The 44,978-nt window shown below is 72.3% G+C and carries 39 protein-coding genes and 1 rRNA gene (1 of these 40 cut by a window edge); 29 read left to right on the forward strand and 11 right to left on the reverse strand.

All coding sequences use genetic code 11. The features are described 5' to 3' along the window. The 5 genes from ABT106_RS00550 to ABT106_RS00570 form a co-directional block, all read left to right on the forward strand. Positions 1-661 carry the 3' portion of a M50 family metallopeptidase gene (locus ABT106_RS00550; RefSeq protein WP_351270160.1) on the forward strand. 641 nt of this gene lie to the left of the window's left edge, so only the last 661 of its 1,302 coding nucleotides appear in the window; its start codon lies off the left edge, out of view; its stop codon occupies positions 659-661. A 174-nt stretch (positions 662-835) separates the two neighbouring features. Then, positions 836-1,993 carry a flavodoxin-dependent (E)-4-hydroxy-3-methylbut-2-enyl-diphosphate synthase gene (gene ispG / locus ABT106_RS00555; RefSeq protein ID WP_351270163.1) on the forward strand — a complete coding sequence of 386 codons (1,158 nt, stop codon included), beginning with the start codon at positions 836-838 and terminating at the stop codon, positions 1,991-1,993. A gap of 149 nt (positions 1,994-2,142) precedes the next feature. After that, positions 2,143-2,988, forward strand: coding sequence for a GNAT family N-acetyltransferase (locus tag ABT106_RS00560; protein ID WP_351270166.1), 846 nt, complete (start codon positions 2,143-2,145; stop codon positions 2,986-2,988). A gap of 118 nt (positions 2,989-3,106) precedes the next feature. Then, positions 3,107-3,649, forward strand: a complete 543-nt coding sequence (locus ABT106_RS00565; protein ID WP_351270168.1) for a GNAT family N-acetyltransferase — start codon at positions 3,107-3,109, stop codon at positions 3,647-3,649. A 42-nt stretch (positions 3,650-3,691) separates the two neighbouring features. After that, the gene (locus ABT106_RS00570) at positions 3,692-5,386 is read left to right on the forward strand and encodes a proline--tRNA ligase (RefSeq protein WP_351270171.1); all 1,695 of its coding nucleotides are present in this window, start codon (positions 3,692-3,694) and stop codon (positions 5,384-5,386) included. Between the two features lie 18 nt (positions 5,387-5,404). Here ABT106_RS00570 and ABT106_RS00575 read toward each other — a convergent pair whose 3' ends face one another. Genes ABT106_RS00575 through ABT106_RS00590 form a run of 4 tightly spaced genes read right to left on the reverse strand, consistent with a single transcriptional unit; the run spans position 5,405 to position 8,338 of the window. Beyond that, on the reverse strand, positions 5,405-6,412 hold the full coding sequence (locus ABT106_RS00575; RefSeq protein WP_351270173.1) for a slipin family protein: 1,008 nt from the start codon (positions 6,410-6,412) through the stop codon (positions 5,405-5,407). 42 nt (positions 6,413-6,454) lie between these two features. Then, entirely contained in the window at positions 6,455-7,357 is a 903-nt protein-coding gene (locus tag ABT106_RS00580; protein ID WP_351270175.1) for an aminoglycoside phosphotransferase family protein, read from the reverse strand. A 16-nt stretch (positions 7,358-7,373) separates the two neighbouring features. Further along, the gene (locus tag ABT106_RS00585) at positions 7,374-7,832 is read right to left on the reverse strand and encodes a ferritin-like domain-containing protein (RefSeq protein WP_351270178.1); all 459 of its coding nucleotides are present in this window, start codon (positions 7,830-7,832) and stop codon (positions 7,374-7,376) included. Beyond that, positions 7,829-8,338, reverse strand: coding sequence for a hypothetical protein (locus ABT106_RS00590; RefSeq protein WP_351270180.1), 510 nt, complete (start codon positions 8,336-8,338; stop codon positions 7,829-7,831). The genes ABT106_RS00585 and ABT106_RS00590 overlap by 4 nt, the downstream gene beginning before the upstream one ends. A 194-nt stretch (positions 8,339-8,532) precedes the next feature. On the opposite strand from ABT106_RS00590, the gene rimP reads away from it, so the two are divergent. The 10 genes from rimP to ABT106_RS00640 all read left to right on the forward strand — a co-directional run bounded on the left by rimP (position 8,533) and on the right by ABT106_RS00640 (position 18,594). Continuing rightward, the gene (rimP, locus tag ABT106_RS00595) at positions 8,533-9,045 is read left to right on the forward strand and encodes a ribosome maturation factor RimP (RefSeq protein ID WP_351270182.1); all 513 of its coding nucleotides are present in this window, start codon (positions 8,533-8,535) and stop codon (positions 9,043-9,045) included. 2 nt (positions 9,046-9,047) lie between these two features. Continuing rightward, positions 9,048-10,076: a transcription termination factor NusA gene (gene nusA, locus ABT106_RS00600; protein ID WP_351270185.1), complete on the forward strand. Its 1,029-nt coding sequence runs from the start codon at positions 9,048-9,050 to the stop codon at positions 10,074-10,076. A 175-nt stretch (positions 10,077-10,251) separates the two neighbouring features. Beyond that, the gene (locus ABT106_RS00605) at positions 10,252-10,560 is read left to right on the forward strand and encodes a YlxR family protein (protein ID WP_351270188.1); all 309 of its coding nucleotides are present in this window, start codon (positions 10,252-10,254) and stop codon (positions 10,558-10,560) included. A 130-nt stretch (positions 10,561-10,690) separates the two neighbouring features. Next, positions 10,691-13,843 (forward strand): translation initiation factor IF-2, encoded by a 3,153-nt coding sequence (gene infB / locus ABT106_RS00610; protein ID WP_351270191.1) that lies wholly within the window; start codon positions 10,691-10,693, stop codon positions 13,841-13,843. A gap of 178 nt (positions 13,844-14,021) precedes the next feature. Further along, positions 14,022-14,315 carry a DUF503 domain-containing protein gene (locus ABT106_RS00615; RefSeq protein WP_267717480.1) on the forward strand — a complete coding sequence of 98 codons (294 nt, stop codon included), beginning with the start codon at positions 14,022-14,024 and terminating at the stop codon, positions 14,313-14,315. 33 nt (positions 14,316-14,348) lie between these two features. Then, positions 14,349-14,807, forward strand: coding sequence for a 30S ribosome-binding factor RbfA (gene rbfA, locus ABT106_RS00620; RefSeq protein WP_351270194.1), 459 nt, complete (start codon positions 14,349-14,351; stop codon positions 14,805-14,807). Further along, a complete protein-coding gene (gene truB / locus ABT106_RS00625; protein ID WP_351270197.1) occupies positions 14,804-15,712 on the forward strand; it encodes a tRNA pseudouridine(55) synthase TruB in 909 nt (302 codons plus the stop codon). The genes rbfA and truB overlap by 4 nt, the downstream gene beginning before the upstream one ends. A gap of 485 nt (positions 15,713-16,197) precedes the next feature. Continuing rightward, positions 16,198-16,653: a hypothetical protein gene (locus ABT106_RS00630; protein ID WP_351270200.1), complete on the forward strand. Its 456-nt coding sequence runs from the start codon at positions 16,198-16,200 to the stop codon at positions 16,651-16,653. A 578-nt stretch (positions 16,654-17,231) separates the two neighbouring features. Further along, complete coding sequence (locus ABT106_RS00635; RefSeq protein ID WP_351270203.1) at positions 17,232-17,510, forward strand: hypothetical protein; 279 nt, start codon at positions 17,232-17,234, stop codon at positions 17,508-17,510. A gap of 127 nt (positions 17,511-17,637) precedes the next feature. After that, positions 17,638-18,594, forward strand: coding sequence for a bifunctional riboflavin kinase/FAD synthetase (locus ABT106_RS00640; protein ID WP_351270206.1), 957 nt, complete (start codon positions 17,638-17,640; stop codon positions 18,592-18,594). 106 nt (positions 18,595-18,700) lie between these two features. Here the strand turns inward: ABT106_RS00640 and ABT106_RS00645 are convergent, their stop codons facing one another. The 3 genes from ABT106_RS00645 to eccE all read right to left on the reverse strand — a co-directional run bounded on the left by ABT106_RS00645 (position 18,701) and on the right by eccE (position 23,459). Next, the gene (locus ABT106_RS00645; protein ID WP_351270209.1) at positions 18,701-21,160 is read right to left on the reverse strand and encodes an SCO5717 family growth-regulating ATPase; all 2,460 of its coding nucleotides are present in this window, start codon (positions 21,158-21,160) and stop codon (positions 18,701-18,703) included. A gap of 329 nt (positions 21,161-21,489) precedes the next feature. Then, the gene (locus ABT106_RS00650; RefSeq protein ID WP_351270212.1) at positions 21,490-22,188 is read right to left on the reverse strand and encodes a hypothetical protein; all 699 of its coding nucleotides are present in this window, start codon (positions 22,186-22,188) and stop codon (positions 21,490-21,492) included. Beyond that, complete coding sequence (gene eccE / locus ABT106_RS00655; protein WP_351270215.1) at positions 22,185-23,459, reverse strand: type VII secretion protein EccE; 1,275 nt, start codon at positions 23,457-23,459, stop codon at positions 22,185-22,187. The genes ABT106_RS00650 and eccE overlap by 4 nt, the downstream gene beginning before the upstream one ends. Positions 23,460-23,717: 258 nt before the next feature. Between eccE and eccB the strand changes: the two genes are divergently transcribed. From eccB to ABT106_RS00675, 4 genes are all read left to right on the forward strand, one after another. Beyond that, entirely contained in the window at positions 23,718-25,370 is a 1,653-nt protein-coding gene (gene eccB, locus ABT106_RS00660) for a type VII secretion protein EccB (RefSeq protein WP_351270217.1), read from the forward strand. 11 nt (positions 25,371-25,381) lie between these two features. Continuing rightward, a complete protein-coding gene (gene mycP / locus ABT106_RS00665) occupies positions 25,382-26,761 on the forward strand; it encodes a type VII secretion-associated serine protease mycosin (RefSeq protein ID WP_351270220.1) in 1,380 nt (459 codons plus the stop codon). A gap of 215 nt (positions 26,762-26,976) precedes the next feature. Next, on the forward strand, positions 26,977-27,309 hold the full coding sequence (locus ABT106_RS00670; protein WP_351270222.1) for a WXG100 family type VII secretion target: 333 nt from the start codon (positions 26,977-26,979) through the stop codon (positions 27,307-27,309). 45 nt (positions 27,310-27,354) lie between these two features. Continuing rightward, positions 27,355-27,663 carry a WXG100 family type VII secretion target gene (locus ABT106_RS00675; RefSeq protein ID WP_267717470.1) on the forward strand — a complete coding sequence of 103 codons (309 nt, stop codon included), beginning with the start codon at positions 27,355-27,357 and terminating at the stop codon, positions 27,661-27,663. 93 nt (positions 27,664-27,756) lie between these two features. Here the strand turns inward: ABT106_RS00675 and ABT106_RS00680 are convergent, their stop codons facing one another. Then, positions 27,757-28,002, reverse strand: a complete 246-nt coding sequence (locus ABT106_RS00680) for a DUF397 domain-containing protein (protein WP_351270224.1) — start codon at positions 28,000-28,002, stop codon at positions 27,757-27,759. 88 nt (positions 28,003-28,090) lie between these two features. Further along, positions 28,091-32,044, reverse strand: coding sequence for a type VII secretion protein EccCa (gene eccCa, locus ABT106_RS00685; RefSeq protein ID WP_351270227.1), 3,954 nt, complete (start codon positions 32,042-32,044; stop codon positions 28,091-28,093). 222 nt (positions 32,045-32,266) lie between these two features. Between eccCa and eccD the strand changes: the two genes are divergently transcribed. The 6 genes from eccD (at position 32,267) to ABT106_RS00715 (ending at position 39,399) form a co-directional block, all read left to right on the forward strand. Next, positions 32,267-33,754 (forward strand): type VII secretion integral membrane protein EccD, encoded by a 1,488-nt coding sequence (gene eccD, locus ABT106_RS00690; protein WP_351270229.1) that lies wholly within the window; start codon positions 32,267-32,269, stop codon positions 33,752-33,754. 182 nt (positions 33,755-33,936) lie between these two features. Beyond that, on the forward strand, positions 33,937-34,224 hold the full coding sequence (gene rpsO, locus ABT106_RS00695; RefSeq protein ID WP_030718724.1) for a 30S ribosomal protein S15: 288 nt from the start codon (positions 33,937-33,939) through the stop codon (positions 34,222-34,224). A 313-nt stretch (positions 34,225-34,537) separates the two neighbouring features. Continuing rightward, positions 34,538-36,763, forward strand: coding sequence for a polyribonucleotide nucleotidyltransferase (locus tag ABT106_RS00700; RefSeq protein WP_351270266.1), 2,226 nt, complete (start codon positions 34,538-34,540; stop codon positions 36,761-36,763). Next, on the forward strand, positions 36,760-38,139 hold the full coding sequence (locus ABT106_RS00705; RefSeq protein WP_351270232.1) for a M16 family metallopeptidase: 1,380 nt from the start codon (positions 36,760-36,762) through the stop codon (positions 38,137-38,139). Before ABT106_RS00700 ends, ABT106_RS00705 begins: the two co-directional genes overlap by 4 nt. Before the next feature lie 44 nt (positions 38,140-38,183). After that, positions 38,184-38,936 (forward strand): 4-hydroxy-tetrahydrodipicolinate reductase, encoded by a 753-nt coding sequence (gene dapB, locus ABT106_RS00710; RefSeq protein WP_351270235.1) that lies wholly within the window; start codon positions 38,184-38,186, stop codon positions 38,934-38,936. A 10-nt stretch (positions 38,937-38,946) separates the two neighbouring features. After that, a complete protein-coding gene (locus ABT106_RS00715; RefSeq protein ID WP_351270238.1) occupies positions 38,947-39,399 on the forward strand; it encodes a tetratricopeptide repeat protein in 453 nt (150 codons plus the stop codon). A gap of 57 nt (positions 39,400-39,456) precedes the next feature. On the opposite strand, the gene ABT106_RS00720 is transcribed toward ABT106_RS00715, so the two are convergent. Then, positions 39,457-40,017 carry an SCO5741 family PH domain-containing membrane protein gene (locus tag ABT106_RS00720; RefSeq protein ID WP_351270240.1) on the reverse strand — a complete coding sequence of 187 codons (561 nt, stop codon included), beginning with the start codon at positions 40,015-40,017 and terminating at the stop codon, positions 39,457-39,459. Positions 40,018-40,065: 48 nt separating this feature from the next. Further along, positions 40,066-40,305 (reverse strand): hypothetical protein, encoded by a 240-nt coding sequence (locus ABT106_RS00725; protein ID WP_351270243.1) that lies wholly within the window; start codon positions 40,303-40,305, stop codon positions 40,066-40,068. 235 nt (positions 40,306-40,540) lie between these two features. Here ABT106_RS00725 and thyX point away from each other — a divergent pair, with 235 nt between their 5' ends. The 4 genes from thyX to ABT106_RS00745 form a co-directional block, all read left to right on the forward strand. Continuing rightward, positions 40,541-41,281, forward strand: coding sequence for an FAD-dependent thymidylate synthase (thyX, locus tag ABT106_RS00730; protein WP_267717462.1), 741 nt, complete (start codon positions 40,541-40,543; stop codon positions 41,279-41,281). Positions 41,282-41,481: 200 nt separating this feature from the next. Then, positions 41,482-42,381, forward strand: a complete 900-nt coding sequence (gene dapA / locus ABT106_RS00735) for a 4-hydroxy-tetrahydrodipicolinate synthase (protein WP_351270247.1) — start codon at positions 41,482-41,484, stop codon at positions 42,379-42,381. Positions 42,382-42,495: 114 nt separating this feature from the next. Beyond that, a complete protein-coding gene (locus ABT106_RS00740) occupies positions 42,496-44,181 on the forward strand; it encodes a ribonuclease J (RefSeq protein WP_351270250.1) in 1,686 nt (561 codons plus the stop codon). A gap of 625 nt (positions 44,182-44,806) precedes the next feature. Further along, a 16S ribosomal RNA gene (locus ABT106_RS00745) occupies positions 44,807-44,978 on the forward strand; the annotation flags it as partial.

Below are 44,978 nucleotides of genomic sequence, written 5' to 3' on the forward strand. Positions count from 1 at the left end.
CATCCGCTCCACCGTCGGACCCGCCACGATCACCGTCGTGCGGGCCGGGCAGCGGATCGACCTGAAGGCCGACCTGATCGAGAACAAGGTCGCCAGGACCGACGGCAGCGGCAAGTACGTCAAGGACCAGTACGTCACCGCGGGCTTCCTCGGTTTCGCCCCCGCCTCCGGCTACGTCCCCCAGACCTTCGGCCAGTCCGCCGACCGCATGGGCGAGATGATGCAGGCCGGCGTCACCTCGCTGGTCCAGCTGCCCTCCAAGGTCCCGGACCTGTGGAACGCGGCCTTCAACGGCGCCGACCGCGCGCAGGACAGCCCGATGGGCGTCGTCGGAGCCGCTCGGGTCAGCGGGGAGATCTTCAACCTCGACCTGCCGGCCACGCACATCCTGGTGATCTTCCTCAACCTGCTGGCCGGCTTCAACCTGTCGCTGTTCCTCTTCAACATGCTGCCGCTGCTCCCGCTCGACGGCGGGCACATCGCGGGAGCCCTGTGGGAGTCGCTCCGGCGCAATCTCGCGAAGCTGTTCAAGCGCCCCGACCCGGGCCCGTTCGACGTGGCGAAGCTGATGCCCGTCGCGTACGTCGTCGCCAGCGTCTTCATCTGCTTCACACTGCTGGTGATGGTCGCCGACGTGGTCAACCCGATCAAGATCACCTGACGCTGGGCGGTCTACACCATGCGGTGAGGAGCCGGGCACACATCGTGCCCGGCTCCCTACGTTCGGGTGGCACACCCCCTCGGATGCGGGGGCGGCGCGCTGATTGGCGTAATCTCGAAGGCTGGAGCCCGCCGATCTCGGGACCTTGATCCACACCTTGGGGTTGCACAGCAGATGACTGCCATCTCTCTCGGAATGCCGGCCGTGCCGACGAAGCTTGCCGACCGCAGGGTCAGCCGCAAGATCCAGGTCGGTTCCGTGGCCGTCGGAGGCGACGCACAGATCTCGGTGCAGTCGATGACCACCACCCGCACGTCCGACATCGGCGCCACGCTCCAGCAGATCGCCGAGCTCACGGCCGCCGGCTGCAACATCGTGCGCGTGGCCTGCCCGACCCAGGACGACGCCGACGCCCTCGCCGTCATCGCGAAGAAGTCGCAGATCCCGGTCATCGCCGACATCCACTTCCAGCCCAAGTACGTGTTCGCCGCCATCGACGCCGGCTGCGCCGCCGTCCGCGTGAACCCGGGCAACATCAAGCAGTTCGACGACAAGGTCAGGGAGATCGCGCGGGCCGCCAAGGACACCGGCACCCCGATCCGCATCGGCGTCAACGCCGGCTCCCTCGACGCCCGGCTGCTGAAGAAGTACGGCAAGGCCACCCCCGAGGCGCTGGTCGAATCCGCGCTGTGGGAGGCCTCCCTCTTCGAGGAGCACGGCTTCGGCGACATCAAGATCTCGGTCAAGCACAACGACCCCGTCGTCATGGTCAACGCCTACCGCCAGCTCGCGGCCGCCTGCGACTACCCGCTGCACCTCGGCGTGACCGAGGCCGGCCCGGCCTTCCAGGGCACCATCAAGTCCGCCGTCGCCTTCGGCGCGCTGCTCTCCGAGGGCATCGGCGACACCATCCGCGTCTCCCTCTCCGCCCCGCCGGTCGAGGAGGTCAAGGTCGGCAACCAGATCCTGGAGTCGCTGAACCTCAAGCCGCGCCGCCTGGAGATCGTCTCCTGCCCGTCCTGCGGCCGCGCCCAGGTGGACGTCTACAAGCTGGCCGAAGAGGTCACCGCGGGCCTGGAGGGCATGGAGGTCCCGCTGCGCGTCGCCGTCATGGGCTGCGTCGTCAACGGCCCCGGCGAGGCCCGCGAAGCCGACCTCGGCGTCGCCTCCGGCAACGGCAAGGGCCAGATCTTCGTGAAGGGCGAGGTCATCAAGACCGTCCCGGAGTCGAAGATCGTGGAGACCCTCATCGAAGAGGCGATGAAGATCGCCGAGCAGATGGAGCGGGACGGCGTGACCTCGGGCGAGCCCACGGTGGCCATCGGCGTCTGATCCGGCCCGGCTCCGACGGACCCGGCCCCGGACCCGTTCCCGCAGCTCGGGGGCGGGGTCGGGGCTTTTTCGTGACCTGTGGGACACGGCATCGTCCAGCGCCGGCGGGTACAGTGCGGAGATCAGCAGACTTGCATGGTGAGGCCCCAGTGTTGACGCAGACCACCACCCGGGTCCTTGAGCCCAGTGATCTCGACGCCGCGCTCGAAGTCCTCGGACGCGAACCGGTCGCGAACGCGTTCGTCACTTCCCGGGTCCAGGTCGCCGGGCTCGACCCCTGGCGCCTGGGCGGCGAGATGTGGGGCTGGTACGCCGACGGCGAGCTCCGCTCCCTCTGCTACGCCGGCGCCAACCTGGTCCCCGTCTGCGCGGAGCCGGACGCCGTACGGGCCTTCGCCGACCGGGCCCGCCGCACCGGCCGCCGCTGCTCCTCCATCGTCGGCCCCGTCGAGGCCACCAGGCTGCTCTGGCAGCTCCTGGAGCCCGCCTGGGGGCCCGCCCGGGACGTCCGCTCCCGCCAGCCGCTCATGACCATCGAGCGGCCGTCCACCACGGTCACGGCCGACCCCGGGGTCCGCCGCGTCCGCAAGGACGAGATGGACCTGATCATGCCCGCCTGCGTGGCCATGTTCACCGAGGAGGTCGGCATCTCGCCGATGGCCGGCGACGGCGGCCTCCTTTACCAGGCCAGGGTCGCCGAGCTCGTCACAGCCGGCCGCTCCTTCGCCCGCGTCGAGGACGGCAAGGTCGTCTTCAAGGCGGAGATCGGCGCCGCGACCCCCCGCGCCTGCCAGATCCAGGGCGTCTGGGTGGACCCCGGTTTCCGCGGCCGGGGACACTCCGAGACCGGGATGGCCGCCGTCGTCGCCCACGCGCTGCGCGACGTGGCCCCCGTGGTCAGCCTCTACGTCAACGACTACAACACCGCCGCGCGCGCGTCCTACCGGCGCGTCGGCTTCCGCGAGGTCGGCGCCTTCATGAGCGTGCTGTTCTGAACGGCGTGCCGTCGCGGTCCGCGGCCGCGCCGCCCCGCCCGCCCCGCCCGCCTTTCCCGCCGCAACCGGTGCCGCACCGGCATACCGGCCCGCCCGTACCGCCAAGTAAGGTCGCCGCATGCTGCCTACCGGACTCCGCATCGGCCCCTTCGACCTCGCCGCCCGCGTGGACGAGGCCCTGCGCGTGCAGGCCGTCGCCTTCGGCCTCAGCGAGGAGGAGGTCGGGATCCGGCGCTACATCGTCCAGCGGCACATGGTCTGCCGGGGCGCCCGCGCGCTCGGCGCGTTCACCGAGGACGGCGCCCTCACCGGCTTCGTGTACGGCATGCCCAACGACCGCACGCACTGGTGGTCCACCATCGTGGAACCCCACCTGCTGGCCGGCGGGCACGGGGCCTGGCTCGACGACTCCTTCGTGATCACCGAGCTGCACGTCCACCCCGGCTTCCAGGGCCACGGCGTGGGCCGCGCGCTGATCACCGGCATCACCGACGCCGCCGCCGAACCGCGCTCGATCCTCTCCGCGATCGACACCGACAGCCCCGCCCGGGGGCTCTACCGCGCCCTGGGCTACACCGACCTCGCCCGCCGGGTGCACTTCCCGAGCGCGAGCCTCCCGTACGCCGTCATGGGCGCCCCGCTGCCCCTGCCGCGCCCCTGAAACGGTTTCCGCCGCCCCCGCGGGCCCCGGTAGCCTCCCCGCATGTCTACGCAACACGTGCAGCGCATGTCCCGCCTCATGGCCAAGACCCTCCGCGAGGACCCGGCCGACGCCGAGACCCTCAGCCACCGGCTCCTGGTCCGCGCCGGATACGTCCGGCGCAGCTCGGCCGGGGTGTGGACGTGGCTGCCGCTCGGCAAGCGGGTCCTGGACAACGTCTCGCGCGTCGTCCGCGAGGAGATGGACGCGATCGGGGCCCAGGAGGTGCTGCTCCCGGCGCTGCTGCCCAAGGAGCCGTACGAGGTCAGCGGCCGCTGGTCGGAGTACGGCGACCTGCTGTTCCGGCTCAAGGACCGCAAGGGCGCCGACTACCTGCTGGGCCCCACCCACGAGGAGATCTTCACCCTGCTGGTGAAGGACCAGTGCACCTCGTACAAGGACCTGCCGGTCATGCTCTACCAGATCCAGACCAAGTACCGCGACGAGGCCCGCCCCCGGTCCGGGGTGCTGCGGGGCCGCGAGTTCCAGATGAAGGACTCGTACTCCTTCGACGTCTCCGACGAGGGACTGGAGGAGTCCTACCGCCTCCACCGCCAGGCGTATGTCCGCATCTTCGAGCGGCTCGGCCTGGACCACCGCATCGTCTCCGCCGTCTCCGGCGCCATGGGCGGCTCCGCCTCCGAGGAGTTCCTCGCCCCGGCCGAAGCCGGCGAGGACACCTTCGCGGACTGCCCCGCCTGCGACTACGCGGCGAACACCGAGGCCGTCACCTTCGCCCTGGCCCCGGTCGATGCGGAGCACCCGCCGCCGGAGGAGGTCGACACCCCCGACACCCCGACCATCGAGACCCTCGCCGCGCACCTGGGCGTCCCCGCCTCCGCGACCCTGAAGAACCTCCTGGTGAAGGTCGACGGCGAGATCACGGCGGTCGGCGTGCCCGGGGACCGCGAGGTGGACCTCGGCAAACTCGGCGAGCACCTGGCCCCCGCTGTCGTCGAGCTCGTCACCGCCGAGGACTTCGCGGACCGGCCCGACCTCGTCCGCGGGTACGTCGGCCCGCAGGGCCTGGAGAAGGTCCGTTACCTGGCCGACCCGCGCATCGCGCCCGGCACCGCCTGGGTCACCGGCGCCAACCGGGCGGACACGCACGCCCGCAACGTCGTCTGCGGCCGCGACTTCGAGGTGGACCGGTACCTGGACGTCGTCGTCGTGGAGCCCGGCGACCCCTGCCCCTCCTGCGGGAGCGGCCTGCGGCTCGACCGGGCCATCGAGATCGGGCACATCTTCCAGCTGGGCCGCAAGTACGCGGACGCCTTCGGGCTCGACGTGCTCGGCCGCGAGGGCAAGCCGGTCCGGGTGACCATGGGCTCCTACGGCATCGGCGTCTCGCGCGCCGTGGCGGCGCTGGCCGAGCAGACGGCGGACGAGCGCGGGCTGTGCTGGCCGGCGGCGGTGGCCCCGGCCGACGTCCACGTGGTCGCGGCGGGCAAGGCCGTACCCCTCGCCCTCGCGGAGTCGGCGGCGTCCGCCCTGGCGGAGGCGGGCCTGCGGGTCCTGCTGGACGACCGGCCGGGCCTGTCGCCGGGCGTCAAGCTCACGGACGCGGAGCTGATCGGGGTGCCGTGGATCCTGGTCGCGGGCCGCCGCTCGGCCGAGGAGGTCGTCGAGCTCCAGAACCGCGCCGCGGGCACCCGTGAGGAACTCCCCCTCGCGCAGGCCCTCGCCCGCCTGACGTAGCCGGACCCCGGCCGGACCCTACGCGGGGGCCTCGCCCGGCGCCTGCGCGGCTCCCGCGGCTCCCGCGGCCGTGACGGTCCGGGCGAGCGCGCTGTCGGCCACGCCCTCGCCCGGGACCAGGGCCGCCGAGCCGGGCGGCGGCCCTGCGAGGGCCCGGTCGCCGCCGGGCGGCGCACCGGCTCCGGCCGGCCCGGGGCCCTCGGAGGCCGGGCCGGCCGGAGCCGGGTCCTCGTGCGCGGCCGTCGCCGCCGCCGGGGCGGGGGCCGCGGGGGTCGCCCGTTCGAGGAAGCGCAGCAGTTCCACCGGGAACGGCAGCACCAGGGTGGAGTTCTTCTCCGCGGCCACCGCCACCACCGTCTGCAGCAGCCGCAGCTGGAGCGCCGCGGGCTGCTCCGACATGACCTCGGCCGCCTCGGCCAGCTTGTGCGAGGCCTGGAGTTCCGCGTCCGCGTTGATCACGCGGGCGCGGCGCTCGCGGTCGGCCTCCGCCTGCCGGGCCATCGACCGCTTCATCGTCTCCGGCAGCGACACGTCCTTGATCTCCACCCGGTCGATCTGCACGCCCCAGCCCACCGCCGGGCTGTCGATCATCAGCTCCAGGCCCTGGTTGAGCATCTCCCGGTTGGAGAGCAGGTCGTCCAGGTCCGATTTGCCGATGATCGACCGCAGCGAGGTCTGCGCCATCTGCGAGACGGCGAAGCGGTAGTCCTCCACCGCCACGACGGCGCTGGCCGGATCGACGACCTTGAAGTACACGACGGCGTCCACCCGCACCGTGACGTTGTCCCGGGTGATGCCCTCCTGGGCCGGCACCGGCAGCGTCACGATCTGCATGTTGACCTTGCGCAGGCGGTCCACGACCGGCACGACCGTGGTGAGTCCGGGACCCCGGACCTCCTCGCGCAGCCGCCCGAAGCGGAACACCAGACCCCGCTCGTACTGCTTCACCACCCGGGCGGCGAAGCCCAGGTAGACCGCGACACCCGCAGCGGCGGCGACCGCCGCTGTCAGCAGTTCCTCGACCATGACGGCCCCCTGCCTGACATACCTACGTATGTACGGTATGCCCTACAACCAGGCCGCGAACTCCAGCAGCAGCTCCGCGTCCCGCCGCCGCCCCGCGGCCAGCGCGCGGTTGCCCGACTCCACCGCCCGGAACAGCGTCCAGCCCCGCAGCCGGTCCCGGTCCACCTCCAGGGCGTCGGCCAGCCGGTTCATCCGGCGCCGCGCGCCGGCCGCCCCCGCCGAGGTGGCCACCTGGTCCTCCAGCCGGTCCCGGACCAGCCGCGCCAGGTCGTACGCCCGTTCCCCGACCAGCGGATCCGGGCCCACCGCCAGCCAGGGCGCCCGCTCGCCCGCGAGCACCTTGCCCTGCCGGAAGTTCCCGTGCAGCACCAGCTCCTCACCGGGCACGGCCGTCAGTTCCGCGCGCGCCTCCAGGGCCGCGTCGGCCAGCGGCCGGGCCTCCGCCGGGGCCGCGCGCAGCGCCGCCGCCTGCTGCTCCGTCCGCTCCGCCACCGTCTCCAGCCCGTGTTCCGCCGGCGGCGCGACCCACAGCCTGCGCAGCGTGCCGCAAGCCTCCAGCAACGCCTTCGTCTCCGGGAGCGAGCGCAGCGACACCTCCGGGTGCAGCCGCTCCAGCAGCAGCGCCCCGTCCTCCTCGCGGTAGCGGGTGTCGAGGACGCGCACGGCCCCGAAGCCGCCCCAGTGGGCGAGCGCCGTCAGCTCCCGGTCGGGCCGGGCCCGCGGGGGAGCGAGCTTCAGGGCGGCCGGGGTCCCGTCGTCGTACCGGACGAGGACGACCAGGCTGCTGCGCCCGCCCGGGGCCTGCACCCGCTGGGCCCGCACCCCGCGCCGGGTCAGAGCGGCCTCGGCGAGGCCGGGCAACCGCCCCAGCCAGTCCGCGTCCCGCGCCGTCTCCGGCAGTTCGCCGAGCGCCCGTACAAGCCGCTGCGGCGGTTCGAAAGCCATGCGTGCGTGGTCCCTTTCAGCTGGTCCGGGCTCGTTCCGAGCGTTCCGCGAGCCCAGGGAAGGCTACGCCGCCACCACGCCAGCGTGCCGCGCGCACGGCGGCGGCGCTCAGCGCGTCGGCCGCCTCGCGGCGCAGCGGACCCTCCGCGGACCGCACCAGATCGGAGTAGGCGCCCGCCACCCGGTCCTCGATCTCCGCGGCCAGCCGCTCCGCGTCGGCGGGCGTGCGCACCGCGAACGGCAGCGCGTACGCCGCCTCCGAGGGCCGGGGCGATCCGCCCAGCTCCCGCACCGTCCGCGAGAGCGCGTCCCGGCGCGCGAGGTGGCCGCCGAACGCCTCCCGGGCCTCGGCCGCGCGGGCGGCCGCGGCCCGGGCGCCGATCACCCCGTAGCCGTACGCGGCCGCGTGCTCGGCGGCCAGGGCGGCCTGCGCGGCCGCCAGGGCCCGGCCGGCGGGGGAGGGCTCGGGCTTCACGACGCGGCTCCGGGGTTCGAGGTCAGCAGGTACGTGTGTACGGCGCCGCAGGCGGCGACCGAGGCCAGCAGCCGGGCCAGCTCCCCGGGGGCCGCGGCCAGGTCGATGGTCCGGGACTCGGACAGGGTCCGCTCGGCGTCCGCGAGGGCGGCCAGCGCGTCGGCGGGCTTCCCGGGCACCGGCCCGCCGGCCCCCGTGGCGGGCGCGGCCGCCCCCGTACCGCCGGACGGGGGAGAGGACGCGGCGGCGGACGGGGAGCCGGGGGCGGCGGGGGCCAGGGCCGCCGCGTGCGCCGCGACGGACGCGCGCAGCGGCGCGATCCGCTCCGCCAGGGCCGGATGGGCGGCGGCCGTGGCGTCGTAACGTTCCAGCAGCCGCCCGCTGTCACGAACGGCCGTCTCCCGCATCCGCCGTTCGAGTGGAATCGCGGCGTCACCGCCGGACGGGCCCCCGTCGCACCCGGACAGCAGCACGGCGCCGGCCGCACCGGCGGCGCCGGTCAGCACGCTTCTTCGCGAGGGTCTCCACGACGGGGTCAAGGGCACGGCGGCGTCCTCGGGGGTGCGGCGGGGCAGGGTGTGATCACGGTACCCGGGGCCCTGTCCACAGGGCGGACGGCAACACCCCCCGCGACCGGATACCCTTTGAGCTGACGCACGACGGAAACCACAACAGCACACGCGGCCGAGGAGTCACCCGGATGAGCACCACCCAGAGCGACAGGCTGCGCGGATTGCTGGAGCCGCTCGTCGCCGCCAAGGGCCTGGACCTCGAGGAGATCGAGCTGTCCAAGGCGGGCAAGCGCCGGATGCTGCGGATCATCGTGGACTCCGACGAGGGCGTGGAGCTGGACGCGTGCGCGGAGCTGAGCCGTGAGGTCTCCGATCAGCTCGACGCGTCCGACGTGATGGGTGAGGACGAGTACGTCCTCGAAGTCAGCTCCCCCGGCGCGGACCGCCCGCTCAGCGAGCACCGTCACTACGTTCGGGCGATCGGCCGCCTCGTCAAGTTTCAGCTGACCACCGAAGGTGAAAAGGGTGCCGGTGAGCTGATCGCCCGCATCCTCGACGTCGACGACGAGGGGCTGGACCTCGAAGTACCGGGCGTGAAGGGCCGCAAGGCGACCGCCCGCCGCATCGCGTTTTCCGACATCGCCAAGGCGCGTGTCGAGATCGAGTTCAACCGCAAGGACAAGAAGGAAGAGGAGGCGTAGTCGTGGACATCGACATGAGTGCCCTACGGGGTCTGGTCCGGGAGAAGGAGATCTCCTTCGACCTGCTCGTCGAGGCGATCGAGTCGGCCCTCCTCATCGCGTACCACCGGACCGACGGGAGCTTCCGCCGCGCACGCGTCGAGCTGGACCGCACCAACGGTCACGTGGTCGTGTGGGCGACGGAAGACCCGAGGGACCTCGAAGAGGGGCAGGAGCCCAAGGAGTTCGACGACACCCCGTCGGACTTCGGCCGGATCGCCGCGACGACCGCCAAGCAGGTGATCCTGCAGCGTCTGCGCGACGCCGAGGACGACCTGACCTTCGGCGAGTTCGCCGGCCGTGAGGGCGACGTCATCACCGGCGTCGTCCAGCAGGGCAAGGACCCCAAGAACGTCCTCGTCGACATCGGCAAGCTCGAGGCCATCCTGCCGGTGCAGGAGCAGGTGCCCGGCGAGGACTACACGCACGGGCTGCGCCTGAAGGCGTACGTCGTGCGCGTGGCCAAGGGTGTCCGCGGTCCGTCCGTGACCCTGTCGCGCACCCACCCCAACCTGGTGAAGAAGCTCTTCTCCCTGGAGGTCCCGGAGATCGCCGACGGCAGCGTCGAGATCTCCGCGATCGCCCGTGAGGCCGGCCACCGCACCAAGATCGCGGTGCGGTCCACCCGCTCCGGCCTGAACCCGAAGGGCGCCTGCATCGGCCCGATGGGCAGCCGCGTGCGCAACGTCATGGCCGAGCTGCACGGCGAGAAGATCGACATCGTCGACTGGTCGGACGACCCGGCGGAGATGGTCGCCAACGCGCTGTCCCCCGCGCGGGTGAGCGAGGTCGAGGTCGTCGACTGGGACACCCGCTCCGCACGGGTGACCGTGCCCGACTACCAGCTGTCGCTGGCCATCGGCAAGGAGGGCCAGAACGCCCGCCTCGCCGCACGGCTCACGGGCTGGCGCATCGACATCCGCCCCGACACCGAGGTGTCCTCGGACACAGACCGGGACCGGAGCGCGGACCGGGGCGCCGGCCGGGAATAAACCGGTACCGGTCGGGGCTTCCCGGGCGGTACACAGGAACACGACGCCGCGTGCCGGAACTCCCGACGGGGTTCCGGCGGTTTCGACAGCGGATCGTGGGACATCGGATCACGACAACATCCGTTCGATTTTTCACCTGAAGGGGTGAGGTCGGTACGGGGAGGTAGACTTAGGCGTGTCTGGCCGGACGCAAGCCCGCGCATGCCCCGAACGCACCTGTGTGGGGTGTCGGGAGCGAGCGGCCAAGAACGATCTGCTGCGCATCGTGGCGGTCGGTGACGAATGCGTCCCCGATCCTCGCGGTACGCTGCCCGGCCGGGGTGCCTACGTGCACCCCGCCGTGGTCTGCCTCGACCAGGCGGTCCGCCGCCGCGCGTTCCCCCGGGCCCTTCGGTCCACCGGAGCGCTCGACACCGCGGAACTGCGCACAGCGGTGGCCGTTCAGGCCGAGGCGACACCGTACGACACAGAACGGCACGGATGACCCGTGCGGTCAGGTACCTCGCGAGTTGGAAGTAGGTCGAGATTGCGATGAGCACCACTCGATGAGTACGCGATGAGTACGCCCATGAAGTAGCAACGGTCCGGCGTAACCCGGACCTAAAAGGAGCGAAGTGGCTAAGGTCCGGGTATATGAACTCGCCAAGGAGTTCGGAGTTGAGAGCAAGGTCGTCATGGCCAAGCTCCAAGAACTCGGTGAGTTCGTCCGTTCGGCGTCCTCGACGATCGAGGCGCCGGTTGTACGCAAGTTGACCGACGCACTGCAGGGCCCCGGCGGCAACGCCGGCAAGTCCGCTGCGAAGCCGGGTGCGCCCCGCAAGGCGGCCCCCGCCAAGCCCGGGGCTCCCGCCCCGGCACGTCCGGGAGCGCCGAAGCCCGGCGCACCGGCCCCCAAGCCGGTCGTAGCGGAGGCCCCGGCCGCCGCGGCGCCCGCACCGGTGACCCCGGCCGCCTCCGGCCCGCGTCCCGGCCCGAAGGCTCCGGCCGCCCCGAAGCCCGCTCCGGCGGCTCCCGTGGTGACCGAGTTCTCCGCGCCTCCGGCGGCCCCGGCCGCCCCGGCGCGTACCGAGCGCACCGAGCGTCCCGCCGCCGCGGCTCCCGGCCCCCGTCCGGCGCAGCAGCGTCCGGCGCAGGGTCAGGGCGGCCAGTCCGGCGCCCGTCCCGGCGCCCCGCGTCCGGCCGGTTCCGCCCCCGGTGCCCCGTCGCAGCGTCCTTCGGGCCCCGGCTCGCAGGCCGCGCGTCCCCAGGGTGCCCGTCCGGCGGGTCCCCGTCCGGGCAACAACCCCTTCACCTCTGGTGGCTCCACCGGCATGGCGCGCCCGCAGGCGCCCCGTCCGGCCGGCGCTCCCCGTCCCGGTGCCCCCGGCGCCGGCGGCGGCCAGGGTGCCCCCCGCCCGCAGGGCGGCCCCGGCGGCGCTCCGCGTCCGCAGGGTGCCGGTGCGGGCCGTCCGACCCCGGGCGGCATGCCCCGTCCGCAGGGCGGCGCACGACCCGGCGCCGGCGGACCTGGCGGTGCTCCCGGCGGTAACCGTCCCAACCCGGGCATGATGCCGCAGCGTCCCGCTGCCGGTGGTCCCGGTCCCCGTCCCGGCGGCGGCCCCGGTGGCCGTGGTCCCGGTACGGGCGGCGCCGGTCGTCCCGGTGGTGGCGGCGGTGCCCGTCCCGGTGGCGGCGGCTTCGCCGGCCGTCCGGCCGGTCCGGGCTCGCGTCCCGGCGGCGGTGGCGGCTTCGGCGGTCCCCGTCCCGGTGGCGGCGGCTTCGGCGGCGGTCCGGCCGGTGCCGGTGGCGGCGGTCGTCCCGGCTTCGGCGGGCGTCCCGGTGGTCCCAATGCCCGTGGTGGCACGCAGGGTGCCTTCGGCCGTCCCGGCGGTCCGGCGCGTCGTGGTCGCAAGTCCAAGCGCCAGCGTCGCCAGGAGTACGAGGCCATGCAGGCCCCGTCGGTCGGCGGCGTCATGCTGCCGCGTGGTCACGGCGAGACCGTTCGCCTGTCGCGCGGTGCGTCCCTCACCGACTTCGCGGAGAAGATCAACGCCAACCCGGCGTCGCTCGTCGCCGTGATGATGAACCTCGGCGAGATGGTCACTGCCACGCAGTCCGTCTCCGACGAGACGCTCGAGATGCTGGCCGGCGAGATGAACTACGTCGTTCAGATCGTCAGCCCGGAGGAAGAGGACCGCGAGCTCCTCGAGGGCTTCGACATCGAGTTCGGCGAGGACGAGGGCGGCGAGGAATTCCTCATGCCGCGTCCGCCGGTCGTGACCGTCATGGGTCACGTCGACCACGGTAAGACCCGACTGCTCGACGCCATCCGCAAGACGAACGTCGTCGCGGGCGAGGCCGGTGGCATCACGCAGCACATCGGTGCGTACCAGGTCGGTACCGAGGTCAACGGTGAAGAGCGCAAGATCACCTTCATCGACACCCCGGGTCACGAGGCGTTCACCGCCATGCGTGCCCGTGGTGCCAAGTCGACCGACATCGCGATCCTCGTGGTCGCGGCCAACGACGGCGTCATGCCGCAGACGATCGAGGCGCTCAACCACGCCCAGGCCGCCGGCGTCCCGATCGTCGTCGCGGTCAACAAGATCGACGTCGAGGGTGCCGACCCGGTCAAGGTGCGCGGTCAGCTCACCGAGTTCGGTCTGGTCGCAGAGGAGTACGGCGGCGACACGATGTTCGTCGACATCTCCGCCAAGCAGGGTCTGCACATCGACTCCCTGCTGGAGGCCGTCGTCCTCACCGCCGACGCCTCGCTCGACCTGCGCGCCAACCCGGAGCAGGACGCTCAGGGTATTGCGATCGAGTCCCACCTCGACCGCGGCCGCGGTGCCGTCGCCACCGTCCTCGTCCAGCGCGGTACCCTCCGCGTCGGCGACACGATGGTCGTGGGCGATGCCTACGGCCGCGTGCGCGCCATGCTCGACGACAAGGGCAACAACGTCGAGGAAGCGGGTCCGTCGACCCCCGTCCTGGTCCTGGGTCTCACCAACGTCCCCGGCGCCGGCGACAACTTCCTCGTCGTCGACGAGGACCGCACGGCCCGTCAGATCGCCGAGAAGCGTGCTGCGCGAGAGCGCAACGCCAACTTCGCCAAGCGCGTCCGCCGGGTGTCCCTGGAAGACCTCGACTCGGTCCTCAAGGCCGGTCTCGTCCAGGAACTCAACCTCATCATCAAGGGCGACGCGTCCGGTGCGGTGGAGGCCCTCGAGTCCTCGCTGCTCCAGCTCGACGTCGGCGAAGAGGTCGACATCCGCGTCCTGCACCGCGGTGTGGGTGCGGTCACCGAGTCCGACATCAACCTGGCGATGGGCTCCGACGCCATCGTCATCGGCTACAACGTCCGTGCGGCCGGCCGTGCCGCGCAGATGGCGGAGCGCGAGGGTGTCGACGTCCGCTACTACTCGGTGATCTACCAGGCCATCGAGGAGATCGAGGCGGCCCTGAAGGGTCTCCTCAAGCCGGAGTACGAAGAGGTCGAGCTCGGTACGGCGGAGGTCCGCGAGGTCTTCCGCTCGTCCAAGCTGGGCAACATCGCCGGTGTCCTCATCCGGTCCGGCGAGGTCAAGCGCAACACCAAGGCGCGGCTCCTGCGCGATGGCAAGGTCATCGCCGAGAGCCTCACCATCTCCGGTCTGCGCCGCTTCAAGGACGACGTCACCGAGATCCGCGAAGGCTTCGAGGGCGGTATCAACCTCGGAAACTTCAACGACATCAAGATCGACGACGTCATCGCGACGTACGAGATGCGCGAGAAGCCCCGCGCGTAAGCGCGAGGCACATCGCACCGTGTCGTGACACCGGGGCCGGTCGGCGGAATATCCGTCGATCGGCCCCGGCCGTTGCGTGTACGGTTCTGGTGACCCGGCCGCACGGCAGCCGGGTGATCCTGCCGGGCGACGGTCCGGCAGGCCACCGAACCCGCACCGGCGGGACATCCGGAACTGCATGTACGTGGGGACTCTGTCCTTCGATCTGCTCCTCGGCGACGTTCACTCGCTGAAGGAGAAACGCTCCGTCGTCCGGCCCATCGTGGCCGAGCTCCAACGCAAGTTCTCCGTGAGCGCGGCGGAGGTGGGCGACCAGGACCTGCACCGCAGGGCCCGGCTGGGGGTCGCTCTGGTGAGTGGGGACGCGGGGTTCCTCTCGGACGTACTGGACCGCTGCGAGCGGCTGGTCGCGGCACGTCCGGAAGTGGAGCTGCTGTCCGTACGACGGCGCTTCCACGGTGATGAAGACTGATTGCTTGTCTGCAAGAAAGAAGGAGACGGACCAGTGGCCGACAATGCGCGGGCGAAGAAGCTGGCGGACCTCATCCGGGAGGTGGTGGCCGAGAAGCTGCAGCGCGGTGTCAAGGATCCCCGCCTCGGTACGCACGTGACCATCACGGACACCCGGGTCACCGGCGATCTGCGGGAGGCCACGGTCTTCTACACGGTCTACGGGGACGACGAGGACCGGGCCAGCGCGGCAGCGGGCCTGGAGAGCGCCAAGGGCGTTCTGCGCTCCGCGGTCGGCCGGGCGGCGGGAACCAAGTTCACGCCTACCCTGACCTTCATCGCGGACGCCCTCCCGGAGAACGCCAAGACCATCGAGGACCTCCTGGAGAAGGCGCGGACCTCCGACGCCCAGGTGCGCGAGGTGTCGTCCGGCGCGAAGTACGCCGGTGACGCCGACCCGTACAAGAAGCCCGACGAGGACGACGACTCCGACGAGGACGCAGCCGCGGAATGAGCACCGAAGCAGGGAAGACTCCGGACGGCCTTGTCATCGTCGACAAGCCGTCCGGTTTCACTTCGCACGACGTGGTCGCCAAGATGCGGGGGATCGCCAGGACCCGCCGCGTCGGCCACGCCGGCACGCTCGACCCGATGGCGACGGGCGTGCTGGTCCTGGGCGTCGAGAAGGCCACCAAGCTCCTCGGCCATCTCGCGCTCACGGAGAAGGAGTACCTCGGCACGATCCGGCTGGGCCAGAACACCCTGACGGACGACGCCGAAGGCGAACTGATCTCCTCCACGGACGCCACCGGGGTCACCCGGGACGCCGTGGACGCGGGCGTCGCCAAGCTGTCCGGCCCGATCATGCAGGTCCCGTCGAAGGTCAGCGCCATCAAGATCAAGGGCGTGCGCTCCTACAAGCGCGCCCGCGACGGCGAGGACTTCGAGATCCCGGCCAGACCGGTCACCGTCTCGTCGTTCCAGGTGTACGACATGCGTGAGGCGGAGGCCGAGGACGGCACCAAGGTCGTCGACCTCGTCGTCTCCGTCGTCTGCTCCAGCGGTACGTACATCCGCGCCCTCGCCCGCGACCTCGGCGCCGACCTCGGCGTGGGCGGACACCTGACGGCGCTCCGGCGCACCCGGGTGGGCCCGTACAAGATCGACCGGGCCCGGACGCTGGACCAGCTCCAGGAGGAGCTGACCGTCATGCCGATCGGCGAGGCGGCCGCCGCGGCCTTCCCGCGCTGGGACCTGGACGCCCGACGGGCCTCGCTGCTCGCCAACGGCGTGCGGATCGAGATGCCGGAGGAGTACGAGGACGGCCGGACGGTCGCGGTCTACGGGCCGCAGGGCCTGCTGCTCGGGCTCGTGGAGAGCAAGGGCGGGAAGGCGAAGTCCCTCGCGGTCTTCGTCTGAGCGCCGATTGACGTGGAGCGGTTGAACGCCGATTGACGTGGAGCGGTGAGCGCACATCGATCGCCGCTCACCGCTCCACGACCCCCCTCGGGTAGGTCTCTATCCACCCGGGCCCCTGTATTCACCCGTCCGAGCAGGCGCTCGGAGTGAATGGAGGGAGCGTAAGGGGGCGCGTTCGTCTCGCGTGCTGTTCGTGCCGATCTTCACCTGCCTACCGTCGTGAGCACGGGGCGTTGCGGAGGAGTGGTGCGGCCATGGCGGACGGGACGGTTGGCACGGTGGGGGCGGCCTGGGCGGCTGGGTCCGCCGGGCTGACGCGCGGCCGCGGGTTCGTCGCGGACGCCCGCGGGACGGTGGTCACCAGCCTTGAGGCCGTCGACGGCCTGAGCCGGGTGGTGCACGGGCCGGGACCGGCCCCGGCACCGCATCGGACCCGTCCTGTAAGCCCGGCGCAGGCCGCCCCCCGACGCGCTGGCCGGGAGCTCATGGGCCTCGTACGGCGGCTCCACCGGCTGGCCGAGGACACCGCCGCCGATCCCGACCGCGCCTGGTGGGCCGCCCGGCTGCTCCGCGGGACCCTGCTGCGGACCGCCGGCGCCCACCCCCACCTGCCCGTCCTCGCCGAGCACGTGGCCCGCGCCGGTCCCGGCGCCTTCGACGGCCGCTTCCGGAACCGGCTGCGCCTGCCCGAACCGGACCGGCCCGAACTGCTGCGCCGCCTGCTGCCCGCCTGTCGCCCGCCGAAGCGGCCCCCGGCGACCGCTGCCTCGACGCCGCCGCCCGTCGGCTCGCCCGCGACCCGCGGCTCGCGCAACCGCTGCTCTGCGCGTGGTTCGACGACGAGCGCCGGCTGCGCGGGCGCCCCGGGGCCACCGCCGCCCAGGCCCTGTTGTACGCCCACCGCCGCCGCGCCGTGGACGACCTCGCCGAGGCGCTCGTGACCGCCGCGCACCCCCGCGCCGACGAACTGCTCGCCGTCCTGGCCGAGGAGGAGCCCTCCGCCCTGTACCGGGCCGTGGACCACTGGGCCCGCGACGAACGGCCCGGCCGCCGCCGAAGCCCTCCTCGCGCGTCCCGCCGACAACTCCCCGCACGGCAGCGCCCTGGCCGTGCTGCTCCGCGATCCCCCCGCGCGCGGCCGCTGCCTCCCCGACACCCTCGCCCGCTTCCGCGACCCCGGGCACGGCTCCCGGCTCCCCGCCGCAGCCCTGGTCGCGGCCCTGCCCGTACTCCCGGACCCCGACGCGGTGTTCGCCGCGCCGCGCGCTGACCACCCCCGGGCTGGCCCGGCGCGCGGCCGACCTCGTACGGGAACACCTGGCGCGGCACCCCGAGGACGCCCCGCACGCCGCCGCGTTCGCGGACCGGCGGCTCGAACAGGGCCCGGCCGCCGAGCCGGTGCTGCGTCCGCTCGTCCTGGACCTGCTGCGCACCGCCCCGGTGGCGGTACGGGCCGCGGGGCGCGCCGGCCGCCGTACTGCTGCGCGAGGAGACCGATCCGCGGGTCCTCGACGCCTTCATGGGAGCGGTCGCGGCCGTTCTGCCGGGGTCTCCGGGCGCCCGGAGAGCCCGGCCGCGGGAGCTGCTGCGCCGTACCGGACGGCAGCTGCTGCGGGCCCCGGGCGGCCCGGCCGTGTCCGAGCGGCGGACCGTCGAGCCGGCCCGCGGCGACCCGGCTTTCGGGGCCCTGGTGGCCTGCTGGCCGGCACAGGCGCAAGGCGGGGCGGCCGCCCTGCTGGGGCCGGGCGCGCGGCGGACGGTGGAGACCCTCGGCAGGGCCGTCGCGGATGTGACGTGACGACCTGACACGGCAGGTCTCCGACTCCGATGCCGATGCGGGGCAGCGGCCACCGGCATGGCAGTCTTAGACCTGCAATCGGCAATCGGTACAGGGTCCACACGGGTTCGGGCGAGGAGCGGTCACAGTGCAGCGCTGGCGTGGCTTGGAGGACATCCCCCAGGACTGGGGACGCAGCGTCGTCACCATCGGCTCCTACGACGGTGTGCACCGCGGTCATCAGCTGATCATCGGACGGGCCGTGGCCGCGGCGCGCGCGCTGGGCGTCCCGTCCGTCGTCGTCACCTTCAGCCCGCACCCGAGCGAGGTCGTCCGCCCCGGCAGCCACCCGCCGATCCTGGCCCCGTACGACCGGCGCGCCGAGCTGATGGCCGGGCTGGGCGTGGACGCGCTGCTGATCCTGCCGTTCACGGCGGAGTTCTCGCAGCTGTCCCCGGCCGACTTCATCGTGAAGGTGCTCGTCGACAAGCTGCACGCGCGCGCCGTCATCGAGGGCCCGAACTTCCGCTTCGGCCACCGGGCCGCGGGGAACGTCGACTTCCTGCGCGAGCTGGGCGCCACGTACGACTACGAGGTCGAGGTCGTGGACCTGGTCGAGCGGGGCGAGGCGGGCGGCGGGGTGCCGTTCTCCTCCACCCTGGCGCGCAGGCTCGTCGCCGAGGGCGACATGGAAGGCGCGGGCGAGATCCTGGGGCGCCCGCACCGGGTCGAGGGCGTCGTGGTGCGCGGTGCGCAGCGCGGCCGCGAGCTGGGCTATCCGACGGCCAACGTCGAGACGCAGCCGCACACCGCGATCCCGGCGGACGGGGTGTACGCGGGCTGGCTGACCGCGGACGGCGAGCGGATGCCCGCGGCGATCTCGGTCGGCACGAACGTGCAGTTCGACGCCACCGAGCGGACCGTGGAGGCGTACGCCATCGACCGCGTCGGGCTGGACCTGTACGGCATGCACGTGGCCGTCGACTTCCTCGCCTACGTGCGCGGGATGGCGAAGTTCGAGTCGCTCGACGGGCTGCTGGAGGCGATCGCGGACGACGTGAAGCGGGCGCGGGTGCTGACCGAGGCGTACGACTCGGAGCGCTGACGCCGGCCGCGCCGGAACGAGCGGGAAGGGCCTGTACCACCCCGGGTGGTACAGGCCCCTTCTCCGTCCGCGCCACGGGAACGGGCGCGGCGCGTCCCCGTACTCCTCAGCCGAGGCGCGGGTCGCGCGGGGGCTGTGAGGGCGGCGGCGGTGGCTGCTGGGGGTGCTGCTGCGGGGCCGGGGGCTGCTGCCAGGGCCGGCCGGCCTGCGGGTAGGGCTGTCCGTAGGGCTGCGGAGGCTGCTGGTACGGGGGCTGGCCCTGGGGAGGCCCGTACGGGGACGGCTGGGCCGGGCCCTGGGGCTGAGGGTGGGGCTGGGGCTGCTGCGGCTGCTGCGGAGCGCCCCAGTGGTTCTGCGCGGCCTGCTGCTGCGCCCGGGAGAAGTCCTCGGCCACCAGCGCGGAGAGGTGGAAGTACGCCTCGCGGGTCTTGGGCCGCAGCATGTCGAGGTCGACCTCGGCGCCGGCCGCGAGGTGTTCGTCGAACGGCACCACGACCACACCGCGGCAGCGGGTCTCGAAGTGCTGCACGATGTCCTCGACCTTGATCATCTTGCTGGTCTCGCGGACCCCCGAGATGACGGTGAGGGAACGCGACACGAGGTCGGCGTAGCCGTGGGCGGAGAGCCAGTCGAGGGTGGTGCTGGCGCTGCTGGCACCGTCCACGGACGGTGTCGAGATGATGATCAGCTGGTCGGCCAGGTCCAGGACGCCGCGCATCGCGGAGTAGAGCAGCCCGGTGCCCGAGTCGGTGAGGATGATCGGGTACTGGCGGCCGAGCGTCTCTATGACGCGCCGGTAGTCCTCGTCGTTGAAGGTCGTCGAGACAGCGGGGTCCACGTCATTGGCGATGATCTCCAGCCCGGAGGGCGCCTGCGAGGTGAACCGGCGGATGTCCATGTACGAGTTCAGGTACGGGATCGCCTGGACCAGGTCCCGGATCGTCGCGCCGGTCTCCCGGCGGACGCGGCGGCCGAGGGTGCCGGCGTCGGGGTTCGCGTCGATCGCGAGGATCTTGTCCTGCCGCTCGGTGGCCAGCGTGGCGCCGAGGGCGGTGGTCGTCGTGGTCTTGCCGACGCCGCCCTTGAGGCTGATGACGGCGATGCGGTAGCAGGACATGACCGGGGTGCGGATCAGCTCCAGCTTGCGCTGACGTTCCGCTTCGGCCGCCTTGCCGCCGAAGCGGAACCGGCTTCCGACCCCGCCGCCGCTGTTGTTGTTCCTGGACTTCGGCTTGGTGCGCAGCAGGCGGTCCGAGGACAGCTCGACGGCGGCGGTGTAGCCGAGCGGCGCCCCGCCGGTGGCCTGTCCCGAGGAGTAGCGGGCGTCGTGCGGGGGCTGGGGCTGCGCGTGCTGCTGGCCGGCGGGCCACTGGGCGGGGGACCGGGGGTCGTGCTGCGGGGCAGGGACGGGGGCAGGGGTGTGCGGCTGCGGCTGCGGCTGCGGCGGATACGGATACGGGTACGCGTCCTGCGCCGCGAACGTGGGCGGCAGCGACGGAAGTTCCCCTCCGGGGCCCGCGGACGACTGCTCCGGACCGGGCCGCGGAACCTCCGCACGACTGACCGGAACCCCCGCCTCCGGCGCGGGAGTTCTCCCGAACGGGGTTTCCGCGGGAGCATCCGAGGACCCGGGCGCGGGCGCCGGGACGGCGTCCTGGTACGGGCCGGCGGCGCCGGTCCCGGCCGGGCCGGGCGCGGGGTACGGCGGGCCGGCGTCCACCGGCGCCGGGGCGGTGTCCTGGTACGGGCCGGGTACGGGGCCCACGGCGTAAGCCGGGCCGGGGGCGGGGTACGGATCGGCCGCGGGCGGCTCGACCGGCGCAGGCTCGACCGGCGCAGGCTCGACCGGCGCAGGCGCAGGCGCAGGCGCCGGGGCCTCGGCGGCGGCGACCGGCCCCGCGTCCCGGTACGGCGCGGGGGGGACGGGGGCGTCCCGGTACGGCGCGTCCTGGACCGGCGCGTCCTCGCGGGGCGCCGCCGGGACCGGGGCTCGGTGCGGCTCGGGAGCGGGGACCTCGTCCCGCGCCGGAGCCTCCGGGCCGAGACCGGCGCCGGGAGCCGGTACCCCGTACGGGGCGGGCACGGGGGGCGGCGTCTCGGCCACCACCGGCGCCGGTGCGGGAACCGCTGCCCCGGGCACGTCCGCCGGAACCCGGTACGGCTCCGGGGGCTCGACCGCGGCCGGAGCCCCGGGAGCCGGCACGGGCACGGGCACGAACGGCATCACCGGCACGGGCAGCGGAGCCGGACTCGGAGCCGCCTCCGGGGCAGACGGCTCCACCGGCACCGGCGGCGCCAACGGCTGCCCGGCGCCGTCCGACGGGGTCCTGGGAGCCGGTGGAGCGATCCGCGCCGGCGGGGCCGCGTCCGCCGGGCGGTGCGGCTCGAAGCCGCTCCCCTCGGGCAGACCCGGTACCGAGGCGGCCGGAGCCGCGTCCTGCGTGTACCAGGCCGGCGGGGTGTAGTCGATGGTGAACTCGCCCGTCATCTCGGGCTCCGCGTCGGACTGATCGTCCGTCGGGACGTCCCACGTCCCGCCGCGCCTCTCGTTCCGATCGCCGCTCACTGGTCCTCCTGATCTGTCGCACACGGTCCGGCGTCCACCTCGACGCCGCGGCCGCGCCCAGCCTAATCGGGCCCCGACACCGGTGTCGGCCTCCCCTACCCTGCCCCACCCGGCACCGCACCCCCGCCGCACCGCACGCCGCACACGGCCGCCCGGCGCCCCGCCATGCCCGCGAGGCACGGCACGGGACCTCACCGGACCACGCGACACCGGACCGATCCGAAGGAGACGGCGACGGAGAAGGCGACGGCGACGGCGACGGAGAAGGCGACGGCGACGGAGAAGGTCACGGGGACGGTGACGGAGAAGACGAAGACGAAGGCGAGGTCCTAGTCGATCCGGCGCGCGGCGCCCAGCAGGCCCGTCTCCGCGTCCGTCCCCTGCGTCATCACGAACTGCCGGTCCCGCGGCGTGCACCACAGCGTCACGCCGTCGCCCAGCGTCGGCAGCGAATCCACCGCCGGCCGCGGCAGGTTCATCAGGCGGCCGATCTGCTCCGCCTCGTCCGGCGACACCCGCTGCACGCCCGCCAGCGAGGACTGCTGGAGCAGCCGCGGGGCCGTCGGGCTCAGGTACGGGAGCAGCGTCAGCACCGACTGCCACGGACCGGCCACCACCCGGCCGCGCGGCGGCCGCATCCCGCAGTCGCGGATCACCAGCACCGGACTGCCGGCCGAGGCGCCCTGCGGCGGCACCCGGCCCACCTCGTGCAGGGTCACGCACTGCTGTCCGCCGCCCGCCTCGCGGGCCAGTGCGGACCACACCGGGCCCCGTCCGGTCTCCACCGCCACGCGCGCGCCCGTGGCCGCCGCGCGCAGCGCCAGCACCTGCGCCGTCCAGAGACCCCCGATGAGCGTGACCTCGTACGGGGTCGGCCGGTTGATGCCGAGCACCGCGGGCCGCCCCTCGGCGTCCACGCCGATCACGACCCCGTCGTCGCCGACCGGCAGGGCCAGCGCGTCCAGGTCCGCGGCCGGGACCACGTGCCGGGCACGGCGTGGTCCGACCAGTCCGAAACCGCCCCTCATCGCGCGCCTCCCAGCGGCAGCGAAGCCAGCAGGCCCGGTACCTGTTCGCGGTCCAGGCGGACCAGCCCGGCCTTCACTCCCCGCGCCGTCCGCTCCAACTCCCTTCGCGCGGACACCAGTTCCTCATCGCTGCGTCCCGTCACCCGGACGTGTCCGCTGAGCGTCACGCCCTGCCGGTCCGCCGCGGCCATCGTCAGGCTGAAGTTCGTCGCGAGCGCCGGAATCGAGGTGAGCAGCGCCACGAACTGCGGCAGCCCCGCCGCCCCGGACCCGCCCAACTGCGGCCAGCGGCCGACCCAGTACGTGGTGTGCCGGCGGTCGTCGCAGCGCCAGGTCCGCGAGGTCTCCTCCGTACGGCGCCCCGTACCGGCGGTGCGCCCCGCCTGGGTGATCGCCATCGGGTTCGCGCACGAGGAGGTGGCCAGCGCGGCCGTCAGCTCCTGCTCGGTCAGCACGGTGGCCGTGAACCCGGCCCCGGCCAGCCGGCTGGCCAGCTGGTCCGCCGCCCGCACCACACACCGCTGGGCGCCCGCGAGGCCGCCGCCGCGCGCGGTGACCGCCTCGGGGCACAGCTCCGGGTCGAGCTTGAGCGCGATCCAGGTCAGCCGTACCGCCGGGGTGCCCGTCCGGGCCTGCAACGGCGCGTAGTTGCGGGTGGCCAGCGACCGGGCCGGCAGGTGCGGCGCGGGAGCCGGCTGGGTGTGCTGCACCAGCTGCGCGGACTCCAGCCGGATGCCGTCCACTTCGAGGATGTCCCGTACGACGCCCAGCGGCAGCGGCCGGGCCGCCCGGTCGGGGCGCAGCGCGGTGGCTTCCGTGTCCACCTGGACGACCGCGGTCAGGAAGGTCCCGTCGCCGATCATGCCGACCGGCCGCCGCTCGCGGTCGCTGAACGTCAGCGTGCGCAGCGCCGGATCGGCCTCGACCAGCGGGGCCAGCCCCGGCTCCGTGCCCACGGGCACCGCCAGGGAGGCGGCGCGGCGGCGACGCGTGCGCAGGGCGAGGACGCCGCCGATCCACTCGGGCAGCGAGCGCTGGTGACGGCGTACGACGGCCAGCACCACCAGGACGAGCGCCGCCGCACCGGCGGGAACCAGCAGCAGCGGTTCGACCGCCCAGGCCGCCAACAGGCCCGCGGCGGCGAGCTGGAGCAGCACGAGCTGTTGCAATCGGAACGGACCGAAGCGCCCGGGGCTCGACTCCGGATGAGGTGTCACCCCGCCGTGTGCGGGCGCTGCCGAGGCCGTCTGCGGTCGCGTCGCGGTGGCCATCACTCGCGCACCTCCCCTTTCCGGGGCTGGACCCCGTGCGTTCCGGCACTGCGCGGCACCCGCCGCACGGCCCGGAACCTCCCCGATCCGCCCCGGCCCCGCCCTGATCGGGCTGCTCCGGAGGTCGCCGGACGGCGGCCCCACCCTACCCGGCCCCTCCGTACGGTCCGTCAGGAGGCATAGTAGGAGCCCGGTCCGACCATCCAGGCCCGGGGACCGCGGTCACCGAACGGGCCGTGCGGGGAGAATCAGGCAGTCATGGCATCACGACGTGATGAGCTCAACGCGTACACCTTCGCGAAGCGGCGCACGGTGGCCGCGTTCCTCCAGCCCTCCGCGACGGGGACCGAGGAGGGCGCTCCGCGCCCGCTGCGCGCGGTCGTCCCGGGGCTGGTCGTCGGGGCGCTCATCGTCGCCGGATTCGGCGCCTGGGGCATGTTCAAGCCGACCGCGCCCAAGGGCTGGGCCCAGCCCGGCACGCAGGTCATCGTCGGCAAGCAGTCGACGACCCGCTACGTGGTCCTGACGACCAAGGTCAACGGCAAGGACCAGCCCCGGCTGCACCCGGTGCTGAACCTCGCCTCCGCCCGGCTCCTGCTCAACGGGGCGAAGTCCAAGGTGGTCCAGGTCGAGGACAAGGTCCTGGACCGGGGCAAACCGCCGCGCGGCCCCATCATCGGCATCCCGTACGCCCCCGACCGGCTCCCCGCGAAGGAGGACGCGGGCAAGGCCAAGCGCTGGGCGGTCTGCCAGCAGCCCGGCGGCAACGGCCGCGGCGTGCAGACGGCCACGTTCGTCCTCGCCGACCGCGAGGCGCGCGTCCTGGACGACCAGCGCCGGGTCGGCGAGACCCAGTCGCTGTACGTGCAGAGCACCGGGCCGGGCAAGGAGCGCTACCTCGTCGACGCGACGGGTGTGAAGTACCGGTTCGCGGAGGGCACCGCGGCCGCCGGGACGATGACCACCGCCCTGGTCGGTACCGGCGCGACCCCGCAGCAGGTCACCCAGGAGTGGCTGGACACCCTCGCCCCCGGCGACGACCTCGCCTTCCCGCAGCTGCCGGCCAGGGCCGGCGCCAACGCCGGCGTCACCGGCCTGGCCACCGCGGACAACAGGGTCGGCATGGTGCTCACGGCCCAGACCGGCTCCGGCACGCAGTACTACGTGGTCCTGCCCGGAAAGGTCGCGCCCGTCTCGGAGTTCGCCGCCTGGCTGCTGATCTCCGCGCCCGAGACCGACGGCCTCAACATGAACGGCAAGGCCCGCGAGATCGACCTCCAGGCCCTCGCCCCGGACGCCGCCCCCTTCGCCGGGGGCCTGCGGTGGCCGCAGCGCAGGCCGGAGCGCGTCAACCAGACCGCTCCCGCCGGCGCGGCCCAGCCGGACACCACTGCCCAGCCGGACAGCACCGCCCAGCCGGACAGCACCGCCCAGCCGAACAGCACCGCCCAGCCGGACGGCGCGGGCCACCGCGACACCGTCTGCGCCGTGCTCCGCGCGGTCGACGGGCAGGGCAACGCGACCCTGAGCACCTGGGCCGGCCCGGCCTTCCCCGTCGACATTACGGCCAGCGGCACCAGCGCGTACGTCACCCCGGGCTCCGGGCTGCTCTACACGCAGGTCCAGGGCCGGCAGACGACGGCCGGCGGCTCACTCTTCCTGGTCACCGACACCGGACTGCGGTACGCCGTCCAGGCCAACGGCGACAGCGACAGCGAGAAGTCGGCGATCGGCGCGCCGCAGGAGCAGACCGAGGACGGGGCGGACGTCCGCCCCGAGGCCAGCCAGGCACAGATCCGGCTGGGCTACGGGACGGTCGTTCCGGCGATGGTGCCGATCGCGTGGTCGGAGTTCCTCTCCAAGGGGCCGCGCCTGGACACCAACTCGGCTCGCCAGCCGCAGGGTTCGTGAGGAAGCCGCCGATGCCCCGACCGCCGATGCCCCGACCGCCGCTGCCCCGGACCGGGACGCCCCCGGCCCCGCCGTCCCGTCCGCTCGCGGCCCCCGTGGCCCGGTGCGCGCTCCTGGCCTTCTCCTTCGGCCTCCTCGCCCTGTCCGGTACGGCGGCCGCCGCCGCGCCCGCCCCCGGCGTGCCCGCGCCGCAGCCCCCGTACGCCCTGGGGCTCGACGGCGCCGGCGCGTGCACCTTCCCCATGAAGAAGCAGATCGAGGACCGGCCCTGGGCCCTCCAACGGCTGCTCCTGGACGAGCTGTGGGCGCAGACCAAGGGCAAGGACGCGAAGGGCGTCAGCGTCCGCGTCGCGGTCATCGACACCGGAGTCGACCGCGCGAACCCCCAGCTCAGCGGCGCGATCGACGTCAGCGCCGGCCGGGACTTCGTCGAGGTCAAGGGTGCGGACGGCAAACCCGCGGGCGACGGAAAGGGCGGCGCCGGAGCATCCGCCGGCGACGGCACCAACGACACCGTCGGGCACGGCACGAAGGTCGCCGGGCTCATCGCCGCCCGCCCCCAGGCGGGCACCGGCTTCGTCGGCCTCGCCCCGGAGGCCACGATCATCCCGATCCGGCAGAACGACGGGCGCGGCCAGGGCAACGCGGCCTCCCTCGCCGCCGCGATCGACCACGCGGTCGCCAAGGGTGCCCAGGTCATCAACATCTCGCAGGACACCGACGCGCCGCTCTCGGCGGACTCCGCCCTCGGCGCGTCGGTGAAGAAGGCCATCGACGCCAAGGTCGTCGTGATCGCCTCGGCCGGAAACGACGGCATGAGCGGTGAGAAGCGCAAGACCTACCCGGCGGCCTTCCCCGGCGTCCTCGCGGTGGCCTCCTCCGACCGCAACAACGAGCGGGCCGCGTTCTCCCAGCCCGGTGACTTCATCGGCATCGCCGCACCCGGGGTCGACATGGTCTCCACCGTCCCCGGCTTCGGCCAGTGCATCGACAACGGCACCAGTTTCTCCGCACCGTACGTCGCCGGGGTCGCCGCCCTGCTGCGCGCCGAGCACCCCGACTGGAGCGTCGAGCAGATCGTCTGGCAGATCCAGAACACCGCGGAACGCGCGGTCAACGGCCGTGACGACTACGTCGGTTGGGGCGTCGTGGACCCCGTGCGCGCCCTCGGGCAGGACCACGAGCCGCCGAAGGCGCCCGTCCCGGACCCCGGCCCGCCGCCGGCCGTCGCCCCGGAGGCGGCGGTGCTCCAGCTCGCCGAGACCCCGCAGGAACGCGAGGAGCGCCTCGCAACGTACGCCCTCGGGATCACGGCGGTCCTCATCGCCGTCATCGCGGGCACGGCCACGGTCGTCCGGGAGGCCCGCACCCGCCGTGGCCGTTTGCAGTGAACGGTCACGGTTCGTCGCCGGAGGCGGCCCACCGGTGTTGGGCAGCTCCGGCGAACTGGCTAGAGTGACAACAGGCTTCACGACTGTGATCGGGGGATGCGCGTGAAGCGGAGGGGGACGTCCGGGGCGCGTGGCTGAAATCCGCGCCCGGGGCCGTCCGCTCCGCCACGCGATCCGCCGGTTCCGCCGGCGAATTGAGAAGTGAGGAGCTTCGGATGAGCAACACTTTCGGACTTGCGGACGATCCCGTCGTCCAGGCGAAGAACAAGATCTCTGAAACGGCCGATGCCGTCACCACCCAGGCCCGCGAGCTGGCCGACATCCTGGCCACCGTGAGCGCCGGCTGGACCGGTGTGGGTGCCTCGGGGTTCGTCAGCGCGCAGACGGTGGTCAACGAGGACCACGACCAGATCCGCCGGCTGCTGGGGATCCTGCACAACGCGGTCGCCCAGACCAAGAACCTGAGCAACGCGCAGGACGACGACGTGCGCGCCGCGTTCAAGGCCGTTCAGCCCAGCGGCAACACCTCCGGTCTCAACGGCATCTGACCGCTTCGTCCACCGAACAGCCCGCTCAGCCCGAAGGAGATGCACATGGCTGCCACCGACGGCCACACCAAGGTCCAGTACGAGAGCGTCCAGCAGATGGCCAACCGCATCCGCACGGTCTCCAAGAAGATCGTCGACGACCTGGCCGCCATGGACCAGGCCCTGAAGGTCGTCACGGACACCTGGGACGGTGAGGCGCACGCCGCCTACATCCAGCTCCAGAGCAAGTACAAGGGCAAGGCCGAGCACATGAAGACCACGCTCGAGCAGGTCGCCCAGCTCATCGAGCGCGGCAAGGACGACTACCGCTCCACGGACCAGAAGGCGTCGCGCCTGTTCACCGAGGCGTTCTAGGCCGCGGCGGCGACGTCCGTACGTGCCGAAGGGGCGCGCCCGCACGGGCGCGCCCCTTCGGCGTCCGCCGGCGCCGCAGGCGGCGCCGGCCGCTCACGGCCGGTGCCGCTCCAAGTCGAACTCCCCGTCCCTGGCGCCCAGTACGAACGCCTCCCACTCGGCCGCCGTGTAGCGCAGCACCGTCTCGCGGTCCAGGGAGGAGCGCATCGCCACCGCACCCTCGGGCAGCCGGGCGATCTCGACGCGCTCCTCGTCGGGGCTGGTCCCGGGCGGGCCCTCCCACGCGACGCCGCTGATGTCGAGCGCGTACAGCTCGTCCTTCTCCTGCTGGGTGCCCATGTGCGGCCCTTCCGTCGGTGGAGCGGTCTTCACCGACGATTATCGGTGCCAGGGCGCCCCGCGGCGCGGTTTCCCCGTGATCGGGCGCTCACATCCCGGGCATCCGCCCCAGCTGCACCAGTGACGTGCCCCGCCGGCGCGAGGAGAAGTACGCGCGGCCCGGCGGCATCGGACGCGGCCGCACGTTGCCCACGAGGTCGCCCTCGGACGGGTCGCCGGACAGCACGACGCCCTGCGCGCCCAGCTCCTTGATCCGCTGCATGAACGGCTCGTACATCGAGCGCGAGGCGCCCGCCGAGTTGCGGGCGATCACGAAGCGGACGCCCGTGTCCCGGGCGAAGGGCAGGAACTCCACCAGCGGGGCCAGCGGATTGCCCTGGCTCGTCGCCACCAGGTCGAAGTCGTCGATGATGATGAAGACGTCCGGACCGGTCCACCAGCTGCGGTCGCGCAGCTGCTGCGGGGTGACGTCCGTCGGCGGCTGACGGCGCGAGAACACCCCGCCCAGCGCCTCCATGTGCATCTGCAGGGAGCTCGCCATCGGCGCGTACTCGAGCAGGTGCTCCTCCGGCAGCGCCCCGAGCAGGCTCCGCCGGTAGTCGCCCACGACCAGGCGGGCCTGGTCGGGCGTGTAGCGCTCGGCGATCTGCCGGGCGATGAGCCGCAGCAGGTTCGTCTTGCCCGACTCGCTCTCGCCGAAGACCAGCAGGAACGGATCGGACTCGAAGTCGACGAACACCGGCTCCAGCTCGGTCTCGTCGATGCCGATCGCGATCCCGCGTCCGGCATGCTCGCCGCCCCTGGGCAGCTGGTCGCTGTGGAGCAGCCGCGGCAGCAGCCGGACGCCCGGAGCCGCCTGGCCCGACCAGCCCCGCTTCACCGCGTCCACGAAGGCGGCCGTGGCCTCGGAGAGGTCCCCCGCCTCGTGGGAGCCGTCGATCCGCGGCAGCGCGCCCAGGAAGTGCAGCTTCTCCGCCACCTGACCGCGGCCCGGCATCCCCGCCGGGACGTTCGCCGCGACCTTGCGGTCGAACTCGGAGTCCATGACGTCGCCGAGCCGCAGCTCCAGCCGGCTGAGCATCTGGTCCTTCAGCGCGGCCCGCACCTCCATGTACCGGGCCGCGGTGATCACCACGTGGATGCCGTAGCCCAGACCGCGGGACGCGATGTCCGTGACGACCTGCTCCAGACCGTCGTACTCGCCGCGGAAGTTGCCCCAGCCGTCGACGACCAGGAACACGTCGCCCCACGGCTCGCCGGGCAGCTCGCCCGCCGCCCGGCGGCGCCGGTAGGTGCCGATCGAGTCGATGCCGTTCGACCGGAAGAACTCCTCGCGGCGGTTCAGGATGCCCCCGACCTCCGCGACCGTGCGCCGCACCCGCTCCGGGTCCAGACGCGAGGCGATGCCGCCCACGTGCGGCAGCTCCGCCACCGACGACAGGCTGCCGCCGCCGAAGTCCAGCCCGTAGAACTGCACCTCGCGCGGGGTGTGCGTCAGCGCGAACGAGGAGATCAGCGTGCGCATCAGCGTCGACTTGCCCGACTGCGGACCGCCGACCACCATCATGTGGCCCGCCGCACCGGAGAAGTCCCGGTACAGCACCTCGCGCCGCTGCTCGAACGGCTTGTCGATCAGGCCGAGCGGCACCACCAGCCCGCCGGGCCGCGTGTACCCCTGCGCGTGCAGCCCGCGCTCCGCGCTCGGGGCCGGCGCCGGCAGCAGCTGGTCCAGCGGCGGCGCCTGGTCCAGCGGCGGCAGCCACACCTGGTGCGCCGGCACGCCCTGCCCCTCCAGCCGGCCCACGATCACGTCCAGCACCGTGTCGGCCAGCGCGTCGTCGCCCCGGGAGGACTGCGCCGCCAGGTACGCCGGATCAGGCGCCGCGTACACCACCGGCACCGGCACCGCCGTGAACAGGGCGGGCCGCCGTTCCACCGGGAACAGCCCCACCGACAGGTCCGGGCCGGCCGAGCGGTAGGTGCCCGAGACGTACGCCGCCTTGAAGCGCGTCATCTCGTCCGTACCGAACTTCAGGTAGCCCGAACCGGGCACCGACGGCAGGTGGTAGGCGTCCGGCACGCCGATCGCGGTCCGCGACTCCGCCGCCGAGAAGGTCCGCAGACCGATCCGGTACGAGAGGTAGGTGTCGAGCCCGCGCAGCTTGCCCTCCTCCAGGCGCTGCGAGGCCAGCAGCAGGTGCACGCCCAGCGAACGGCCGATCCGGCCGATCTGGATGAACATGTCGATGAAGTCCGGCTTCGCCGTCAGCAGCTCGCTGAACTCGTCGATCACCAGCACCAGCGACGCCAGCGGCTCCAGCGGTGCGCCGGCCGCGCGGGCCTTCTCGTAGTCGTGGATGTTGGCGTAGTTGCCCGCCGACCGCAGCAGCTCCTGCCGTCGCTGGAGCTCGCCGCGGATCGAGTCGCCCATGCGGTCCACGAGCGTCAGGTCGTCCGCCAGGTTGGTGATGACCGCCGCCACGTGCGGCATCTGCCCCATGCCGGTGAAGGTCGCACCGCCCTTGAAGTCGGCGAGCACGAAGTTCAGCGTCTCCGAGGTGTGCGTGACCGCCAGCCCCAGCACCAGCGTGCGCAGCAGCTCCGACTTGCCCGAACCGGTCGCGCCCACGCACAGGCCGTGCGGGCCCATGCCCTCCTGGGCGGCCTCCTTCAGGTCCAGCATGACCGGACCGCCGTCCTCGCCGACCCCGATCGGCACCCGCAGCCGCTCACCCGCCGACCGCGGCCGCCAGGTCCGCGCCACGTCCACCGCGGCCGCGTCGCCCAGGTTCAGCAGGTCCGTGAAGTCCAGGTTCGCGAGCAGCGGCTCGTCGTCGTCCCCGCCGCCCGTGCGCAGCGGCGCCAGCTGCCGGCCGAGAGCCTCCGCCGCCGGCAGCGACAGCGTGTCCGGAACACCCTCGTACGCCACCCCCGCGCCCGACTCCAGACGCAGCCGCCCCGGCCGCACCACGACCGACAGCCCGCCCCGCGGCTCGTCCAGCTCGCCCGCGACCACCTCGACGATGGTGACGCCCTGCAGCCCCTCGGCCGCCGCGAACACCGAGTCCGGCGGCACCGACCCGCCGTCCAGCACCAGCACCAGGTGCGGCTGGTCCAGTACGGGGGACACCTCCCGGCTGAACCGCGGCCGCCCCTCCAGCCGGGCGCCCAGCAGCCCCTCCAGGTCGCTCAGGTCATCCCCGAACAGGCGCTTCGTACCGGCCCCGTCGACCTGCCCCGGCACCTGCGCGTGCGGCAGCCACTTCGTCCAGTCCCACGCCGCCACCGCCCCCGGCGCCGCCACCACCGCCACCATCAGGTCCTCGGGGGAGTGCAGCGTCGCCAGCTGCGCCACCAGCGCGCGCGCCGTGCCCCGCGCCGACTCCGGCTCCCCGGACACCGTCACGTGGTAGAACGCCCGGATCGACACCGCCACCGGCAGCCCGTCCAGCGAGGAGTGCACCCTCAGGAAGCGCTGCATCGCGCCCGCCGCCAGCGGCTCCAGCTCGTCGACCGGCGCCGTATCGGGCGCCACCAGCGGGGTGGACAGCCGCTGCGCGCCCAGCCCCAGCCGGGCCTGACCGAAGTCCGGGTCCCCGACCCGCCGCTCCCACAGCCGCGACCCCTCCGCCACCACCGACCACAACTGCTCCGGAGCCGGGTGCAGGTACAGCTGGGCGTCGCGCTGCGCCCGCGCGGTCCGCCGTACCTGACGGCGCGTCTGCGACAGGTACTTCAGGTAGTCCCGGCGCACGTCCGCCATTTGCCCCTGCGTACCCCTGCGGAAGCGCAGGACCTGCGCGATCACCATCGCGAGCGTCGACACCAGCATCAGCGCGCCCATGATCCGCATCATGGGCATCGCGCCCGGCATGAAGAAGAACACCGCGGACGAACCCATGCCGAGCATCGGCAGGAGCTGCATCATCATGCCCTCCTGCTGCCCCCGCGGAAGCTCGGGCGGAGCCTCCAGCCGCAGCTCCTGCGACGGCACTTCGGCCGGCAGGGACCGTGGGGGGCGTTTGACGACGATCTGGCTCACCGGAGCATCAATCCCTCGAATTACGGGCGGGACGTCGCTGCCGGCGCCCCCCAAGTCCCGGGCGTTCGGGGGGCTTCTGCGCCCGGGGTCATCTCCCGGCGGTGGCCGGGGGTGGTGATCCTACGTGCCGACAGCCCGCCCGACGCCCGGTAGGGTGGCGCGCGCAGCATGCGCAACCGCGAATCAACCGCGGACGCGGGCGCCAACCAGGGGGGCACACAGGTGAGTACGGCCGCAACGACGGGCTTCTGCAGGGTCACCGTCGTGGCCCCCGACAGCCGGATCGACGTCGCCCTCCCCGAGGACATCGCCGTCGCCGACGTCTACCCCGAACTGCTGCGCCTCACCGGCCAGACGCAGCCCGTCGGCGCCCCCACCGGCTTCCACCTGGTCCGCCGCTCCGGCACCGTCCTCGACGGCGCCCGCACGCTCGCCGCCCAACAGGTCCTCGACGGCGAGGTGCTGAGTCTGCGCCCCTTCGCCGACTCCCTGCCGCCCGCCGTCTTCGACGACGTCTCCGACGCGGTGGCCTCCGCCGTCGTCCGCGACCGGCACCGCTGGAGCGACGACATGCTCCGCGGCGCGGGCCTGGCCGGCGCCGCGCTCCTGTTCACCATGCTCGGGTTCGTCCTCTGGTACGCCGACCCCGTCCGCCACGACATGCACGGCCTGGCCGGCGTCATCGCCGGCTCCACGGGCGTCCTGCTCACCGCCGTGGCCGGCGTCCGCGCCCGGGTCTACCGCGACCGCGGCTCCGCCGTCGCCCTCGGCCTCGCCGCCCTCCCGCACCTGCTGATCGCCGGCTCCGGCATCATCGCCCCCGCCGCCGGCCAGGGCCCCGGCCGGCTCCAGTTCCTGCTGGGCTGCGCCTGCGTCCTCATCGCCTCCGTCGCCCTGGTCGCGCTCACCCCCAGCGGCGACGCCCCCTTCGTGGCGGCCACCTTCGTCGCCGCCACCGGAACCCTCGCCACCTTCGCCGCCATCGCCGCCGGAGCCTCCGCCACCTCCACCGCCGCCGTCTGCGCACCCGCGGCCATCGGCCTCGTCGCCTTCCTCCCCGGCCTCTCCGCCCGCTTCGCCCGGCTGCCGATCGGCTACGCCGCCCCGCGGAGCGCCGCCGAGTACGTCGAGTACAGCGACACCGCGGACCGCCACGAGACCGACCCGTACGGTGACCCGTCCGGCTCCGACCCGCACGACCAGGCCGCCTCCCTCGACGCCGGGCAGATCGCCGCCCAGGCCCGCCGCGGCCACGAGATGCTGCTCGGCCTGGTCGCGGGCTGCGCCGCCGTCACCGTCGGCGCGGCCGCCGTGCTCGGCTTCTCCGACAACACCTGGGGCCGCCTGCTCGCGCTGGCCACCGGCCTGGCCATGCTGCTGCGCGCCCGCCTCTTCCGCTACACCTCCCAGGTGGTCTGCGCCCTGACCGCGGGCCTCGCCGCTGCCGCGCTCCTCGTCCTGGGCCTGGCGCTGAACCCGCCGACCCTCCTCGCCGCCGACCTCACCGTCCGTACGCTCTGGCTCTCCGCCGCCGTGATCGCGGGCGCGGCCCTCCTCGCCGGAATCGCGCTGGTCATTCCCCGCAAGGGTCTGTCACCCTTCTGGGGGCGGCTCCTCGACCTCACCGAGGCCGCGGTCCTGCTCAGCCTGGTGCCGCTGGCCCTCGCGGTGCTCGACGTCTACTCCCGCGTCCGGTCGCTCACCGGCTGAGACGGCGGGATGCGGCAGCCTGGTACGCTGTGTGACGGCCGTTTGTGTACGCGTCCCCCGGACCCTTCACCAGGATCTGTGGACTGCGCTCAGCGGACCCCGCCTCCCGAGTTACGGAAGCTCCCCAGAGACTCAGACCTGGGGCACTCGGTGGCAACGAAGACCTATCACGAGGAGTACGCGTGCCGCTCGACGCCGCTACGAAGAAGCAGATCATCACCGAGTTCGGTGCCAAGGAGGGCGACACCGGCTCCCCCGAGGTCCAGGTCGCGATGCTCTCGCGCCGTATCTCGGACCTGACCGAGCACCTCAAGACGCACAAGCACGACCACCACTCCCGTCGTGGTCTGCTGATCCTGGTCGGCCAGCGCCGCCGTCTGCTGCAGTACCTGGCCAAGAAGGACATCCAGCGCTTCCGCGCCCTGGTCGAGCGCCTCGGCATCCGCCGCGGTGCGGCCGGCGCCAAGTAACACGCCGTGAAGGGAGCGGTTCCCACATCCGGGGGCCGCTCCCTTTGCCGTACGTGCGCAACGGACCGGACCCTTTGTAGTCTGGACACGGACGCACGTGCACGTCCGAGGAAGACGCAGGACGTGCACAACTGAAGAGGAGGAGCGCCCTCCCTACGCCGCCGGTCCTCGGTAGTGGCACCCGGAATGCCCCCACGGGCACCGAACCGGATGCTTCGATCGAAGACCGGCCCGCACGCCAGGAGCGCTTCTCCGCAACCGTCCACCGCCACACGGGCGGCGGACGGAGACGACGAAAATGGAGAAAACGCTAGTGGAGAACGAGACCCACTACGCCGAGGCCGTCATTGACAACGGTTCCTTCGGCACCCGCACCATCCGCTTCGAGACGGGCCGTCTGGCCCGCCAGGCCGCCGGCTCCGCCGTTGCCTACCTGGACGACGACACGATGGTGCTGTCCGCCACCACCGCGTCGAAGAAGCCCAAGGACCAGCTCGACTTCTTCCCCCTCACGGTGGACGTCGAGGAGCGGCAGTACGCGGCCGGCAAGATCCCCGGCTCCTTCTTCCGTCGCGAGGGCCGGCCCTCCGAGGACGCGATCCTCACCTGCCGCCTGATCGACCGCCCGCTGCGCCCCTCCTTCAAGAAGGGCCTGCGCAACGAGATCCAGGTCGTCGCCACGATCATGGCGCTCAACCCGGACCACCTGTACGACGTCGTCGCGATCAACGCCGCGTCCGCGTCCACCCAGCTCGCGGGCCTGCCCTTCTCCGGCCCGATCGGCGGCGTCCGCGTCGCGCTGATCCGCGGCCAGTGGGTCGCCTTCCCGACGCACACCGAGCTCGAGGACGCCGTCTTCGACATGGTCGTCGCCGGCCGCACCCTCGACGACGGTGACGTCGCGATCATGATGGTCGAGGCCGAGGCCACCGAGAAGACCATCGCCCTCGTCAAGGGCGGCGCCGAGGCGCCGACCGAGGAGGTCGTGGCCGCCGGTCTCGACGCCTCGAAGCCGTTCATCAAGGCCCTGTGCAAGGCGCAGGCCGACCTGGCCGCCAAGGCCGCCAAGCCCGAGGGCGAGTTCCCGGTCTTCCTGGACTACCAGGACGACGTGTACGAGGCCCTCACGGCCGCCGTCAAGGGCGAGCTCTCCCAGGCGCTGACCATCCCGGGCAAGCAGGACCGCGAGGCCGAGCTGGACCGCGTCAAGGAGATCGCCGCCGCGAAGCTCCTCCCGGCCTTCGAAGGCCGCGAGAAGGAGATCTCCGCCGCCTACCGCAGCCTGACCAAGGCCCTGGTGCGCGAGCGCGTCATCAAGGACAAGGTCCGCATCGACGGCCGCGGGATCACGGACATCCGTACCCTCGCCGCCGAGGTCGAGGCCATCCCGCGCGTGCACGGCTCGGCGCTGTTCGAGCGTGGCGAGACCCAGATCCTGGGCGTCACCACCCTGAACATGCTCCGCATGGAGCAGCAGCTGGACACCCTCTCCCCGGTGACCCGCAAGCGCTACATGCACAACTACAACTTCCCGCCGTACTCCGTCGGCGAGACCGGCCGCGTGGGCTCGCCCAAGCGCCGCGAGATCGGCCACGGCGCGCTCGCCGAGCGCGCCATCGTGCCGGTCCTCCCGACCCGCGAGGAGTTCCCCTACGCGATCCGTCAGGTGTCCGAGGCCCTCGGCTCCAACGGTTCGACGTCCATGGGCTCGGTCTGCGCCTCCACCATGTCGCTGCTGAACGCCGGTGTGCCCCTCAAGGCCCCCGTCGCCGGCATCGCCATGGGCCTGATCTCGCAGGAGATCGACGGCAAGACCCACTACGTCGCCCTCACCGACATCCTCGGTGCGGAGGACGCCTTCGGCGACATGGACTTCAAGGTCGCCGGTACCAAGGAGTTCGTCACCGCGCTCCAGCTGGACACCAAGCTCGACGGCATCCCGGCCTCGGTCCTGGCCGCCGCCCTCACGCAGGCCCGCGACGCCCGCCTCCACATCCTCGACGTGATGATGGAAGCGATCGACACGCCGGACGCCATGTCCCCCTTCGCCCCGCGGATCATCACGGTCAAGATCCCGGTCGACAAGATCGGCGAGGTCATCGGGCCCAAGGGCAAGATGATCAACCAGATCCAGGAGGACACCGGCGCCGAGATCACGATCGAGGACGACGGCACCATCTACATCGGTGCCGCCGACGGTCCGGCCGCCGAGGCCGCCCGCGCCACGATCAACGCGATCGCCAACCCGACCATGCCGGAGGTCGGCGAGCGCTACCTGGGTACGGTCGTCAAGACCACCACCTTCGGTGCCTTCGTCTCCCTGATGCCCGGCAAGGACGGTCTGCTGCACATCTCGCAGATCCGCAAGCTCGCCGGTGGCAAGCGCGTGGAGAACGTCGAGGACGTGCTCGCGGTCGGCACCAAGGTCCAGGTGGAGATCGCCGAGATCGACTCGCGCGGCAAGCTCTCCCTGATCCCCGTGATCGACGGCGAGGCCGCCGGCGACGACGACGCTGACAAGGACGACTCCGACAAGTGATGTCGCGTAGTTCCCGTGTGACGGCCCGCCCCTCTTCGGAGGCGCGGGCCGTCGCCCGTACCCAAACCCTGCTCAAGGGGAGCAACGGCATCGGCACCGTCCGGCGCACCGTGCTCCCCGGCGGGCTGCGCATCGTCACCGAGACGCTGCCCTCCGTCCGCTCCGCCACCTTCGGCATCTGGGCCCACGTCGGCTCCCGTGACGAGACGCCGACCCTGAACGGCGCCACACACTACCTGGAGCACCTCCTCTTCAAGGGCACCGAGAAGCGCAGTGCCCTGGACATCTCCGCCGCGATCGACGCGGTCGGCGGCGAGATGAACGCCTTCACGGCGAAGGAGTACACCTGCTACTACGCGCGGGTGCTCGACACGGACCTGCCGCTGGCCGTCGACGTCGTCTGCGACATGCTGACCGGCTCGCTGATCCGCGAGGAGGACGTCGTCGCCGAGCGCGGCGTCATCCTCGAAGAGATCGCGATGACCGAGGACGACCCGGGCGACGTGGTCCACGACCTGTTCGCGCGGACGATGTACGGGGACACCCCGCTGGGCCGTCCCGTCCTCGGCACCGTCGACACGATCAACGCGCTGGGCGCCGACCGGATCCGCCGCTTCTACAAGAAGCACTACGACCCGAGGCACCTCGTCGTCGCGGCCGCCGGGAACGTCGACCACAACAAGCTCGTACGCCAGGTCCGCGCGGCCTTCGAGAAGGCCGGCGCCCTCGGGCACACCGACGCCGAGCCCGTAGGCCCCCGCACCGGCACCCGGCGCATCCGCACCGCCGGGCGCGTGGAGCACGTCAACCGCAAGACCGAGCAGGCCCACGTGGTGCTCGGCATGCCGGGCCTCGCCCGCACCGACGAGCGCCGCTGGGCCCTGGGCGTGCTGAACACCGCCCTCGGCGGCGGCATGTCCTCCCGTCTCTTCCAGGAGGTCAGGGAGAAGCGCGGCCTCGCCTACAGCGTGTACTCGTACACCTCGGGCTTCGCCGACACCGGTCTCTTCGGCGTGTACGCGGGCTGCCGGCCCGGCCAGGTCCACGACGTCCTGCGGATCTGCCGCGACGAGCTCGACAAGGTCGCCGCGGACGGGCTCGCTGACGAGGAGATCAAGCGGGCCATCGGCCAGCTCTCCGGCTCCACCGTCCTCGGCCTGGAGGACACCGGCGCGATCATGAACCGCATCGGCAAGAGCGAGCTGTGCTGGGGCGACCAGATGTCGGTCGACGACCTGCTGGCCCGGATCGCCGCCGTGACCCCGGACGACGTCCGCTCGGTCGCGCGGGACGTGCTGACCCAGCGGCCCTCGCTCGCGGTGATCGGCCCGCTGAAGGAGAAGCAGGCGGCCCGTCTCGACGAAGCGGTCGCCTAGATCCGTACGCACACACCTCTGTGCCGACCTGTGAAGGACCCAAGATGAGCAAGCTGCGCGTGGCAGTCCTCGGCGCCCACGGCCGTATCGGCGCCGAGGCGGTCAAGGCGGTCGAGGCCGCCGACGACATGGAGCTGGTGGCGGCCCTCGGCCGCGGCGACGAGCTTCAGACGCTGACCGGAGCCGGTGCCCAGGTCGCCGTCGAGCTGACCACCCCGGACTCGGTGATGGAGAACCTGGAGTTCCTCGTCCGCCATGGCATCCACGGCGTGGTCGGCACCACCGGCTGGACCGAGGACCGCCTCGCCCGGCTGAACACCTGGCTGGCCGGATCGCCGGAGACCGGGGTGCTCATCGCCCCGAACTTCTCCATCGGCGCTGTCCTCACCATGAAGTTCGCCGCGCAGGCGGCGCGCTACTTCGAGTCCGTCGAGGTCGTCGAGCTGCACCACCCCAACAAGGCCGACGCCCCCTCCGGCACGGCCACCCGCACGGCGCAGCTGATCGCCGCGGCCCGAGCCGAGGCCGGCCTCGGCGCGCAGCCCGACGCCACCGCCACGGCCCTCGACGGCGCCCGCGGCGCCGACGTGGACGGGGTCCCGGTGCACGCCATCCGCCTGCGCGGCCTGCTGGCCCACCAGGAGGTGCTCCTCGGCGGCGAGGGCGAGACGCTGACCATCCGCCACGACTCGCTGCACCACAGCAGCTTCATGCCGGGCATCCTGCTCGGCGCACGCCGCGTCACGGCGACCCCGGGCCTGACCTTCGGCCTGGAACACTTCCTCGACCTGGGCTGACGGCACGACTATGCGCGCGAAGATCACGTACTTCCTCACGGCCGCCGTCCTGGTCGTCTACTTCGTCCTGGCCGGCGGCCGGGGCCTGATGCTGATCCGGCACGGCACCTGGCTCACCGTGACCTTCGGGGTGGCCGTGCTGATCCTGCCGGTCATCGGCGTGTGGTTCCTCTGGAAGAACACGCAGTTCGTCACCCGGGCCAACCAGCTCGGAGCCGAGCTGGAGGCCGAGGGCGGCCTGCCCGTGGACGAGCTGGAGCGGGACCGGTACGGGCGGATCCTGCGGGACTCCGCCGACGAGGTCTTCGCGCGCCGCAGGGCCGAAACCGAGGACGAGCCGGGGGACTGGCGCAGCTGGTTCCGTCTGGCCGTCGCCTACCACGACGCCCGCGACACCCCGCGGGCGCGCAAGGCCATGCAGCGGGCGATCGCCCTGCACGCCGGAAGGCCCGTCCAGGGCTGATCCCCGTACGGGCCTCCACGGGCCCTCGCGGGCCTTCGTACGCCGCTGCGGCGCGCGTCAGGCGGGCACGGGCCGGTACTCGTCGGCCCACGCCCCGAGCGTGTCGGCGGCCCGGTCGAAGGCCTCCGACCGGGACAGGAAGTCGGCGTTGTGGTCGGTCAGGAGCACCGGCAGCTCCGCACCACCGCGCGCGTCCACCATCAGGGCCTGCCCCTGCACGGTCCGCGGCAGACCGAGCCAGCGCACCGGCTGCTGCACCGTGCGGAACTCGGCGACCTCGCTCCAGGCGATCGTGCGGGTCCCGAAGAACCCGATCCGGCGCAGGCCCGTACGGTTCACCCATACGCCCGTACGCAGCGTTTGCAGCGCCGAGCCGACCACGCAGAGCGCGGCGGCGAGGCAGACGGACGCCCCGCCCCAGGTGCCCGCGAAGGCGACGATCATCGTGGCCAGCAGCATGAAGGCGGAGAGCAGGAGCAGCAGCGCGGCGATGGCCACCCGCCAGGGACCGGGCCGGTACGGCCGCCGCCAGCGGTCGTGGTCGGCGTGGGGGAGTACGTCGTCGCTCTCCTCGTCCGCGTCGAACACGCCGTCGGCCGTCAGGAAGGGCAGGGGCACGGCTGTACCTCACTCACATGCACGTTCGGTTGGGCTGTGCCCGTGAGGCTACCGCCCCTCGGACGCCTCCGACTGCTGCGACTTCTCGGGTGCCTTGCTCGGCTGCAGTGCGGGCATGCCGAAGAGCAGCGAGCCGGCGAGCCCCGCCACCACGGTCAGCCCGACCAGACTACGGGCGGCCATCTGGGTCTTGCTCAGACTCTCGCGCGGCGGCGGAGTGACATTGCTGCGGAAACGGTCGGCCTCGGCGACGAAGGCGAACGGGACGGGTTCGCGCCGGCGGAACATGGGAGCGGCTCTCCTCGCTATGGGGCCCCGGAACGGGGCGGCGGGTGGATGCGCGTACTACCCGTTATGACGTCCGGGACGTCCGATCGGTGCCGGATTCCGGCACATCAACCAAATTTCATGGCGCCGCGTCAGCTCGTCCGGGCCCCCGCCGGCCCGCGTGCGCGTGGGCGGGGCGACGCGGTCGGCGACGTAGAGTGGGCGCGCCCCAGGACGCACGTTTGGAAGGACCCCGGTGAGCGACACCGCCGCTTCAGATCTGAAACCCAGCTTCCGCAGCGATGTGACGGTGGAGCTGGTCAAGCATTCCGCCGCCGACTCCGACGTGCTGTGGGCCGCCCGGGTCTCCACGGCCGGCGAGCAGTCCCTGGAGGAGCTCCAGAAGGACCCGGAGCGCTCCAAGGGCCTGATCAACTACCTGATGCGCGACCGCCACGGCAGTCCCTTCGAGCACAACTCGATGACCTTCTTCATCAGCGCCCCGATCTTCGTGTTCCGCGAGTTCATGCGCCACCGCGTGGGCTGGTCCTACAACGAGGAGTCGGGCCGCTACCGGAACCTCGAGCCGGTCTTCTACGTCCCCGACGCCGAGCGCAAGCTCGTCCAGGAGGGCCGCCCGGGCAAGTACGTCTTCGTCGAGGGCACCCGGGCGCAGCAGGAGCTGACCGGGCGCGTCATGGAGGACTCCTACCTCCAGGCATACCAGGCGTACCAGGAGATGCTCGACGCGGGCGTGGCCCGGGAGGTTGCCCGTTCGGTCCTGCCGGTCGGTCTTTTCTCGTCGATGTACGCCACGTGCAACGCGCGCTCGCTGATGCACTTCCTCGGTCTCCGTACGCAGCACGAGCTCGCGGCCGTGCCGTCCTTCCCGCAGCGGGAGATCGAGATGGTCGGCGAGAAGATGGAGCAGCACTGGGCGCGGCTCATGCCGCTCACGTACTCGGCCTTCAACGGCAACGGTCGCGTTGCCCCGTAAGCGCCGCTACGTCCGCGACGTACAGATGTACGGACTCAAGTCCCAAGTGTCCGTATTGCGGCGTTTCGGAAAGTTCATCTAGGCTGATCAAACGGACCCGGCACTGCCTGAACCCCCGAGCAGGCAGTGCCGGCGTCCAACACCCCGTTGACGTCCCCCGAGGGGACACCACGAGCGTGGCAGCGAGTAGCGTGTTACCCATGGCTCCGATCTCGACTCCGCAGACCCCCTTCGGGCGGGTCCTCACCGCCATGATCACGCCGTTCACGGCGGATGGCGCACTCGACCTCGACGGCGCGCAGCGGCTCGCCGCCCACCTGGTCGACGCAGGCAACGACGGCCTGATCGTCAACGGCACCACCGGTGAGTCGCCGACCACCACCGACGCGGAGAAGAACGACCTCGTACGAGCCGTCCTCGAAGCCGTCGGAGACCGCGCCCACGTGGTCGCCGGCATCGGTACGAACGACACCCGGCACACCCTGGAGCTGGCCCGCGAGGCCGAGCGCACGGGCGCCCACGGCCTCCTCGCCGTCACCCCGTACTACAGCAAGCCGCCGCAGGAGGGCCTCTTCCGGCACTTCACGGCCATCGCCGACGCGACCGGCCTGCCGGTCATGCTCTACGACATCCCCGGCCGCAGCGGTGTCCCCATCGACACCGAAACCCTGGTCCGGCTCGGCGAGCACCCCCGCATCGTGGCCAACAAGGACGCCAAGGGCGACCTGGGCCTCGCCGGCTGGGCCATGGCGCGCAGCGGTCTGGCCTGGTACTCCGGCGACGACATGCTGAACCTGCCCCTGCTGTCCATCGGCGGGGTCGGATTCGTGTCCGTGGTCAGCCACGTGGTCACCCCCGAGCTGCGCGCCATGCTGGAGGCCCACCTGGGCGGAGACGTCCAGAAGGCCGCCGAGATCCACCAGAGGCTGCTGCCGGTCTTCACCGGCATGTTCCGCACCCAGGGCGTGATGACCACCAAGGCCGCGCTGGGCCTGCAGGGCCTGCCCGCCGGCCCGCTGCGGCTCCCGCTGGTCGAGCTGACCGCCGAAGAGACGGCGCGGCTCAAGCTCGACCTCGCCGCCGGCGGGGTACAGCTCTGACAACAGACTTCACAACTGAACAAGCACGACCCCACCCGACAACAGCAAGTGCACGAATGACATGCGCGCCACGTGCCTTCCGAGGTACGTGGCGCGTGTGGTGAGGAGAGACTTTTGAGCCATCCGCATCCTGAACTCGGCCTGCCGCCGAAGCTCCCCAAGGGCGCCCTCCGGGTCACCCCCCTGGGCGGGCTCGGTGAGATCGGTCGCAACATGACCGTCTTCGAGTTCGACGGCCGCCTGCTGATCGTCGACTGCGGCGTCCTCTTCCCCGAGGAGGAGCAGCCGGGCATCGACCTGATCCTTCCGGACTTCTCGTCCATCCGGGACCGGCTGGACGACATCGAGGGCATCGTGCTCACGCACGGCCACGAGGACCACATCGGCGCCGTCCCCTACCTCCTCCGGGAGAAGCCGGACATCCCGCTGATCGGCTCCAAGCTGACGCTGGCCCTCATCGAGGCGAAGCTCCAGGAGCACCGCATCCGCCCCTACACCCTCGAGGTGAAGGAAGGCGAGCGCGAGAACCTCGGCCCCTTCGACTGCGAGTTCATCGCCGTCAACCACTCCATCCCCGACGCCCTGGCCGTCGCGATCCGGACCCCCGCGGGCCTGGTCGTCGCCACCGGCGACTTCAAGATGGACCAGCTCCCGCTGGACAACCGCCTCACCGACCTGCACGCGTTCGCGCGCCTGAGCGAAGAGGGCATCGACCTCCTCCTCTCGGACTCGACGAACGCCGAGGTCCCGGGCTTCGTCCCCCCCGAGCGCGAGATCTCCAACGTGCTGCGCACGGTCTTCGCGAACGCCCACAGCCGGATCATCGTGGCCAGCTTCGCCAGCCACGTGCACCGCATCCAGCAGATCCTGGACGCCGCCCACGAGTACGGCCGCCGGGTCGCCTTCGTCGGCCGCTCGATGGTCCGCAACATGGGCATCGCCCGTGACCTGGGCTACCTGAAGGTCCCGCCGGGCCTCGTCGTGGACGTCAAGACCCTCGACGACCTGCCGGCCCACGAGGTCGTCCTCGTCTGCACGGGTTCCCAGGGCGAGCCGATGGCGGCCCTGTCCCGCATGGCCAACCGCGACCACCAGATCCGGATCGTCCCCGGCGACACGGTGATCCTGGCGTCGTCCCTGATCCCGGGCAACGAGAACGCGGTCTACCGCGTGATCAACGGCCTGACCCGTTGGGGCGCGAACGTCGTGCACAAGGGCAACGCCAAGGTGCACGTCTCCGGCCACGCCTCCGCCGGCGAGCTGCTGTACTTCTACAACATCTGCAAGCCGCGGAACCTGATGCCGGTCCACGGCGAATGGCGCCACCTGCGCGCCAACGCGGAGCTGGGCGCCCTGACGGGCGTCCCGAAGGACCGCATCGTCATCGCGGAGGACGGCGTCGTCGTCGACCTCATCGACGGCAAGGCCCGCATCTCGGGCAAGGTCCAGGCCGGCTACGTGTACGTGGACGGCCTCTCGGTCGGCGACGTCACCGAGGCTTCGCTCAAGGACCGCCGGATCCTCGGTGACGAGGGCATCATCTCGGTCTACGTCGTGGTGGACAGCACCACGGGCAAGATCGTCAGTGGCCCGAACATCCAGGCCCGCGGCTCCGGCATCGACGACGCGGCCTTCGGCCCGGTGCTCGCGAAGATCGAGGAGTCGATCGCCCGCGCCGCCTCCGACGGCGTGGCCGAGCCCCACCAGATCCAGCAGCTCATCCGGCGGACCATGGGCAAGTGGGTCTCGGACAGCTACCGTCGCCGCCCGATGATCCTCCCGGTCGTCGTCGAGGTCTGACCTCCGCCGTAGCGACCCCACGGGAGCGGGGCAACCGGATTTGCATCCGGGGGCCCCGCTCCAGTACGTTTACGTCTCCACCTCGCACGGCACCCGGGCACACATGTGTGCCCGTACGCACGCGAGCGGGTGGGATCAACTGCTCAGGGAGACCTGATAAAGTCTGGTCCACCCGAAAGGGAATGGCCCTCCGCAGGCCGCCGGAATTCAAATCCAGTCGACAGTGACACGGAAATGAATCTGGTAGAGTCGGAATCGCCGGAAAGGAAAGCGCGAAAGCGAATACCTGGAAAGCGAATCCCGCTTCGACCGGGAATCGGGCCCGAAAGAGTCTGATAGAGTCGGAAACGCAAGAACAGAACGAAAGCCCGGAGGAAAGCCCGAGAGGGTGAGTACAAAGGAAGCGTCCGTTCCTTGAGAACTCAACAGCGTGCCAAAAATCAACGCCAGAAGTTGATACCCCGTCCATTTCGGTGGATGAGGTTCCTTTGAAAAAGTCCTGTGGGGCTCCGGGTTTCCGGTGTGCTTGCAGGCGATTACACAGCGAGGACGTTGTGGATGATCGGTCTTATTCCGACTTGATTGTCCCGCTCTAAGTGTGTGTGCACCCGATTACGGGTAAACATTCATGGAGAGTTTGATCCTGGCTCAGGACGAACGCTGGCGGCGTGCTTAACACATGCAAGTCGAACGATGAAGCCCTTCGGGGTGGATTAGTGGCGAACGGGTGAGTAACACGTGGGCAATCTGCCCTTCACTCTGGGACAAGCCCTGGAAACGGGGTCTAATACCGGATA

Origin of the sequence: Streptomyces sp. NPDC002044, from assembly GCF_040296725.1 — a bacterium.
GTDB lineage: Bacteria > Actinomycetota > Actinomycetes > Streptomycetales > Streptomycetaceae > Streptomyces > Streptomyces antarcticus.

Excerpts from the sequence above, each read along its gene's own strand:
- ispG (WP_351270163.1), top strand. The coding sequence starts at position 836 with ATGACTGCCATCTCTCTCGGAATGCCGGCCGTGCCGACGAAGCTTGCC.
- ABT106_RS00565 (WP_351270168.1), top strand. The coding sequence starts at position 3,107 with ATGCTGCCTACCGGACTCCGCATCGGCCCCTTCGACCTCGCCGCCCGC.
- ABT106_RS00570 (WP_351270171.1), top strand. The coding sequence starts at position 3,692 with ATGTCTACGCAACACGTGCAGCGCATGTCCCGCCTCATGGCCAAGACC.
- ABT106_RS00575 (WP_351270173.1), bottom strand. The coding sequence starts at position 6,412 with ATGGTCGAGGAACTGCTGACAGCGGCGGTCGCCGCCGCTGCGGGTGTC.
- ABT106_RS00580 (WP_351270175.1), bottom strand. The coding sequence starts at position 7,357 with ATGGCTTTCGAACCGCCGCAGCGGCTTGTACGGGCGCTCGGCGAACTG.
- rimP (WP_351270182.1), top strand. The coding sequence starts at position 8,533 with ATGAGCACCACCCAGAGCGACAGGCTGCGCGGATTGCTGGAGCCGCTC.
- ABT106_RS00615 (WP_267717480.1), top strand. The coding sequence starts at position 14,022 with ATGTACGTGGGGACTCTGTCCTTCGATCTGCTCCTCGGCGACGTTCAC.
- truB (WP_351270197.1), top strand. The coding sequence starts at position 14,804 with ATGAGCACCGAAGCAGGGAAGACTCCGGACGGCCTTGTCATCGTCGAC.
- ABT106_RS00630 (WP_351270200.1), top strand. The coding sequence starts at position 16,198 with ATGGGCCTCGTACGGCGGCTCCACCGGCTGGCCGAGGACACCGCCGCC.
- ABT106_RS00635 (WP_351270203.1), top strand. The coding sequence starts at position 17,232 with ATGGGAGCGGTCGCGGCCGTTCTGCCGGGGTCTCCGGGCGCCCGGAGA.
- ABT106_RS00650 (WP_351270212.1), bottom strand. The coding sequence starts at position 22,188 with ATGAGGGGCGGTTTCGGACTGGTCGGACCACGCCGTGCCCGGCACGTG.
- eccE (WP_351270215.1), bottom strand. The coding sequence starts at position 23,459 with ATGGCCACCGCGACGCGACCGCAGACGGCCTCGGCAGCGCCCGCACAC.
- eccB (WP_351270217.1), top strand. The coding sequence starts at position 23,718 with ATGGCATCACGACGTGATGAGCTCAACGCGTACACCTTCGCGAAGCGG.
- mycP (WP_351270220.1), top strand. The coding sequence starts at position 25,382 with ATGCCCCGACCGCCGATGCCCCGACCGCCGCTGCCCCGGACCGGGACG.
- ABT106_RS00670 (WP_351270222.1), top strand. The coding sequence starts at position 26,977 with ATGAGCAACACTTTCGGACTTGCGGACGATCCCGTCGTCCAGGCGAAG.
- ABT106_RS00675 (WP_267717470.1), top strand. The coding sequence starts at position 27,355 with ATGGCTGCCACCGACGGCCACACCAAGGTCCAGTACGAGAGCGTCCAG.
- ABT106_RS00680 (WP_351270224.1), bottom strand. The coding sequence starts at position 28,002 with ATGGGCACCCAGCAGGAGAAGGACGAGCTGTACGCGCTCGACATCAGC.
- dapB (WP_351270235.1), top strand. The coding sequence starts at position 38,184 with ATGAGCAAGCTGCGCGTGGCAGTCCTCGGCGCCCACGGCCGTATCGGC.
- ABT106_RS00715 (WP_351270238.1), top strand. The coding sequence starts at position 38,947 with ATGCGCGCGAAGATCACGTACTTCCTCACGGCCGCCGTCCTGGTCGTC.
- ABT106_RS00725 (WP_351270243.1), bottom strand. The coding sequence starts at position 40,305 with ATGTTCCGCCGGCGCGAACCCGTCCCGTTCGCCTTCGTCGCCGAGGCC.
- dapA (WP_351270247.1), top strand. The coding sequence starts at position 41,482 with ATGGCTCCGATCTCGACTCCGCAGACCCCCTTCGGGCGGGTCCTCACC.